Below are 57,671 nucleotides of genomic sequence, written 5' to 3'. Positions count from 1 at the left end.
ATACGCGGCGGGATTAAGGAAACATCCACTTCTTCGTATGAAATCTGCGGTCCGTCAGGCGTCCAAGCAGCTTTCGTTGTTTTCAGGAACTCTTCATCGTTACGTTCAGGGAAATCAGGCTTGTAGTGAGCGCCGCGGCTTTCGTTCCGAAGAAGTGCGCCCAGCGTCATCGCCTCGGACAGCTCCAGCATGTTCCACAGCTGACGGGTGAATGCCACGCCCTGGTTGTTCCAGCGGGACGTATCCGTCATATTGATATTGCGGTAGCGCTGCTTCAATTCCTTGATTTTGCCGATGGTTGCCTCAAGCTTGTCATTATAACGAACCACCGTCATATTGTTGGTCATCCATTCGCCCAGCTCTTTATGGATCACGTAAGCATTCTCGGTACCTTCCATCTTGAGCAGGCCTTCGTATTTGTTGGTTTGCTCTTTCGCTACGCGATCAAATACGGTCGAGGAAATGTCCTCTGTCGACTTCTTCATGCCTTTGATATATTCAATGGCCTTCGGTCCGGCCACCATGCCGCCATAAATCGCGGAGACAAGGGAGTTCGCACCCAGACGGTTTGCACCGTGATATTGATACTCGCATTCCCCGGCTGCAAACAGCCCCGGAATGTTTGTCATTTGGTTGTAATCGACCCACATGCCGCCCATGGAATAATGGACTGCCGGGAAGATTTTCATCGGGATTTTACGCGGATCATCGCCCATGAACTTCTCATAAATCTCGATAATGCCTCCGAGTTTCACGTCGAGTTCTTTCGGATCCTTATGGGAGAGATCGAGGTAAACCATGTTCTCGCCATTGATGCCGAGTCCCATGTCTACGCACACAGAGAAAATCTCACGGGTTGCGATGTCACGCGGCACCAGGTTTCCGTAAGCCGGGTATTTCTCTTCGAGGAAGTACCAAGGCTTACCATCTTTATAGGTCCAGATCCGTCCGCCTTCACCGCGTGCCGATTCCGACATCAAGCGAAGCTTGTCATCACCTGGAATCGCCGTCGGGTGAATCTGGATGAATTCCCCGTTTGCATAATGAACGCCTTGCTGATAGACAGCGCTTGCTGCTGTACCGGTGTTGATGACGGAGTTCGTGGTTTTACCGAAAATAATGCCGGGACCACCGCTTGCCAGAATGACGGCTTCCGCTTTAAACGCCTTGATCTCCATCGTGCGCAGATCCTGGGCAGCAATACCGCGGCAGATGCCTTCGTCGTCGATGATTGCGTTCAGGAACTCCCAGTTCTCGTATTTCGTAACGAGACCGGCGGTTTCCCAACGGCGAACCTGCTCATCAAGCGCATACAGCAGCTGCTGACCTGTCGTGGCGCCAGCGAACGCAGTACGGTGGCGCTTCGTTCCACCGAAACGGCGGAAATCGAGCAGCCCTTCCGGGGTACGGTTAAACATAACGCCCATGCGGTCCATGAGGTGGATAATGCCAGGAGCCGCTTCACACATCGCTTTTACAGGTGGCTGATTCGCCAGGAAGTCGCCGCCGTATACCGTATCGTCAAAGTGCTCCCAAGGAGAGTCACCCTCGCCCTTGGTATTAACAGCTCCATTGATTCCGCCTTGCGCACACACGGAGTGAGAGCGTTTAACAGGTACAAGTGAGAATAGATGAACGTGAGCCCCGGCTTCTGCCGCTTTGATGGTTGCCATCAACCCGGCAAGGCCGCCGCCCACTACAATAATATTAGATGCCATTTTTCGTTCACTCCCCTTAACTTAAGACTGTCTTAACTACATCGATCGCTGCTGTTGCCGCCGCTTGGAACTCAGAACTGCGGAATGCAGTCATAGCAAGAATAAACAGCACGCTCATCAGCACGAACAAGCCCATGCAGATGTAAGTAGATACCTTCTGCGCGCGCGGACCGACGGTGATGCCCCAGCTGACGAGGAACGCCCACAGGCCGTTTGCGAAGTGGAAGGTTGCTGAGACTACACCGATAACATACAGAATAAACAGCACGGGGTTGTTCATAATGTTGTGCATCGTGGCGCCCAGATCATCATGCGTGATTTTGCCGATGATGATTTGGAAACGCGTATCGTACATATGCCAGATAACGAATACAAACGTAATAACCCCGGTGACACGCTGGATAGTAAAGCGAATATTGCGCTCATAACTGTAGTTCCCTACGTTATTTTTGGCCTGATAAGCAATGTACAGACCGTAGATGCCATGATAAAACAATGGCAGCCAGATCAGGAACAGCTCGAGGAAAAAAACGAGCGGCATGCTGTTCAGGAAATGCACGGCCCCCTCAAAGCCCTTCTTTCCGCCCTCGAAAGCCTTAAAGTTGGAGATCATATGGCTGATCAAGAATGCTCCCAGCGGTATGACACCAAGTAAGGAATGTAGCTTTCTGGAATAATACCCTTTCATTAGTTGACGTTCCCCTTTCCAATGTGCAGCGTTTTCATTTTCAATCTTTCCTATTTTCAGAACAATTACACTTTCCCTGTCCTAAAGAGGTTGTTCAAAAAGCCCGCTTGGGATCGCGAAGTGAATCAAGAAGCCACTCGGCATCGAATCTTGAATTCAGCCGCGCCTTCCGGTGCAGCGTACCCAAACTTCCAGCTGCGCACCTGACGTCCCTGGCTTCATCCAATCTAAGCGTTTTGAAGAAACGCACACCGGCAGCACAAGCCTCAGTATTGAAAACCGACCTCTTTGAACGCGGACTCGAACCGTTTCAACGACAAAAAGCTGCCTATTTCTGCAATAGTGTGAACAACTTGTGTCATGTCTCATGTTACTCCTTTTTTTCTTATAATGGAATTGCAATATAATTATTAATCGTTATAATCTATACGCATAAGCAATTATTTGCACGTATGTCTATTTTATATAGGAGGAATTTCATGTTCGAGGAACTGGACATGTTTGCCGTCGTTGTAGAGCAATCCAGCATTAACCAGGCGTCCAAGCTGCTTAATTTGTCACAGCCAGCCCTGTCCAGAAAAATAGCGAAGCTTGAGGATCAGCTCGGACTGCAGCTTTTTAACCGCCGCGGCAAACGCCTGGAGCTCACCTCCATCGGTCAGATTGTGTACACCTTTGCCCTGGAGCAGCGGCAGCAGCAGCTCAAATTCATGCAGACTTTGGCCCATTACCGGGAGGGCGACCAAATATCGATCAATCTGGGTGCCAGCCTGACCACCCTTCAGACGACGCTGCCCCCGCTGGTCAATGCATTCATGGAGCGCCATCCTGCAGCCGAAATCAAGCTGATTACCGGCAAAACCCATGAAATCGTTTCGTATGTAAGAGATAAGCGGGTGGATGTCGGCATCGTTGCCTCCTCAATCAACCAGCCCGGCCTAAACTGCATTCCGCTGTTTGATGACCACTTGGAGCTTGTCATTCCCTCATCGCACCCGCTGGCTGACATCGAAGACGTCGGAATCGAGCAGCTCCAAGGACTGCCAATGATTATCTTCTCCACCGGAACGTGGTACCGCAAGCTGACGGATGACCTGTTCCACCGCTGGGGCATTATGCCGGATATTCGAATGGAAATTGACTCCTTCGAGGCGATCGTCCGTTTGATTCCTACCTGCAAAGCGGCAGCGCTTCTGCCCAAGTCGTATCTCCGTCCGCAGTTATTATCCGATAACGGACTGGTCGACATTCATATTCCCGCACTCATCGAAACCCGTCGAACGACGTCGCTGATTTACGGCCAGGCCTCGGAGCTCAGCAAAGCGGCCAGCAGGTGGATTGATGAGACAGAAATTCTGTTCCGGAGACTGGAAGAGGAAAAATCAAAAAAAACCTGACAGCGTTCATAGTCGTCAGGTTTTTCTTCTATATTTATTTCTCAAGCATGTTCACGACTTCAGATTCAAAGCGGTCTACGTTATCATTGGATCCGATAACGACCATAATATCGCCCGAGTTCACCACGTCCATGGCGGTCGGAGCCACAATAATGCCGGTTTGCTTATTCAGGGCTACCACGCTTACGCCATAACGAACCCTCGTATTCAGCTCGCTCAGTGTTTTTCCGTCCATGCAGTCCGTAACCGTCATCTCCACAATCAAATAGTCCTTGGATAATTCGATATAGTCAAGCAGGTTCGGCGTAACGAGCTGGTGAGCTACCCGAATGCCCATATCCCGCTCCGGAAAGATGACCCGGTCCACGCCCAGCTTCTCCAGAGCCCGGCCATGCAGGACCGAAATGGCCTTGGCCACTACCGTGGTAACACCAAGCTCTTTCAACAAGATGGCGGATAAAATACTCATCTGGATATCATTCCCGATTGCAACAATCCCACAATCGAAGTTGCGGATCCCGAGTGATTTAAGCACCTCTTCATCTGTAGCATCCGCGACCACCGTATGTGTCAGCAGCTCGCTCATATCCTCGACAACCTCTTCGTTCCGGTCGATGCCGAGCACCTCATATCCCTGTTCCATCAGTTCAAGCGCCAGGCTGGAGCCAAATCGTCCTAAACCGATAATTGCAAATTGCTTTGGTTTCATGTCTCTCCTATACTCCTTATCCAATAATCATTTTGCCTTCCGGATGACGATATAATTCTTTACCCTTTTTCGGCCCTAGTGCATAAGCAAGTGTCAGCGGACCCAATCGTCCTGCAAACATCGTAATACTAATCAATATTTTGCCGAACACGGTCAGATCAGGCGTTAAGCCCATCGAGAGCCCCACCGTACCGAACGCGGACGTTGTTTCGAACAGGATTTCCAGGAACTCCCCTTCCTCTGTCGTGGACAGAATCATGGAGACCGCAAGAACGAGCAGCAAGGCGAGAAGTGCGATGGTTAACGCCTTCAGTACCCGCTCCTGTGCAAGCCGATAACGGAACATGACGATGTCGTCGCGTCCCCGCATCATGGCGATGACCGCACCAACCATTATGGTAAACGTCGTTGTTTTGATACCGCCCCCGGTTGATCCGGGAGATGCGCCGATAAACATGAGAATCACGATGAAAAACTGTGTGGCCTGCCTTAGGCCCGTAATATCTATAGTATTCGCACCCGCTGTGCGCGGCGTTACAGATTGGAACAACGCTCCTAAGAACTTCCCGCCCCAATTGAGGGAGCCGAGCGTTCGCGGATTGGTGAATTCAAATATGAGAATAACGATAAATCCGAGCAGCAGCAGCGCTCCTGTCATAGAGAGCACCACCTTGGAATGCAATGACAGTCTCCGCTGTTTCCGAAAGTCAATCAGATCAGACAATACAATGAAGCCAATACCGCCTGAAACAATCAAAAACATCACGACTACGTTTACCACCGGATCGTATACATACCCGGTCAAGCTTCGAAAATCGCCAAACAAATCGAAACCGGCATTGTTGAACATGGTCACCGCATGAAAAACACCGTAATATATCGCTTTTCCGATCGGCATATCAAACGCCCACCGGATAGACAGCAGTACAGCGCCACAAGCCTCAATCACGAGTGAGTATAACAATACTCTGCGAATCAGCCTTACGATGCCTTCCATCGAGGATTGATTCATCGCCTCCTGCAGGACAAGACGATCCTTGAGGGAAATTCGCCGTTTGAGGACCAGGGCAAACAAAGTAGCCATCGTCATGAAGCCGAGCCCGCCAATCTGAATCAGCAGCATGATCACGATCTGACCGAAAGAACTGAATGTTGTCCCTGTATCCACCACAACCAGACCCGTCACGCACGTTGCTGATGTCGAAGTGAACAATGCATCAATAAATCCAAGCGGCTCGCCGGTTCTACTGGAAATCGGCAGCATTAACAATGCAGCCCCGATGAAGATAATGGCCGCAAAACCAAGCACGAGAATCTGCGGCGGGGACAACCTGAGCCATTTTAATTTGGAGTTCAATCCGTCACCTTCTTAAAAAAAGTCAAAGAAAAAAGACACTGGAAAACGCAGTGCCCCTTACGGTCTGGTTCCTGTGCTGCAGCCTACGAGGTTAGCTGACGGATTCGGGCATTTCCACAGGTCGCCCTATTCATTATTCTATAGAATAATGAAATTCACCCCAATTACATGGTTCCCCCATTTTCAGTACGAAATTCGGCTGGAATATTCGGTTCCTTGAAGCATGATGTGATTATAACCCAATCCGGTACGTAACCCAACGCCGTTTTTCACCCAAAAAGTCTTTAAAAGAGCTCGAATTGGGCATATTCAAGAATACAAGCGTATGGTTCTCTAACATTTTCGAAACCTTTCATTCATTTTCATCGTTTTATTTCATTATTACCAAATTGGGATAAGCTGCTTATCCCTTTCATATCTATGTTATATTGGCTCTATGCGTTCTTCATCAGGCAGCTCTAATACCCAGTGGAGTATCAACTTTCCAGAGGAGGAAATTCATGAATCGTGCAAGAGAGCCTTTGAGGCTGAAGCCCAACTTGAAGCAGCTCATCGCGCCTGCCGCAGTTGGCCTGATTTTGTTCCTGTTATTTCAGGTATTTCCATCAGCCAATACGGATTCTACCGAGATGTCCACTCCGGATATTATATCCAAAGCACAAGCCCAGCAAGCCGCTTCCAGGTTCGCGCAGGAGCACTTGCAGTTCGCCGCTGCGGAAGCTGAGGAGACATTGATTACATATCAATCCAAATCGGAGCTTTACGGATATTTAGCGAGGGAAAAGAAACTCTCGGAGTACAACAAAACCTTTGAGGCCAAATATCCCTATGACGTATACCGCGTTCGCTTCAGCGAGCCGGGAGGCGATGCCCTCAATGTGGACGTGCATATGCAGAATTCCGGCATCGTCGGGTTCTCGTATGATTTTGCCCGCTCCAGTTATGACCGGATTGAACTGAACAAGGGTAAAGTGCAGAAACAAATGCTCCTTGTCGTAGAGGACGGCATGACTTTGACCGATAAGCAGCAGCTTGCCGAGCCTTGGCTCAAGCGTGCAGGCTACGATATTTCGCATCTGAAGCTGGTTACGCGGGAAGGAGAACCCCGGCTGAAGTACGTGGATCCGGAAACCAAGATCGGCGATTCCGTGCTGGAGCTGCGCTTCACCTTCGAGCACGGGAAATTACGCTCCTATGAGCCATCCTTCTCGATTCCGGCTGCGCATTCCGCTTATGTTAACAAGCAGACTCAAGATGCAACACTGCTGACGCTGGCGGGTTACGGTTTGTTTACCCTGATTCTTGGCATACTTGCCATTGTGTACAGTGTGAAGACCAGAGCTTACACCTCGTTTAAACGCGGCTTGTTCCTATCGGCGCTGCTATTCGTTATTCAAATGCTGAATACGTACAATCTGGTACCCGTGTTCAAATCCGAGGGCATGTCTTCTACCGGCATTCTCGGCATGATGATATTCTATGCGGTCTATTCACTCATCTTCTCCGCGCTGCTCTACTTTTCCCTGGTCGGGGGCAACGGGCTGTGGCAAAAAGAAGACGGCCTTAACCCATGGCCGCGGGCCAAGGAAGCCGGGTATGGACGTTATGTGCTGGATAGCATGAAGCTGGGGTATATGTGGGCGTTCATTCTGCTCGGAGTTCAATCTCTGATCTTTATTGTTCTTGGTCTTACCTTGAATACATGGTCCACAACCGATGCCACGCAATCGCCTTACAATATGCTGTATCCATGGCTGTTCCCTTTGATGGCCTGGTTTGCAGGCATATCGGAGGAAGCCGTATACCGGCTGTTTGGTATTAAAATGGTGAAGAAAATCGTTCGCAATACCTTTGTGGCAAGTTTGATCACCTCGCTCATCTGGGCGCTGGGGCATACGCTTTATCCGATATACCCTGTGATCTCGAGGCCTATCGAGCTGGTCATCATCGGCTTGCTGTTCAGTTACATCTTCTTGAAATACGGGTATCTCGCGGCCATGTTCTCCCACGTCATCTTCAACAGCATTCTGATGGGCCTCAGCCTCGTTATGCTCAAGGATACCGCCAACTTACTGATCGGGGTGTTCTACATGGTGCTGCCGGGAATTGTTGCATATTTGATATACCGTTTCAATCCGACAAAAAAAGAGAAGCCGTATGTTACGACTCCTCCTCACGAAGTGCATTAAGAATTTGCGTTGCTAATTTTTCACCTATGGAAAGGGGCTTGAAGTCTTCGACTGAAGCCTCTTTTATTTTTTTGACCGAGCCAAAATGCTTCAGCAGCAGCTTGCGGCGCTTCTCCCCTATGCCGGGAATGGAATCGAGCTTCGAAGTCACCATCGATTTGCCGCGCTGATCGCGGTGGAAGGAAATCGCAAAGCGGTGAACCTCATCCTGGATGCGCTGCAGTAAATAGAACTCCTGGCTGTCCCGTGGCAGTGTTACCGGCTCCGGTGGATCTCCGATCATTAACTGCGCCGTTTTGTGCTTGGCGTCCTTCACAAGCCCGCATACCGGGACAAACAGTCCCAGCTCATTCTCCAATACATCGATGGCCGCAGAGATTTGTCCCTTGCCTCCATCAACCACGATAAGGTCGGGAAGCGGCAAGTTCTCCTTCAAGACGCGCTCGTACCGCCGCCGAATCACTTCACGCATCGTATCATAATCATCCGGTCCCAGGACGGTGCGGATTTTGTATTTGCGGTATTCCTTTTTATCCGGCTTCCCATTGGTGAATACCACCATGGCCGATACCGGATTGCTCCCCTGTATGTTCGAGTTGTCAAATGCTTCAATCCGGTTGAGCGACTGGAGTCCAATCACTTCACCCAGATTAGCCGCCGCAACCGAGGTGCGTTCTTCATCGCGCTCGATCAACCGGAACTTCTCGTCCAGGGAAACCCTCGCATTATCCGATGCCATGCCCACCATCTGTTTCTTCAAGCCCCGCTGCGGCACGTGTACCTTCACTCCAAGCCATTCCTGCAAGGCGGCAGCCCCGCCGGCGGCATCCACGATACCCTCTGCCTCCGCCTTCTCCTCTTGAGCCTGGACTAAGGCTTCCTGCAGCTCTTCCGCAGAACCTGCAGTTGGCTGGCTCGCCGAATCCGCGGCATTCTCCTTGCCCTGTACGCTTTCAGCTTCGATAACGGTTCCCGTTGCGGTTACTGAACCAGCAGCTTCCTCTATCAACAGAGGGCCAGGGAGCAGAATTTCTTGCGGCAGTGCAGGATTGTCGCTGTAATATTGGGCAATAAAAGACATAAAGTCACTGTGCGCATCCCCGTAGAACGGAAAGACGGATTTGTTGCGCTGCACCATTTTCCCCTGCCGCATGTACAGAATCTGCACACACATCCAGCCTTTATCCACAGCATAACCGAATACGTCGCGGTCCCGTGTATCCGTGGTCGTAATCTTCTGCTTCTCCATTAAGGTATCGATATGGATGATCTGATCCCGCAGCTCTTTGGCACGCTCAAAATATAAATCCTCCGCGGCCTCCTGCATTTTGCGCTGCAATTCCTTCTTGATCTCTTCATGTCCGCCGTTCAGAAAAGAGTTAATCTCGCCGGTAATCTGCTCATAAGCGGAATTCGGCACTTCCTTCACGCATGGAGCCAAGCATTGCCCCATATGATAATACAAGCACACTTCTTTAGGCATGACACCGCATTTGCGCAAAGGGTACATCCGGTCCAGCAGCTTTTTGGTCTGCTGTGCCGCATACGCATTCGGGTAGGGGCCAAAATATTTCGCTTTATCTTTAAGCACCCTTCGGGTCACTTCCAGACGAGGATGCTCTTCATTCGTAATTTTAAGGTATGGATAGGTTTTATCATCCTTCAGCAGCACGTTGAATCTGGGCTGATGTGTTTTGATCAGGTTGCACTCCAGAATGAGCGCTTCCATGTTGCTGCCTGTCACAATGTATTCGAAATCGCGAATTTCCGAAACGAGCATTTGGGTTTTTCCGTTATGGCTACCTGTAAAATAAGAGCGCACCCGATTCTTCAGCACCTTGGCCTTGCCCACGTAGATAATCGTTCCATCCTGATTTTTCATCAGGTAACAGCCGGGCAGATCCGGCAGTAATGCCAGCTTATGGCGAATACTCTCAAGCGCCTTCTCCTGCTCCTGCAGCTGTTTGGCAAAATCGTCCATGCTTTTCCTCCTCTCCAAGGAGATTATATATTATTAACCATAAATATAAACCATTATGAATAACCACACAAAGCGCCTTCGGGTTTATACCGAAGGCGCTGTATGAAAGCGGATTTCAGCTGATGCCAAACCACGCTTATTGATGTTTTGCAATAATGCCTTTCAAGGCTTCCTTGGAATTCAAACCAACCACTTTATCGACAGGCTGGCCGTCTTTAAAGAAGATCATGGTCGGAATGCTCATCACGCCAAAGCGTGCTGCGGATTCCGGATTCTCATCCACGTTCACCTTTGCGATTTTCACATCATCACCGAGTTCTGAAGACAATTCGTCCAGAATCGGAGCAAGCATTTTACAAGGGCCGCACCACGGCGCCCAAAAATCAACTACAACCGTTCCTTCGCCTTCAACTTCATTCACGAAGGTTTGGTCGGTAACATTGACGATAGCCATTGTATTCTCCTCCTCACAGGATAAGATCGGGTATAGTGCAAATCATAATTGTCGAATGGGTCGACGAATTTAGTATACCACAATCGGCCCGAAAAAGTGAAATATACTCACCTAAAGAAAGAGGATTTCACGGGATTTTTATGCAATCTTTACAAATGATTTGCGCATTGGGTATACTACTAGTAACAAGTCGGGTGACTGTCAAGTTTTCGTGTTCACACGACATGTTCACCTTTTGAGGAGGCAAGCACCATGGATGTAAACGTACGCGTTAACGATCCACGGGAGCACATCAATGAAGAACCACGCAATGACTTTGGCGATTTGATGATGGGCTTCGTGGGGATGTTCGGTTTCATGACCATCATCTTTTTCGGATTCGTTATTATCAAGTTCCTGGTCGGCTAATTGATGATTCCTTGTGCAGCATTAAAAAGTCTGATCCCGCCGCGTTCTGTACGCTAACGGGATCAGACTTTTTACGATTTCCGGGAAGTTTGTCCATGATAAAGATGTGACCGCCGCAATCGATCTAAAATTTACCTCGCTGGTTCTCGCCGAATAAGTGGACCACATCCACAAAAGGCGCAATCCGGTTCATCAACCGCTGCCCCTTATGGGCTTCTTCGCCGTCCTTGCTTGTGAAGCTGAGATGCTGCTCAAGTCCGTCGAGCGGATAGTTTGACGTATAGAAGGTCGGCAGCCGGTTCATCCGGAAATTCAGGATGGAACCAAGGACATGATCCCGAACCCACGGATTCAAGTTCTCCGCACCAATGTCGTCAAAGATTAGCAGATCGCAATGCTTCATGGTCTCCACCATTTCCTTCAGCTTCTGTCCATCCTGCATCATGGTTTTCAGATCCTCCACGAAATCAGGCATGTACACAATGACGCCCGAGTGGCCCACCTTCGCGAGCTCATGCATCAAATACCCCATCAGATAGGTCTTCCCGGTGCCAAACGAACCGGTAAGATACAGTCCTCGCGGAGACAAGCCGTTCTCCTTGGTATCCCGGATATATTTAAAGACCTGATGAACCGCAGGTGCCCGCAAACGGTCCTTTGCCATAATCTCCATATTGTTATAACCTTCGTTCAAGGCATGCTCATCCACATAAAAGCTGCGAATCCGTTTCTTGATCTGGTCCTCGCTGGTCTTTGCAATCTGCAAGGAACAAGGAGCCTTCCGCTCATAAATTTCTACCGTTCCATTCACCCGCTGAATATCCAGCTTGCTGATATGCCCCTGGAAATCATTTGGACAGCGGTCCAGCCCCGGACACGACTGGCAATGGGCCTGGTCCCCCGCATATTGATACAGTTTACTTAAATTTAAGCGTATGACCCGATCATCGATTTCCGGGAATTCGCTCCGCAATGCTTGTATCAGAGGATTCTTGAGTAAATCCTCCGTAATCTGCTCGGTTCTGCGCCGAAGCGCAGGACTTTTCATACTCTCTAGCAGTTCACCAAGGGACTCCATCTCTTTTTCCTCCTCTCATGAGCGGTATCTCATTACCCGCCCTTCTTATTGCCAGCTTGCATTTCTGCTGCAAATCGCATCATTTCTTCGAACTCCTCATCCGATACGGCCTCGCCCTGATCGGACTCCAGCGCCACCGGGATTTCCGGCTTCACCTTCCCGCCCTTAGCGTATGTACGCGTACGTTGCGTGGTTGCCTTCTGTTTGCCTTTCATCTTGGCTTGATCACGTATATATTGAACAGCTTTCTCGTAGCTGTTAACCTGCTTCAGCAGCATGTTGGAAGCGATCGCTTCCACAAAATTGCGGTTGATCCGCTGCTCGCCGCCTGCGGCAATAAGCGACATTAAATAATGAATGAGCACGTTGATGACTTCACCCGGCAGTTTGTAGCTCAGATCAATCTTTTCAAAGATATCCAGGAACTGTGCAGGAACGGAGCCTGGAAAGAACGTCTGCAGCAGCCGGGTATAGGGTTCGTTGCGAAGCATCATATTATATTGGTGTATATCACATTTCGATTGGAACTGGGCTGGAACCTCCACATAAAATTCCGTCTGTACCGCATGCTCCTGTACGGGCTCGTCCGGATCGGCTGTCATCTCCTGATGGAGAGCGATCACTTTGCCTGCCGTAATCTGCCGCTTCTCCTGCATCTTCATTCCTTGACGGAAGTGAAGGCTGGCCTTGTGCTGCAGATCATCCAGCACGACCTCGCCATGCTCGGTAAATATGCCGTCCTCATCCAGCAGCCGGCACAAGTCCTGCGTGCTCAGATCGTATTTGCGCACAACGTAATTCACAATGCCCATTTGCTCGTGATCATAGCGGAGCCGCTCCACAAAGACCCGATTGCGGGATTCACGCGGGAAGCGAAGAATGATGTCGGCATAATTCAGGCCATCCCCTTGCGGATTCGGCGGCAGGATGGACTTACGCGACACCGCGACCTCCTCCAGCGCTTGCTCCAGCTCATAATCAATAACGTGCGTGTTCAACTCAAAAATATCATAAAAGGGAACCGAAATGTTCTCCTTGTTTAAGGAAATACCGGACCATTCAAGAGGCTCCTTGCTCCACAGCTCTTCCCTTAGCGACAGGACGGCAAATTTCCCCACCTTGTCCCGAAGCAGCAGTGTCAGATGCTGTGTGTTGAAGAACTCCGCCGGACTGAGCGGCGCCTGCAGCTCATATTCATATACATGGTCATCCGTTTCCGGGACGAACATCCGGCTTGTCTGCAGTAACCCTACCGCTTCAAGCTTGGAGGTTTGTTCAATGAGATAACGGCGTCCTTTTTCACTAGGATCAAGTCCCAGAGTCAGGAATAATCGTCGCTGCTGTTCAATGGCCGAATAACCCACCTTCTCCACCGGTACATGGGAAACGAGAAGACGGTACAGACTGACCGCAAACGCACCAACCATCGGTTGATAAATCGAACCAAGCATTTTGTCATCCAGGCCGCTTAAACAGAAGTCACGGTATACGCAGTAACGGTGGTTCTCGGTAAAATGTAAAAAATTAGTCATGCGCATCGTTTATGCTCCCCCTGTCGCCCAAAAATAGACTTCCTCTATTCTATCATAAATCCGAAGATCAGAAGTCGGTTCTTTCGCATCAAAAATTATGGAATTCGCGTATCCAAGCTTTGCATGGTTCCACAAATAATAAATGACGGCCCCCGGGTATTGAAGAGCCGCCATTAACACTACATTCAATTTGCGCCAAGCGCACTAAAACATTCTAAAGCCTTTAATACGCAATGTCTTAATGGTCCATCCGCTCAAATAAGCACCGATCAGACCTGCAACCCCCGTTAAGTAATCAACCAGTTGGAATGATCCGACGTGAGTCCAGAACGACATTTGGCCCCGATCCCACAAGCTGTATACAACGACTGGCAAGATAACAATCACAAACAAAAAGCATGGAAACCAAGTCGTTTTCATCAACATATTCAGGATAAAACCGATACCGAACATCATGACAAAAAACAAAATCATCAGCACGAGCACAGGAATAAATTGAAGCATGATCGCTGTTTTCACCTCTTCTTTATCACCTACGCATAGCAGCTATTCTACAATATTGCAGCAAGAAACAGCACACCAAGCTTTAGCTAATAGCTAGTTTACTAAAAATCATGTCACAGATCAACGAACAATCGTGAATACATTGTGTCATCGTTTGCCCTTCCGACCACGCTTACAGTACAATGAAGGGAGTTAATGCAAGCGGTTATCCGCTTCAATGATAACGAACATAACGTTTAGGAGTGATTACATGAACGAAGCTGCAATGACGCTGGAGGGCTGGTATGCGCTGCATGATTTCCGTACCATCAATTGGCCGGCCTGGAAAGCTGCAGATGAAGAAGTACGCGCTTTTGCGCTGGACGAGCTGAATGCGTTCCTTCAGGAATGGGATGCCATCGAAGCCGCTAAGCAAGGCAGCACCGCTGTATATACGATCGTCGGCCAGAAAGCCGATTTTGTATTCATGCATTTGCGCGAGACGCTAGAAGATCTAAACGCGATAGAGAATGCCTTTAACAAAACGACGTTTGCGCAGTTCACCACCAAGGCTTATTCCTATGTAAGCATTGTTGAGCTGAGCAACTATCTGGCCGGCTCTTCCGATGAGGATCCGATGCAGAATCCGCATGTTATCGCTCGTCTGAAGCCAGCCCTGCCTAAATCGAAGCATATTTGCTTCTATCCGATGAACAAAAAACGAGACTTGTCGGACAACTGGTACATGCTGAGCATGGATGACCGTAAATCCATGATGAAGAGCCATGGGATGATTGGCCGCGGCTACGCAGGCAAAGTAAAACAAATCATTACCGGTTCTGTTGGACTCGACGATTGGGAATGGGGCGTAACGCTGTTCAGCGATGAAGCCCTTCAGTTCAAAAAACTCGTGTATGAAATGAGATTTGACGAAGTGAGTGCACGTTTTGGCGAGTTCGGTCCTTTCTATGTCGGCAACCTGCTTGACCAGGCTTCATTTACCGATTTGATGAAGGTATAACTCCTTCTAACACATAGATAACATGTACAAAAAAAGGGATGCTCTCTAATTCAGGAGAGCATCCCTTCTTCATTCATTATCGTTTTCCTCATCTTGTTCTTGCTTGCGCAAGGTTTCAAGATATTCCGCTGTCGCCCGGTCGCGGGCACGTCCTTTATCCTTTAGCCGCTCGATGGCAGGAAGAATAAGAATGTCGACTTCCTGCTGAATCGTATACGCAAGATCGTATTGATCTTGCGACTCCAGATAGGAGCCAACCTCCATTAAGGCGTTGTAACGATCCAGCTCATCTCTTGTGAGCAGCCCCCGTACTTGAACGCTGCAGTGTCTCATTTACAGAAACCTACCTTTTTTCAGGACGAGCGGAATCCCCCCGATAATAAAGAGGTAGCGGAGATCAACCAATTTTTTCAGCTGAGCCGCTTTCCAGCCCTGATATTTCTTATCCCCGACAACAGCAATGCCTTCACCTCGGCCGAGGGAGGCTACCGTGCCTTTATTACTGAACTCGAACTTGCGCATCGACTTGTCCCGAATTGCCGCAACGATATTCTGGGCGCAGCATACACCCTGCTGCATCGCCATCTGGGCGGTCGGCGGATAAGGACGGCCTTCCTCATTAAAAATCAGGGAGTTATCGCCGATAATATAAATATTCTCATACCCGGGAGCACGCAGATATTCATCGACCTTCACGCGGCCTCTCATCGTTTCGAAGCCTGCTGCTTCAACCAAGCGATTGCCGCGGATACCGCCGGTCCATACCACCGTTGCCGCTCTGATCTCTTCGCCGTTGTTCAGCACGACGCCGCCCGGCAGGCATTCCTTGATGGCAATGCCCATTTTGAAGGTTACGCCCTTCTTCTCAAGAACGTTCATGGCGTACTCCACCAGCTCCGGTGCAAATCCCGGAAGGGCAGCTGGCGCGGCTTCTACGTTATAGATATTCACCAGTGTCGGATCGACATCATATTCCTTGCACAATCTCGGAATGCGGTCCGCCAGCTCGGCTACAAACTCGATGCCGCTGAAACCTGCCCCGCCCACAACAAAGTTAATGCGCTCTTGCGGTCTGCGCTCATTCTTATATAAAGCAAATTGATACTCAATATGCTCACGAATCAATCGGACCGAGTTGATGCTTCGGATGGTCATCGCATGCTCGGCGAGCCCTGGAATACCAAAGGTTTCCGGTTCCCCTCCAAGCCCGATGACTAGGTAGTCGTAAGATAAAGTGCCATCTTCAAGAATCACCTTCTTGTCGTGAAGACGGATCTCCTGCACCGAGGATTTGACCAGATCGATTTTAAACTCGTCAATCAGCTTCGAAATGGATACCCGGGTGTTCTCAATGCTGTCTGTTCCTGCTGCCGGCATATGCAAATGCGTTGTAATATAATGATAATCATGGCGATTCACCAATGTAACATCGGCCTCATTATAATTCAGCTCTTTTTGCAGCCGCTGCGCTGTCAATATGCCCCCGTAACCCGCGCCAAGGATTACGATCTTCGGTATGCTGCTCATTCTACTGCTCCTTCCAGCTTACTCTTTATATATACAGTATGGTACACATGTTAACATTCTGTGAATTACACCCAAAAAAAGAGAAGAGCCCTTATCAGAGCCCGTTTCATCATTTGACCTGATTATCCATTTTTGTTCAAAAACAGCTGTCATTCTGCGGTTTCCGTACAGTTGCTACTATTATCAAAATATATTGCAACCCTGTAATGAACACAAGTTATCACGTTAATCATATGCATAAACCATGCAAATATCAAGATTTTTTTTGCCATTTAATATGCAAATTTATCCACCTTTTATACCCTGACATACTAAGTAAGCGCAAACATTCCAATGTTAGGTATTTTAGCTCAATTCTCGTCTTTTCATGCTGGTTCGGGGCGATTATAATAGGTAAGGAATTCATGAATCAGCTTAATCCAGGCAAGAACGTCTGTCTGATTCGAATATAATCTCATTTTATGGAGGTGCTTACCGCATGACAACGATGCCACAAGACAACAACATGACGGATCTTTTGATTATCGGTGGCGGACCTGCCGGCATGTTTGCCGCTTTTTACGGCGGAATGCGCCAAGCTTCGGTAAAACTTATCGAGAGCATGCCTCAACTCGGAGGTCAACTGGCTGCGCTGTATCCGGAAAAATATATTTATGACGTAGCAGGCTTTCCGAAAGTGACCGCTCAGGAGCTTGTGAACAATCTGTCCACACAAATGGAGCTCTTTCAAACGGATATTCGTCTTGAAGAAAAGGTCCAGGCTGTGGAAAAGCTCGAGGAACGTCATTTTGTCGTGAAAACCGATCTGGGGGAACACCATGCCAAAGCCGTGATTATCACAGCAGGTGTAGGTGCGTTCCAACCCCGTCGTCTGGAAGTTGAAGGTGCCGAGAAATACGAGAAGAGCAACCTTCATTATTTCGTAAACGATCTCAGCCGCTTCAAGGGCAAGAAGGTTCTCATTAGCGGCGGTGGCGATTCCGCTGTGGACTGGGCACTCATGATCGAACCCATTGCAGAGCAAGTCACCCTGGTTCACCGACGCGACAAGTTCCGTGCTCACGAGCATAGTGTCGAGCAGCTGCTGGCATCCAAGGTGAACATCATTACACCAACAGAAATCACCGAATTGTTTGGTGAGGAAGCCATCTCCAAGGTTACCCTTTCCCATATCAAGACCAAGGAAACGCAGGAGATTGAAGTGGACGATGTGATTGTCAACTTCGGATTTGTCTCTTCCCTCGGTCCAATCTCCGAATGGGGCATTGCGATTGAAAGCAACTCCATCGTTGTGGATTCCCGCATGGAAACCAGTATTCCCGGAATTTTTGCGGCCGGTGATATCACCACCTATCCGGGCAAGGTTAAACTGATCGCCGTCGGATTTGGTGAAGCGCCAACCGCTGTGAATAACGCCAAGGTATACTTTGATCCTGAGGCCAGACTCGCTCCGGGCCACAGCAGTAACATGAAATTATAAGGTACATGACTTCGACTTCATATAGAACGTTATTATAGAAAAAAAGGTATCTTCGTTCTGAAGGGCTTAAGCCCGGCCCAGAATCGAAGATACCTTTTCTATTTCGTCAAAGCCTATGTAGAACTTGGTTGAAAGCTCCCACATTATATACGTATCATGTCGTAAGTTATCTGCTCTATATACGAAAAATCTGATTAATGCAGGATGCTGCCGGAATCGGTGTCCAAGTTCCGTTTATGAATTTCAGCTAATAGTAGAGTGATGAACTCTCGCTCCAACTTCAATTCAACAGCCATATGATAGGAATCGAGAAGCATCTCATCCGTCAACATAGCCATCCCTCTCACACCCCTTCCTCAAATTTCCTGAATCTATCATATCAGACATACTAAAGCGGAACAACTGTTCGCTTATCCACAGCCTTCTGTGGAAATCCTGTGTATAATTTGTTGGTAAGTGTAAAAAACAGGGTCATATCAAAGTGGATTATGGGGATAAATGTTATACACAGGATTTGGAACAACTCTACTATAAAAAAAAATAATCAATTATTATATCGGAAACTTGTGGTTATTTTTTAATTACCCTATTAAAAAATCATATAAACGAATATCAGGGGGAATAACGAACAAAAAATCAGCTTGGTCTTGTATTAACTTCCAAAATCCAAATCTTCCCTTCGTTGTCCAGACCGTAATCAAACCCCAGTTCCCCGATTCCCGGAAAGCGTGATTCCATTATTGAAATACACTGCCTGGTTACACGACGCATTTCATTTCGCTTTTCCCTTGCATTGATATGGGGCAGCGACAACCGAAGCGCGTGGCGACACCGAAGCAGCGTTCCCCCTTTGCAAATATTCGTAACAAACAGCCCCGGGCTGGCGAGCCGCCCAAGCATTGCTCTGAACTCCCATCTCCCTCTCTCCTTAACCACCTTCACCCGGTAATCCAGTGGACGCCCATGGATTTTAGCCAAATGAATGCCCTGCTGAATCATGTAACGCCGTTTCAGTTTCATTCTGCCCAGTACCTGCAACAGGGAATTCAATGTATCTGCATGAACCGTACGTCTCTTATGGGTTACCAGGTACCCCGTCCCGTCTTTCTGTATTCGGATGACTCCGTTACCACCGGTACCTACAATCGGCTTGATCACGACCATTTCGTGTTCCGCCAGCATTGAGACCAGGGTATCCCCTCCATACGACTCGGTAGCCGGAATGTAGGGAGCAACCTGCGGATCGGTCAGCAGTGCCTCCGTCTTTAGCCACTTGCTGGCCAGCTGTCTTCCCGCCATGCTGCTTTCGCCTCCTTTTATTCATGACATACGTTATTCTATTCCCGTATCCGCGCTTTTTCTTGGATGATTGTCCGTGAGAGTATGCCTAATAATTTGTCTATCCGGTGTTGTCGCGATGGCTTCCCTTTCCAAATGAGGTGATCTATCGTATAGTAAGAAAAGAGCTTTGTCCGTAATAAATCCATCACGCTTGGATAACGATAAAGGAGGCTTTGTCACCTTGGCAGAGTTGTTTGAAGTATTGTACTGGATTGCCATTGTCGGCATGTCCGTTGCCCTTGCAGCCATCACCGTTCTTATCTTTGTCATGGGCTTCAAGTTCATCAAAGACAAGCGCCGGGTACTCGGAGCGGGCTGTATCGTCTTTTCGCTTGTGGCAGCCGGTATGATTGTGCTGATGCTGAACGACACCTTCTTCTTCCCGGTATGATCGGTTAAGGAGAACATAAAAAAATGCAGCTTACCACCTCTATGTCGGGCGGGCTGCATTTTTTTGTTATGTGCCTCTGAATTATGGCCTGAGTTTCTTCTTCATCTATATATTATGTAGGAAGCGGCAGGTGTTACACAAAAAAAGACCGCTGCGACGAGAAACGTTGCAGCGGTCCTATTCTCATAGGATGTTACCGTAATGGTTTCATCACCCTTCTCAATTACAATTGCCTCAAAAAGAGTCCACTGAAAACACAGGAGGTATAAAATGTTAAAAAAGAAAACGTCATTAATCTTAACAGCTATTATTTCGTTAGTATTATTGTTCTCCTCAAGTGTATACGCTTACGTATCTTTAAAAACTGGGTATTTGTCACCAAGTATAAGGTTTGCCCCCCAGGGTTTTTACCTTCACAGTATGAATCGGCCCTCATCAGCGCTGCGGCTTCTTGGAATGCGGCTTCTACTAAAGTGTATATTAGCCGAGATGCTAACGCTGATAATACTGTTATAATGGGTAATTTATCCGATACTCAAATTTTTGGAAGCTACACGCCACAGTTTTTAGATAGACATGGTCAAGCTTCTCAATTTCAGATTTGGATCAACCAAACTGCAGTAGTTAATCAAACAACTCTAGGGAAGGATTTTTGGAATGTTGCTCAGAGTATATTCGCTCATGAATTGGGCCATGCATTGCATATAGGTGACCTCAGATCAGGCGATGTACTAATGAATCAGCTTAGAGATCGAAATAAAATAGTTAAACCTCAACCAGATGATATTAATGGTGTAAACGCTTATGTTTACCCTAAACAATAAGAATGGGGGAGAATCCATGAAAAAACAAACTATGAGATTTCGGAGGGGTCACGCGTCAGAGGCATGCGGCAGGAAAATCGCGCAAACTCACAATAAATCACAACGTATAAATCGCCCTTCCGTAGATCCGCTCATTTTCGACCGTAATCTGCTAATGTCGTCCGTGTCGTTAGGACCGCAATATTCCGACTATTTGTAACGCTGCGTAAACGTGCTCAATCCAAGAACCGGAAGAGAAACGATCAGAACAAGCAAGATACTTCGTTAGGCAGTATAATTTGCTTGATCCCGGCGGCTTACGGAACGATGTTTCGATCTAGGAGAAAAATGTGCATTGGAGTGTTGATTCAGTCATACAACGAGGGGAAACCTAATAATCATAAGTCGTTAAAACTACACGAACTAAGGATCGGATGAGAGATACAGGACACGTAATTCTTTGCCGAAGCAAAGGTATAGTGAACAATAGTGAAAATTAAAAATTATAAATTTATACTGATCTGTGAAATAATATCAATTAGAATGGAAGAAGGTCCTTATACCTCAAGAGGGGAGGAAGATAATGTTTATTGATAAGTTGCTAGGAGTTTGCGGAGGATTGTGTAGCGTTGTGATTTATATTATCGTTTGTTTTTTCAACCCTACCGAAATGTTGAATTGGGGTACTATTACGATCTTACTCTTTATGTTATTTATCCCTGGTTGTTTGGCAGTTTTTTCAGCCATAGCACGTAGAAGAGGACTCATGCTAATTTCTATAGTTTGGTTGATACCTGTGGCTCTTTATTTCTCTGGGGGAAATGGAGTATATAGATATACGTGGATTATAATCGTGTTGTTATCTGTTAGCTTTATCTTAATGAACTTTAAGAAACCGACTACCCATAGTAGGTAGTCGGTCATTTTCACTTAATATATTTCGATTGTACTCCATAACAATAGTTCGCCTTCACCAGTTATGTCCTGAATCGCATCATAGTCAAACCCAGCATTGTTTTCTCCCCAAACATAGACATTGTGAGTAACCCATGTTCCTTTATTATGGTCACCAAAATCATAATTATGAAAACTCCCATATGCTGCTTGTCCTACTGCAGTGCCATCTTGCCTATCATTTCTCCATGATTGTTCAAGATCAACGTACCAATTAGTTTTGAGTGGAGAATTTTTAACAGCCCAAGTTGCAGATCCGCCAGTACTATAAGCAGGATACCCATTCTGTGAATACCAGTATAGCAGAGCTTTTGTATAGACAATATCCCAATTCGCGGGATCTTTTGTTAACAACTTAATTTGCTTGTTCCACAAGGGAGCGAAAAGCTCAATCGTTTTTTGGTATTTGGGGTCATTAGACAGGTCAGTTCTGATAACGTTATACGTATTATTCTCGGAGTTCACTTTAATGTCTAATCGAACTGGGTTATCAGCAGCATTACCTGAGCCACTAAAAATCCTTCTCTGTGTTCCATCAGAAAGTTGTTGAATGGTCACCTTCAAACTCTCATTCTTTTCTACCGATGACAGAATAGTCTCCTTAACAACAGCCTTTGGACTTTCTTTTTCTTCTTCTGCAGACGCTACTCCAGAAAATAAACCAGCTACTAGTGTCAGAGAAAACAAAATACTTAATACCCTTCTTTTCTTCATTGTTACCCCTTCCCATTTCAAGATTTAATTACCTTTATATAGTAATATATGTATATAAAATGTGTCTATAAATACTAATAAATTATTTTTCTTTATTGATAGAATATTCATATAATCGTGTAGCCATTTAACGAAGTATCCGTAATGCTTCTCATAATCCTTTATCGTACGATCACGCAAAACCCTCCGCCTTCTTCTCGCTGATTGCCATGTCGAGCGCTTGCTTAAACGTTAATTGCGAATAACTCTTATCAATATTGATTCGTTTCGTGCGCTTTTTTAAAGACATAAAAAACGACCTCCATAACGGTTATTTACCGTCATAAAGGCCGTGATCCACAATCATGGCGCCTATGCTTCCGCAAGGCACATCCGGAACCGTCAACGCTGAAAACCCGCTTCTTAACAAGGCTCCTCGCTCGGTTTGCCTGCGTCTTCTCGCGTGCGGAACGACGAACCGCAGCCGCAAGTAACCGTAGCATTCGGGTTGTGAATGGTGAAGCCGCCGGTCATGCCGGATTCTTCAAAATCAATCTCAAGACCGTTCAGGTATTTCAGGTCGTCCTTCTCAACGACCACCTTCATATCCTGCAAGTCCATATATACGTCTGCTTCCGTTTCACTGTCATCAAAGCCCATTGCATATGAAAAACCACTGCAACCGCCGGCAGTGACACCCAATCGAAGGAACATATTGGGCGTTTCCTGTTCAGCAAGCATTTCTTTCAACCGTTCTGCAGCCGTTTCGCTGATTGTTATCATAGGTCACCCTCCTTTTCGTTCACCCTTTAAGTATACTCCTCTTCGCGAATTCGCTCAAGGTTCTTATGATGGTCATTTTGCCATATGAACAATTACCTGTTTTCAATTCCTCTATTTGTATTGCTACCCCGAGGGGTCAGGTTTATAATAGGGAAGGAACATGGGCGGCAACTGTTGGATAATTGTCACATCCCCCGGCTTAAATGCGGCAAAGGTTATGGCTGGTCCACAGTTGTATATTTTTTCACAAACTCCATTAATTATTCAGCCCATTATGGATGCAGCAGTTATACCATTATAGACGGACCGTTCCCTACGGGGAGTGATCCACTTTATGATCACTTGGCTGCTGAATGTTCAGACAGATCAAGTGTGAACAGGAGGATTGAACATGTCCACGATTGTAACACCCTTTACCGATCAGAGAATGGCCGAAATCGTTGCCAAAGTCCGAAGCGGCGAACGCCTGAATCTCGAAGACGGTGTGTATTTGTACCAAACCGATGACCTGCTGACCCTCGGGCAGCTGGCTAATGAGGCAAACCTGCGCAAGAACGGGAAAAAAGTATACTTCATCGAGAACATGAGTCTCTATTTCACGAATGTATGCGAATCCCACTGTGCGTTTTGTAATTTCCGGAAGGATCAAGGCGAGGAAGGCTCCTATACCCTATCCGGTGCTGAGATGATTGAATATGTGGAACAGCATATTCATCCAGGAGTTCGAGAATTCCACATCGTTGGCGGACATAATAATCATGTGCCTTTCCAGTACTACGTAGATTCCCTGAAGGCATTGAGCGAACGTTTCCCGGAAGTGACCCTGAAAGCCTACACCGCGGCAGAGATCGAGTTCTTCACCCGAATCAGCGGGCTTAGCACGAAGGAAGTGCTGCAGGAACTGCAGAAGGCCGGTCTGCAATCCTTGACAGGCGGCGGTGCCGAGATTTTATCGGACCAATACCGTCAGAAGATGAAGGTGGATAAAGCCAATGTGGATCAGTATCTCGATGTTCACCGTACTGCACACAAGCTTGGCATGAAGACCCATACAACCATGTTGTACGGATCTATCGAGAGCCATGAGGACCGTATCCGCCATATGCTGCAAATCCGGGATCTGCAGGATGAAACCAATGGATTCATGGTATTTATTCCACTGTCCATGCAGCCTAAGAATAAAAATGCGGGCATTATGCGCCGGAACTCGGCTTACGAGGATCTCAAGACCATTGCCATCAGCCGCTTGATGCTCGATAATATCGACCACATCAAGGCCTATTTCATTAATATCGGAGCACAGTTGACTCAAGTGGCGCTCAGCTTTGGCGCTTCCGATGTGCATGGTACCATCCTGAAGGAACGCATCAGCCATGCTGCAGGAGCTTTAACACCGGAGGGATTGACACGCAAAGAGCTTGTGTGGCTTATCAAAGGCGCTGGCCGCATTCCGGTTGAAAGAGATACATTCTACAACGAGATCAAGGTTTACGAATAACCCTTATCAGCAGCGATGAATACAAGCAGACGTTCCAAAAAACGGAAAACAGGTTAAAGAGATAATATAGCGTGGGTACCCTAAGCCGCTTTTAGCGGCGTTTTTCTTGCGAACATCCACTCACCTTCTTATCTCTTGAGAAAGGAAGAAATTTATGAAAAAGCTCGTCATTCTCGGTGGAGGCTATGGTGGTCTTGCCTTAATTCAGGAATTATTCAGCGGCTATCTTCCTCCAGACGTGGAGGTCGTGCTCATCGACCGCATGCCATATCAAGGACTCAAAACCGAATATTACGCGCTGGCAGCAGGCACCGTGGCCGATACCGCCGTTCGTGTGAAATTTCCAGTGTATAATCGGCTCCATATTCTATACGGTGAAGTTACATCCGTTGACCTTGAGAAGAAGCTTGTTAACCTGACAAACAACGATCCTGTGGAGTACGATCAGCTCGCCATTGCCCTGGGATGTACGGACCGTTATCATGGAGTACCGGGCGCTGAGGAATTTACGTTCAGCCTGCAATCTTTCTCTGCATCCCGGGAAACCTATTTGAACCTGAACAACCTGCGACCTTACGGTCAAGTTCATATCATTGGCGGAGGCTTAAGCGGCATCGAACTCGCTGCCGATCTTCGTGAAAGCCGACCTGACCTTAATATCGCCATACTGGACCGGGGACAACGCGTTCTTTCTTCTTTTCCTAACCGTTTGTCTGCTTATATTCAACGCTGGTTTGAGGAGCATCACGTGGATATCCACAGCGGCGTTTCCGTATCCCGGGTTGAGAAGGACGCCGTGTACAATCTCGATGTGCCCATCGCAACCGATCTGGCTGTTTGGACGGCTGGCATCCAGCCTGTAAAAGTCGTGCAGGATCTCGATCTGCCAAAAGACCGCAGCGGGCGCATTCTGCTAAACGAGTGGTACCAGGTTCCTTCCCATCCGGAAGTGTATGTCATCGGCGACTGCGCCAGCCTTCCGTTCGTCCCGAGTGCCCAAGCGGCCGGAGCTCAAGCCGAGCAAGTGGGACATGTCTTGAAAGCGGTTTGGCGTGAGGATACGCCTAAGGTATCTCCGCTGAAGCTGAAGGGAACGCTGGGTTCCCTTGGCAAGCATGCAGGCTTTGGCCTGATGGGCAGCACTTCGGTTATGGGCCGAGTGCCAAGAATATTGAAGAGCGGTGTACTCTGGAAATCCAAGCGCCACTACTAGTCTGAAATATGACGAGTCGCTCATGGAAAACTGCAGCTCAGCCTTGCTCCTGATTGGGCTCTAGGCTCTCCAACTTGCGCACTACGGTCTCAAGCAGCGCTTCAGCCGTGGGGGCTTCCATCCAGTCGCCATCGACATAGGCGAAGGGCGTCAAATAGCACTGGCCGCAGCTTGTCAGGCAGCCATATTCAATGACTTGACAATCAAACCTGGCTTCAAGCGGTTGTAAAACTTTATCCGTTCCGAAATAGGAATTACTTGTACAAAACTCAATCATGATGGACATTGTTATTCAACCCGCCTTAAGATTGGCATTTTAATTTGCCGGTTTATGTACTATAATATAGGGAGGAAAGGAGTTGAACAAGATGAGTGAAAACACGCAAACCACTGTATATGATGAAGTGGCTGAAGTGCTTGATAAACTTCGTCCGTTCCTGCAGCGCGACGGCGGTGACGTGGAATTGGTCGACGTTGAAGACGGCATCGTTAAGCTGAAATTGATGGGTGCATGCGGCAGCTGCCCAAGCTCCACCATTACTCTGAAGGCAGGGATTGAACGCGCCCTGGTTGAAGAAGTAGAAGGCATTCAAGAAGTAGTTCAAGTATTCTAAATCTTCTTTAACTATAAAGAGTCTTGGTTTCCTTACGGAACCAAGACTCTTTTTTTTGAGAGAATATAATGAGATCCTATTCCGGTTTGATTAACGGCCGGATCGGGTCCAGTCCGCCGGAAATGTCCATAATATTGCCGGTAATGAAATCCGATTGATCCAGACATAAATATTCGATTACCCTGGCGATGTCCTCCCCGCTTCCCGATCGTCCGCGCGGTGTCAGACCGTCTTGAATACCTGACACCTCATCAATGGACTTCTCCTTGTTTGCACCGCGTATATCTCCAGGGCAGATCATATTGACCGTGATTCCATATGGCGCTTCCTCCACCGCAAGCGTCTTGGTAAACGAAACAAGGCCCACTTTGGCAGCCGCATAGGCTGCGCGTTGAGGCCACGCTCGTGCTTCGCCGGCATGCCCGAAGCCGAAATGGATGATCCGGCCCCATTTTTTCGCACGCATGGCAGGTAGAACGCGATGGTCCAGCAGCATGACACCGGTTAGGTTGCCATTGACCATATGTACAATTTCGTCGCGGGTATACTCCGAGAACAGGCGGCGCTCCCGAATGAAAGGGCCTGCGTTATTCACCAGGATATCGACGCTGCCAAGACGGTCTTCCGTTTGGTCCACCAGAGAATACAATTCCAACTCGCTGGCGATATCAGCTTTAATCGCTATCGACTTGACGCCAAGTCCTTCAATTTCACGAGAAAGGGATTCTGCCTCATCCTTGCTGTTTACATAATTTATAGCCATATTACATCCCTGCCGCGCTAACGACAGAGCAGTCATTTTTCCTAAACCTGTCGCACTGCCTGTAACCAGCGCCACTTTTCCCTTCAAGGCTTTCCCTCCTCAGATGGATATCCTTCCTTCAGTATAAAAGATTTGATCCAACCTCACAACTTGTGGGGGGCAGCGACTAAGGTAAACAAAAAAAGGGGCCTACCCGATAGACCCGCAGGTCTTTTCGAATAATGCCCCTCTATTCATGGATACAGCAGATACCTGCTATGATCCATTAGAATGCCGGAATGACGGCACCTTTGTACTCTTCTTCAATAAAAGTCTTCACGTCCTCGGAAGTCAGTGCCTTCGCCAATTTTTGAATGGCATCGGAATCCTTATTATCCGGACGGGCTACCAGCAAGTTTGCATAAGGGTTCTCTTTGTCCTCGATAAAGAGAGCATCCTTCGTTGGGTCGAGTCCCGCTTCAAGCGCATAGTTCGTGTTGATGACAGCCAGATCCAGCTCATCCAGCATACGCGGCAGCATGGCGGCTTCAACTTCCTTGAATTGCAGGTTCTTCGGATTTTCCACGATATCCTTGGCGGTAGCTTCAAGCTTCGTCTCATCCTGCAGCTTAATTACGCCGTTCTTGGACAACAGGGACAATGCACGACCAGCGTTCGATGGGTCGCTAGGGATTGCTACAACGGCTCCATCCTTCAACTCATCCGCAGACTTAATCGTTCTGGAGTAAGCACCCAGCGGTTCAACGTGTACCGCAATCACCGATTCCAAGCTCAAGCCGCGTTCCTTGATTTCATTATCCAGGTAAGGCTTGTGTTGGAAGAAATTCGCATCGATTTCTTTGGAATCTACTTGCGTATTCGGCAGAACATAATCGGTGAACTCCACGATTTCCAGGTTCACGCCCTCTTTTTCAAGCGCAGGTTTGATATGCTCCAGAATTTTCGCATGTGGTGCAGGCGAAGCCCCTACTTTCAAGGTTACGGTCTCTTGACCGCTGCCTCCCGTTGTTCCCCCTGGCTCCGAAGCGTTATCCGCAGGCTTGCTGCCGCATGCAGCCAGCACCGCAACCAAAGTCAAACTGATGAGTGCCAATGTCCATTTTTTCATTCTTAAACTCTCCCTCCGAAAATGTATTATCTATATAATGTCTGCCTTGATGCTTTACCAATCCCGTTATTTTCTTGTAAAATGCCGTACCAGGCGGTCCCCTGCCATTTGCAGCAGCTGCACCAGCACAATCATTAACACAACGGCCAGAATCATGATCTCCGTCTCATAACGGTAATAGCCGTACTTGATGGCCAAATCCCCTAAACCGCCGCCGCCGACCTGACCCGACATCGCCGTATAGGATACCAGGGTCACAATCGTGATGGTCATGCCCGCCAGCAAACCCGGACGAGCCTCTGGAAGAAGCACCCTCCACACGATTTGGCTTGTCGAGGAGCCCATGGCATGAGCGGCTTCAATGACGCCTTTGTCCACTTCATTCAGGGCCGTCTCCACCAGTCTGGCGAAGAACGGTGCTGCCCCCACAACGAGCGGCGGAATGGTTCCCAGGACGCCGTACGATACACCCACAAGCGACTTCGTAATCGGGATCATCGCAACGATCAGGATGATGAACGGAACCGAACGCAGGATGTTCACAATGAACGACAGGATCGAATATCCGAAGCGCACCAAGCCCGATGTGGATCTTGCAGCCATATACAGCAGCACGCCAACCGGCAGCCCGATAATGAAGCTGAACAAAGCCGAAGCCCCCAGCATTCGCAGGGTATCCAATGTTGCCGTACCGATTTCTTTCCAGTCGATCTGGGTAAAATCGAGCTCCAACATTAATGAATCACCTCCACGTCTAATCCTTGTTGAAGCAGCTTCCGAATCGTCTCTTCGATGGCTCTCTCTTCCCCTTCGAAGCGTACGATGAGCTGACCATACGGTGTTTCCTTGATCGTGGAGATCGTGCCCTGCAGAATCGCAAAATTCACGCCCGTCTCATGAACGGTATGGGATAGAATGGAATCGTACGTTTTCGATCCCAGGAACGTAATTTGCACCGCTTGGGAAGAGCTGTTCGCCTGACCCTGCATGGCCAGCCGGAGCGCTTCTCCGCTGTCCAATTCTTGACGGATGAATTCCTGCGTCACCTCATGTTTAGGTTTCAGGAACACTTCCGTCACCGGCCCCTGCTCCACAATGCCGCCCTGATGAATAACGGCCACCCGATCACATATGCTCTGGATGACATGCATCTCATGGGTGATCAACACAATCGTGAGATGAAATTTCTTGTTAATATCCAGCAGCAGGCGCAGGATCGAATCCGTGGTCTGCGGATCCAGCGCTGAAGTGGCCTCATCACACAGCAGAACCTCCGGATCGCTTGCCAACGCTCTGGCTATGCCGACCCTCTGCTTTTGCCCTCCTGACAGCTGGGACGGATACTTGTCCCGGTGAGCCTCCAAGCCAACCAAGGCCAACAGCTCGGATACTTTGCGTTCCATCTCAGCCTTCGGCGTCTTGATCAGCCGCAGCGGAAAGGCAATATTATCGTAAACCGTTGCGGATGACAGCAGGTTAAAGTGCTGAAAGATCATCCCGATTTTGCGACGCTCTGCTTGAAGCTGCTTCTTGCCGAGCAGTGTCAAATTCTTACCGTTAACCCACACCTCGCCGGAGGTGGGACGTTCCAACAAATTGATACAACGGATCAATGTACTTTTACCTGCGCCGGAGTGTCCGATCACACCGAAGATTTCTCCTTTTTCAATCGACAAATCCAATTCGGACAAGGCTGTGGTTAGCGTTCGGGCTTTTCCGTACTGCTTCGTCAATTGCTTGAGCTCAATCAATCCGATAATCCTCCTTTTTCCATAGCCTCATATCTATTTACCCAAAATAAAAGAGCCTCTTTTTGTAGAATCAAAAAGGGCTCTCTTTACGTAAAAGTCAACGCCTTTTCTCATCTGTCAAAGCCATAGGATGATCCTGCAGCTTTGAAGGAATTAGCACCATGTCACTCCATCCGTCATCGCGTTACGCGATATACGCTGGAGCCGGTTGCCGGGCTTCATCGGGCCTGTCCCTCCGCCTCTCTCGATAAGAAAACATCGATATGAAATTTTTCCAATTAATTTGATCTGATTTAATAACATTTAATGAATGCAATAGTTAGTATAGATTCTTTTCAGGTTTTTGTCAAAAGGAATTTCATGGCGATTTTGTGCCTAAACCCGCACTCCTTTTTCCGCCCAGATCCGATTAGTATATCGATACGAGGCAGCCAAGCTTCGGCATACCATATCCACACCCTGCTTAAGATCCTCGAGGTGCTGGTCGATATCCTCCAGCTCGATTTTATCCGACAGTCCCTGATGGCGCTGCCACAGATCATCCTGCATCTCTGAATTCATATAGTGGATCTCAGCGTTGCGGCGTTTCCGAAGTGTGTTCAGCGGTATTTTATAGCGTTCCTTGATGGCCTCCAGCTCGGACGCCAGCTCACCGTGTGCCTTTAGAAACTTGAACTGCCGCAGTGCCGTAAAGTAGGAGAAATGAGCCTTAACCTTCGAGGTGTGGAGATCATACAGCTCATTAAGCACCGTACCCAGCTTGTCAAGGATGGAGAATACGCGTATAAATCCGTTTTTGTAAAAATACACATACCTTTGATACTCGCCCTGCTCCTGAATTGACATATCATCGATATAACCCGATTTAACCGATTGACTGAAATGCTTGGCCGCATTCCAGCTCTGCTCCAGCTCATCAAGGGATACAATCAATCCGCGGGTCCAAATCTCAAGCTTGCGAAAATCATGCGTTGGATCCTGATGTTTCTCCATTTCCTTTTGCAGCAGCCGGGTTGTCTTGACCATCGATTCGATGGCCTCCTCAAGCAAGCCATTGTTGTGTCGGGGCTGTTCCCCGAGTAACATTCGCAGCATGGCGGTACCCCCTCGCGTCGTCAGATTAACCTTCTTTCATGAATTGCTATTTGCCAAAATAATCGCTCCAGCGAGCATCCACCGTCTGCACGATATCTTCTCGCGGGGACAGCTCCTCCGGATATCCCGGTTTCATTCGTGCATCAATAACCAGCGGAAGTTTATAGGATAGATGATGATGCTGGATATCAGCTGCCGCATGAATATCCGTTGCCGGATTGAAGCGGGTGAAAACCGTCCACAGGAATGAGGTTTGTGTGGCCGCTGCCGCTTCGGCATCATCAACCACAATCACCAACGGCCATGCGGTATCCCGTGCTTTTAAATACCCCATCACTTGCTGGGTCAGTCCGGGATCGTCCTCATAGGATGCCCCCGAAACGACCAGACAACCCCCACAGTATGGAGCCATTTGAGATATGCCCGGAATTTCACCTTCGGTATAACTGCGCGGCAGCTCACGAATTGGCCGACCGATACCCATGAGCACGGCCTTACTGCCATGATTGAGCTTATTCCCCGTATAATCCAGGGTATCATGGGACGTTTTATTAAATATAAACAAATCTGATGCCGGATTAAACCGTTCCAATACCGCTTCCAATGTTTCACGAAAATCGGACAGATCGAGCGGACGGTTGGTCAGGAGCAGCATTTTGGTTAGTGACAACTGCCCTTCGCCCAAAATTCGGAATGCGGACACAAGCGCCTCACGGGAATAGCTCTCCCGTACGACAGCTGCGGTTAAGGCATGGAAGCCGGTTTCCGCATAAGTCCACAAGGAGCGTACCGATGGCATAACCATCGGGAATGCCGGGGAGAGTAGCCGTTGGAGGAATTCACCCAGGTAATAGTCCTCCTGCCGCGGTTTACCGACGATAGTAGCCGGATATATCGCCTCCTTGCGATGCCACATATGCTTCACATGCAGGACCGGGAAATCATGGGCAAGGGAATAATAACCGTAGTGGTCCCCAAAAGGGCCTTCCAGACGGCGTTCATGCGGTGGCACCACACCGCTAATCGCAAATTCCGCCTCTGCCGGAATGCGATGTCCTCCCAGCGGGTTGTCGGTCATTGGCAGTTTCCCGCCAAGAATGAGGGAGGCCAGGAGCAATTCCGGCAAATGCTCCGGAACCGGTGCAATCGCAGAGGCAATCAGAGCTGGGGGTCCCCCTACAAATACTGAGACCGGAAGCGCCTGATTCTGCTGCTCTGCTTCAGCATAATGGAAACCGCCACCTTTATGGATCTGCCAGTGTATACCCGCCTTGTTGTCATCGTAAATCTGAAGCCGGTACATGCCCAGATTATGATCCTTCGGTTTGGATGGGCTCTCCGTGTATACAAGCGGCAGTGTAACAAAAGGTCCGCCGTCATCCTGCCAGCTGGTCAGCCGCGGCAGATCCTTCAGCGGATTCTCCGTCACTTTTATTGCCATCACAGGCGCTTCATGCTGCGGAACTGATTTCATGCCTACCTTTAAAATGTCCTTAAGCAGCCCCCGTTCATTCCACAGCGCTGAAAAGGTTGGTGGAAGCAATGTCTCCGCAGCACCGATCAGCGATTTCATCATTTGCTCGGGCCGGGGCCCAAAGGCCATATCGACTCTGCGCGGCGTGCCGAACAAATTCGTAGCCACAGGGAAGGGCGTGCCTTTCACATTAGTGAAGAGCAAGGCCGGCCCTCCCTCATCAATCACGCGCCGATGAATCTCGGCCAGCTCCAAATACGGATCTACCGGGGTATCAATGACAGCAAGATCATTCTCCTTGCGTAGCGTTTCGAGCCACTGGCGAAGATTATGAACGATCAACGACTCCCCTCCTTCCTATAAGCAAAGCCTATACAACAAAGCCCTCGAACTGCATTGCTGGCCCGGGGACTTTGCGTACATCTATGTTATTAAAAATTTCGATCTGATCAGGCTCAGGCATGAGCCTTTACTACTTACACAATCTTCGAATACCTTGGTCCCGCTGCAATTTCGCTTCAAGCGGCTTGCTTAGCTGCCATGCTCTCACGCTTAAATAACAAAGTACGCCGAACAGCGCCGAGATCAGCAGTGTATGCCCCAATGCGGAGAATACATAAACCTCCTCATTATGGATCGTTGCCATGATGAGGGCACCGCTGAACACCTGCAGCAGACAGAGCACGGCTGCCGAAATCCCCAGCATCTGTATCTCCCTATTGTTCCGGTTACGCCAATAAGCAAAGTGCCCCATAACAGCCACCACAATCAGCAGCAGAAGGGCTGCGACGCGGTGCATAAAGGCAATCCCCACGCCACCGGTCAGCTCGGGTATTACTTCTCCGTTACACAGCGGCCATCCCGAACAGCCTTCCCGCGAATCGGTATGGCTGACGAATGCACCGATATAAACAACGACGTAGCTGTACAACGTGGTTCCCCACACCAAATTACGGAACCCTTTGGTTACCCGCGGCAGCCGCTCCCGATCAACGGATTCCTTGGCCTGTTCTACCCGCCGCATGCCCAGAGCCAGCATAACCGAGCTGGCAAACGCAATCAGCGAGAATCCAAAATGCAGCGCCATGATGGCTGCCGACTGGGGCTTGACCACGGCAAAGGCTCCCATAATAGCCTGTACCACAACAAACACCGAGGTGCCAATGACGTAAGCCATCAGATCCCGCCGGTCCCGCTTATATCTCCAGAACGCGATAAGCGAGGTCAGAGCTGCCAAACCCGCCATTCCGCTAACTGCCCGGTGCGAGTATTCGATCATGGAGGAAACCGTGTAAGCGGGAACAAATTTCCCGTTGCATAGCGGCCACTCCTGGCCACAACCGAGTCCCGAGCCCGTCTTCGTTACAACCATGCCTCCAAAAGTCGCACAGAACATAACGATGCATGTTATGTAACTCAACCATTTTAATTGTTTATCATTCACTCATCTCACCTGCTGCTCGTAATCATTAACTATCTGGAACCTTTACAGGATCGCATCGAACACAGTCCACATTCCATTATACCTGATTCTGGAGCTACGGTCACTTGAGCGATTGTGACAAAATGTTCAAAAATGAGAAAATCATTCTTGGACACGCTTGGCTCTTCAACCCAAACCCTTTGATATGTAAAATAGCACCGCCGCCCGATATAGCTATGAGGCGGCGGTGCTATTATCCATGCTTTACTTGTGAATCGTATCGTATACATCCACAGCGCGCTGCAGGAAGTCTTCAATCTCTTCTCGCGATTTGCGAAGTTTGTTAACATAGCGAACCAGCTCGCGTCCGTCTGTATAAGCAACAAAACTTGGGATTCCCAAAATATTTTGCTGCTGACTCACGTCACCGACAGCATCGACGTCAACTTCTACCAGAGTCAGTTGATTCGAGAATTTAGTCTCTACCTCCGGCATGAACGGATCGATAAACTTGCAATCGCCGCACCAGTCTGCTTTAAATACGGCAACGGTCAGTCGCGGAGACTGGATTGCAACCTGAAATTCTGCTTCTGAAGTGATTTTTTCCATTGATTATCTCCCCTTTACGTCGAATTCCTTCACCCTTAGTGAATCAAAATGTTGAGTGGAAGTCAAATTTTAGAGGCATACTGACATTACCATGTTGAAACCCTGGAATTTCATCAGAAAGTGCAGGTGACAACTGCAATGCACTCGCACGGAACCAGAGATAATAAAAAGGGGGGAAAGGATGTGTGGGCCTGGACAGCCGCCATTCCGCATGCCCTTGCAGAATCTTGGTCCGGTACGCTCGCCTCATGGCAAATTTCCTTAAAACTCACAACCAACAAGCATGAATTACGATGGGATTACGCAGCAGTAAGAACCATCCGTAGGAAACTTAAGGATATCCTCTCCTCCCATCCCTATCTTCAACCGCCCGGTTCACTGATGTCCTCTACAGAAGGATACAGCAGCATTCGAAGTCATAATCAACTTCATAACCTAACCCAGGAAGAGCAAGAGCTGATTCTTCTCATTCAGGAGGCTGCAGCGAATGCGAATCGGAGCAATGTGACCCGTACACAAGCGTATTATGACTGCTATAAGTCATATCCTGAGCTGCACTGGGCTTTGCTGGCCCATATGGTATCACGAAATGCCGGGTGGAATATGAGTGATCTGAAGGGTGGATTAATGTCCGATCTCACGGATTCACAGTTCAAGAACCATCTGTACCGGTTCCTCGAGCGCTGCAATGCTCTGATCTTTCAGGATGCCTATCCACAGCTGCTTCTCTATATCCACAGTCGGAAAAAAGGAGCTCCTTTATTCCATTTGCTCCCTCACTTCCATATTTCGGCCTTCATGACTCCGTTTTGGGAGCAGTTCTGGCTGGACCGTGGGAGTTCGCTGCTCACGGTTGCCCTGATCATTAACGAGCAAAACTATATTGAAGGACGTGTGGCAAGGCACCCTTTTTACCTGGAGCATGTTCTGGAGCAACCCTTCTTTCGGATCCATGAGCTGGCGAGACTGAATCAGATTGTATTTCCACTTGGACAAGTCAGCGGGCCCGAGGCGGACACGATGGCTTCCCAAGAGCCGCCTGACTCAACTAGGCCTTTAGCCGGAATGACGCTCCTCAAGTTTGCTGATCTGAGCATTCGGATCAAGGCGGGCAGAACGTTATACGCTTTGTTGTTTGGTTATGAGGAAATATTCCACTCCGTGCTGGCATTCGCGCAGTCGACCAAGCATCGGGGATCGCGGGCCGAATATTGGCCTGCATTGTTTACCCCGACCCTTGAGTCCGCTATGAATAATACTCACGAGAGTCGCAACCTGATCCAGTCTGAGTGGCTGCCGGAGGGAGGGCGTCTATACAGCCCCCATATTGAGGAGATCTGGCAGGATGAATCCCCGGAACCCATTCCCCGGTACGATTGGTATCAAGGCCGCGTGATGCTCCGTCACATTCGCAAGCCAATACGCCCACTGCTGCCGGATATGACCCACGCCCATCGCGCGGCGCTTGAGAAGACCTCCATCGTGCATGACGTATCGGAGCGAATCCATTCCCATGAAAACAGGAAGAGACCATCCCGATGAGGTTGGGATGGTCTCCATTCTATTGTGTGCTGCTGCTCTCTTAAACTCTGGGTTATCCCCGATCCCGCATCCGCGAAGGCTGCAGTCTCATCAGCGGACGGAACACCTTCTGCAACGGGCGCGGGTAACTGCTGAGCTCGGATTGACGCAGTACGCCAAACACCACCAGCAGCACCAGATATACAATAACAACAACTACGCCCACCATAAGGCAAGTCAGCAGGAATGCCAGTCGTGCCGGCATGACGTCAACCAATTGAATACCGGCCTGATTCAGGCCATAGCCGATTCCGCCGGCTGCAATGACGGTCAATCCAAAGCCTGTCCAGCGTTTGCCCAGGATGGAGAAAGAAACAATCGCTTTAATGGATCGCAGATTGAGCATCGTGATCACCAGGAAACATAGAGCCGTGCTTGCAATGATGCCATAAATGCCAAACAACGGTGCAAGCAGGAAGCTCGCGGCCAGTTTGACCACAATGCCGATCATAACGTGAACCATTGATAGCTTGGCCTTGCCGATACCGAGCAGAATCGAGTTCGTGGTCATCATCGTAATCTGAAAAATGGTGCCAAACGTCAGAAAGCCAATAATCCCGCTTCCCCCGAGGGAACTGAACAGCAAGCCGTTAATGGAATACGCGGCAACGCAAAGTGCGATAACAACCGGCATTCCCGTCAATATAGCAACACGCATAGCAAGCGTCACTTGTCGTTCCAAATGCTCCTGATCCTTTCGGGCAAAGGCTGCAGAGATGATCGGAATGAGCGAGGTGCTCAGCGCAATCGCTAAGATCGGCGGAATTCCTGCCACGCTCTGTGCCCGGTTTCCTAACACCGCAAGTACTGCTGTTGCTTGCTCGGGACCAATCTGTCCCATAAGCAGCGGCTTAACAATGGAACCATCAATGAAATTGACGGCTGGAACTGCCAGCGACGATAAGACAATCGGAATGGACAGGGTAAAGATATCCCTGTATATTCCCCCGAGCGGAATGGAACGGTCGGCTGCCGGTAGCTTGAGTTCCCGGTCACTTCGGCGAAGTTTTACCGTGAAGTACAGCATCACCGCAAATGCCCCGATGCTGCCGAGTACGCCACCAAAGGAAGCGCCTGCCGCAATCCAGGTATCGTCATAACCCAGACGCAGAAGCACATATGCCAGACCAATAGCAGTTAAAACCCTTGCAATCTGTTCGATGATCTGAGAGATGCCGCCTGCCGTCATATTGTTGCGCCCCTGGAAATACCCCCGCATCATCGCGATGGCCGGGAACAGCAGCAGGGCAGGAGCCAATGCTTGTATCGCAGCTGCGGATTCCGGCACCTTAGCTATATTGGTTGCATAGAAGGGTGCTCCAAAATACAGCAGGAGCGTCATGATGACGCCGGCCGCTCCGGCAAAGATAAGCGCTGCATGATAGACGCGCTGTGCCTCGGCAGGCTTATTCAGTGCATGCCGCTCCGAGACCATTTTGCTTAGCGTGCTGGGAATTCCTGCCGTAGCTACGGTTAACAGCATTAAATATACGTTATTAGCAATCGTAAACGAGGCATCCCCTATATCATTTAACATATGCTCAAGCGGCACCCGCTGCGCAAGCCCAAGTACACGGGCCACCAGCGCAGCAACGGCCAGGATGATTGTGCCTTTAATAAATGATTCTTTCTTTGACAAAACCGTACCCTTCTTTCTCCTCCAAAACGCCTCTCACAGCGATCCAAACGTCTATTAGAAAATCCAGATGAAGAAAATAATAATCATCGCCAGCTGTAAAACGATCTTGACCACAATGCTGCTGAACAATCCGATGACCGAGCCGAACCCCACCTTCGCGGATTTGCTTGGTCCTGACCCCGCGAACATTTCACCCAGAAATGCGCCGAGGAACGGACCGATGATCAATCCGAAAGCAGGGATTACAAAGGGACCGACGATGAGTCCAATCGTACTGCCCCATATAGAGGCTTTGGATCCGCCCAGCTTCTTGACTCCCCATGCGTTAACCGCATAATCGGCGACAAACAGCACAACCAGAATGATCGTCTGGATGATCCAGAACCATGAATTGTAATGCTCGAATGTAAAAAACCAGCCGTAAACGAACAGCGCCAGGTAAATGGCGACAACCCCCGGCAAAATAGGGTAAATTGCTCCGGCCATACCAATGATAAACAGAGCGATTACGATTATCCAGCCCAATACGTCCATCTACATCTCACCCTTCGATCAAAATATGATCCCTGATGACCTCCACGATGCCGTCCTCATTATTGCTTGAAACCACAAGGTCTGCCTCATCCTTAACGGTCTGCTGGGCATTGCCCATAGCCACGCCAAGGCCCGCCTCCTGAATCACGGCCAGATCGTTCAGGCTGTCCCCTACCGCTACAACCTGGGACATGCTGATGCCGAGCAATTCGCATACCTGCCCGATTCCCGTCGCTTTATTGACGCCCTGCGGATTGATCTCCAGGTTTATGGGAGAGGAGTTCGTGATCTCCAATCCGCCCATGTCCTGCAGCCGCATCAGAATCTGGTGGCGCACCTCATGATCCTTCGTAGTATAACCGAATTTCAGCCATTCCTGATTCGCAATATCATCTGTCCAGTTCTCAGAGTTATATAATCTATCTACTGAATACGCCCAGAACCAGGATCCGGTTTCAATAGCCAGCGCATGCATTTGTTCCACCAGCTTGCTGTCCAGCAGCGCGCGGCGATACAGTTCATATGGCGCACGCCACACTTCACCGCCATTCACTGTCACCATCGGTGTCGTCAATTCAAGCTGTTTGGCATAAGGATAAGCCTCCGCAAACGGCCGACCTGTTGAGAGACAGACATGGATGCCTTGACGGACGGCTTCCTTGATCCACTTCACCGTTTCCTCCGACACCTCATGATCATCCTGAAGCAGTGTTCCATCCATATCCAATGCTAACAAACGATATTTATAATTCATGGTATTAATTAACCCCCTTATCCATCACAAGCAAACATAACGACATTTTACCACAAAAGAGGGTGCGCCAAAACATTCCCCCGTATCGACGGCATAAAAGAAACGGCAGCCAACCCATTCGGGCTGTTGGCTGCCGTTTTGCCGTTACCTTTTACTCCGTTTCGCCGTCCTGGTTCTCATCATTATTGGTTTTAGGATGAGGCGTACCGTCCAGACCGTATATTTCATCATATGCATCAAATATTTTACGGGCCACCGGCGCCGCACTTTGGGAACCAAAGCCGGCCTCCGGGATTACGACGGCAACGGCCAGTTTAGGGTTCTGCCGCGGTGCAAATGCGATGAATACCCCGTTCTCTACCCTAATCCGGCTTCCGTTTTTATATATATCCTGCTCCGATGTTCCTGTTTTCCGGGCAAAATCATATTTGAAGTCTTCAAAAGCCCGAAGCCCTTGGGTGTTCATCCCTGCAATAACTTCATTCCAATACTGCTGCGGAAATTCCACTTTATCCAGTACCTCGCGTTTGAATTCCTTGACCACATTGCCATCTTGATCCTCGATCTTGCTCGCAAGCTGTGGCCGAATGCGCTCGCCCTGATTGGCAAGCGTGCTGGTATATTGCGCCAGTTGAAGGGTCGTATATTTACCCGACTGGCCAAATGAAGCGTAAGCCATGGCAGCCAAATAACTTCCCGCCTGCTCAATGTTGGTATACTCGATAATTCCTTTATGCTCCTTCGGCAGACCGGATTCAGTGGATACACCCAGACCGAACTTCTTCATGTATTTATCCCATATTCCAACGGATTCGGAGCCATATTTGTTATATAGCTTTTCCCCAATCCAATCAACCATAAAGGCGTTGGAGGAATGCTCAATCGCTTTTCTTGCGTTGAGGGACCCGTAGGATTTACCACCGGAATTTTGAACCCTTGAGTTATCTTTACCAAAGAATGCAGCACCAGAATCATAGTAGTAGTCGTTGGGCCCGAATAATTTCTCGTTCAAACCAATCAACACACTCAGTGGTTTTATCGTAGAGCCGAGCAGCACAGTCGATTCCAGATTGTTGCCGGAGCGCCCAGAGCTGTACGGAGAGATGGTTCCGTTCCCGTAATACTTCATGACCGTCTCCCAATCTTCGGTCCCGAACTCCCACACATTCGGATCATAATCAGGCATGCTGGCCATGGCCACGATGTTGCCGGTATCCACTTCCATGGCCACTGCATAACCCGTTTGTGCATTCGGGTGCGTTTTGCCGGAAACCGGGTTGGCATGAAGCCATTTCAGCTGATCCATGATCGCCTGCTGGGTAACCTTCTGGATATCCTTATGAATGGTGGTATGAATGTTGTACCCCTTCTCCGGAGCGATCATTGTTGGGACCCCGTCCGCCATGTTCTGCGGATTAATCGGAATGCCGATATATCCGTTCTTGCCGCGCAGCTCATCCTGGAACATCATTTCCAGGCCATCAACACCAACCTTTTCCTGCTCGGTGTAGATGAGTCCCGGATCTTTTTGCTTCTTGTTCTGCTCATCAATCTCTTTATATTTCTCCAGTGTCTTAATTCCGCGGAACTCTTTCAAATAACCGATGGTCTGAACGGCGATTCTATCCTGATTGTATTGTCGCTGACTTTCTTCAACGACCTCCAACCCAGGATACTCGTTCTTGTGCTCCATGAAATAAGCCACTTCTTTGGTTGAAAGCTCGGACTTGATGCGTCTCGGCTCATAACCCGGCTGCTTATTGAACTCCAGGTCCATCGCTTTGATCACGTCGTCCACCGTCAGCTTCTCTGCCTTCGGGTCCCCATGCTGATCGAATATCTTAACCATTTCCTCAGCCAACTTCTCAATTTCCGGACGGTTCTTCTTCCCTCTCTCAGAGGAACTGTAATCCTTTAACAGCGTTAAATACAGTGCTTGGGAGGGTGTCGAGTAAGCGAGCGGCGTTCCGGAAGCGTCGATGATGCTCCCCCGGATGGGTTGCAGCGGGAAATTCTTAACCTGCCCGCCGGTTTCGAGCTCTTTCAGCTCAGGCCCTTCGACAAACTGCAGTATCGCAAGACGTATAATAATGACACAGAATATGATAAATGTGCTGAAAAAGAACAGATTGACCCGCAAATTAAACTGACTGCCGGCATCCCCTTCTTCTTGTTTGCGTTTATCCGGCCTAAACCCTTTCACGTATGCTTCTCCCCTTTACCCACAATCACATAAACCCATCTTAACATAAACGCCCCCCCACTTCACGCGGAGGGCCGACCTCAAGAGAAGGGCAGACTTCCCTTGTGAAAGTCCGCCCCTGTCCATCATCAAAACACTTGCTCTTTAATATGAGTCTCATTGAAGCGCGGCGGGTTAAACCAGTTGCCGCTCTGTGCCCAGGTTGGGTCCAGCGGAATCCACCGCTTTTCTTCACTCAAATAAACCTCATTCCAGGCATGGGGGCCATAACCGCCTTGTCCATTGTAGCCCCTGCCGGTCACCACCCTGACTTCGAGGTCCTGTGACCGTGCCATCATGGCATATAGCCGGGCATAGTCGATACATACGCCTAACCTTGTATCATACGTATCCTGGGGCGTCTGCTCTTTCCATATCCGCTGCTCTTCGTACAATGTTACCTTGTCATGATCATACGAGATGCGGCTGCCAACCCAATCATAAAGCTTTCGAGCCTTCTCTTCGTCGGTGGCTGCCCCCTTCACGACATGGGCGGCTGTCTGTTCGATTCCCTCGGGAATCTTATGGTCGATCACCTCATACTTGCGCTGTATGATTCCATTCAGTTCATCCTGAACGGATTGGGTGAATACGGGCAGCTTTTCCTTGACAAGCGAACCAGATAGCGGCTCAATGACAGCTTGTGCACCCTGCTGATATACGGGTGAAGCTTCAACATACCGGCTAAAGCCGTGGTCCGGATTCAGGCTGACATAGATGAACAAAATCGCGATCACGATAATGCTCCGCGCAGCACCCATGATGGCTCCGATACCCGCACCTGCAAGCCGGCTGGGCAGCGATGCCCGGGTTTCTTTTCTCGATCCGAAGACTCCCATCCTGCTTCCCATGATCAGGGAAACAAGCAGCCGAAGCATAAATACAATCAGCGCATAACTGAGCATAAACAGCACGGCGAACCTCAGCAGCGGAAAATCCGCCAGCGATTTTAGAGCCGTATAATAAATCTGCTCCCAGAATTGCAGTTCACGATTCGGCAGCGTTGAGGCAGCACCCAACCAGTCCCCTGCCTTGGGTGATAACCACAATGTAAACGGAACGGAAATTGCAAGACCAACCAAACGCAGCACCGCATCCCCCAGAAAAAAAACAAGCTTCCCGGCTGAGCGGGAGGCTCCACGATTCCACCCCTGCCATAATGAAAAAGCCACAATCAGCAGCAGCAAGATAGTAATTCCGTTTCCATCGAGCACGCTATCCTTCCATGCCGACATCATACGGTATCCCCTCCTCTCCCTAAGATGTCTTGTCTACCGATGTAAGAGGGCAGGCTTGCTGGCAATAAGATAAACTTGCCCACGCTGCCTTACATCCGCATCCGATTATGGTAGTATTCTTTATTTAGTGGCTGTATTGGACTTGGCATCGTTGATAAAACTCCGGATCGTATCATTGATATCCCACTTTCCTACCGAAACCCCGCGGAAAGTGACCTCAACCTTTTCTGAACCAGCACTGCCCTTTAGCTCCAGGTTGGGAGCTTTAATCGAGTAGGTGCCGTCCCCATTCGATGTATATTTGGCTTCCTTCGCTTCCTTCATCATCATATTCATCGCTTCCGCTTTTATCGTATCCACCGTCTCTTCCTTCACCGTGGACACCACTTCCCCAATCTTATCCAAGGAAATTCCGCTGTACACCAGCAATCCCCCAATGATAAGGACCGCAAGTACCCACTTGATTACGGTTCTTAACACATTCAGTACAATAAACAAGATAATTAAGGCAATCGCAATGACCAGCCAGTTTTGTTTAAGAAATTCAATCCAGACCTGTGTATCCAATTTATTTCACTCCCGTCCATACTTTCAGGCGGCGTATTTTTTGCCGTCTTATTAATTATACATGATACCCCGCAAAGCTGTCAGCCAACCGGGTCTTTTCACAAAAAGGTATAAGCTTGCCCCTTCGAACGTACAAGTAGTAATATCGAACTCTTGCCGGATAGGAGGGTGCCATATTGAAAACCGCTTTATGGCTCTATATGTTTTTGTTTCTGGCGTTTTTTGATTTGCATGCTCAGTATCCCGTGCTGACACCTTTTGCGATTTCCCTTGGTGCAGCTCCCACGTTTATCGGGTGGATGATGGGAATTTATGCTTTGACGCATCTGCCTGGAAATTTGATTGCAGGTAATCTAATCGACCGACACGGCAGCAGACGCTACATTATTTTCAGTTTAACCGCGGCTGGAGTTATCCTGCTACTCCAAGCTCATGTCCAATTGCCTTGGCAGCTGCTCGCGCTTCGCTCGATCAGCGGCTTTGTACTGGCTTTTTTATCACCAGCCTGCCTGGCGCTGTTAGCTTCTCTCTCCCGTGATCCGGTTACGCAAGGCAAATACATGTCCGGTCATGGCGTCGTACACACCCTTGCCTCTGTTTTGTCACCGGCAGCAGGAGCTTTTATTGTCGCTAACGCCGGTTTTTCCGGTACATTTCAGAGTTTGGGCTGGCTCTTGATCTTTACCGGGTTTATGGCATTCTTCAGTCTACCCAAGCGGTTATCAGCCACGGCCGCCAATAAAGAAAATGCTTTGACTTCCAAGGAAGAGAAGCCGGCACGGCTTCCGTTTAGCTTGCGCCTTTATTTAATTCCGTTTGCTATCGCCTGCTCTCAAGGCATACTGTTCTTCGAAATTCCGCTTCGCGAAAGCGGGAAGGCAAGCATAATGTCTACGGGGATTTTATTCTCCGTCATTAGCCTTGGGGCTCTGGTCACGTTAAGCATGCTGTTCCTGAACCGTTATGCGCCTCATGTCAGGGTCGCTTTGGGCGTGCTGGGACTGGCGATCTGCTTTTACGCTCTGGCTGCAGCAGACCATGTGCCGATTATGGTTATCCTGTTTTCCCTGGGTCTTGCCAAAGGCCTGCTGTTCCCGGCGTTATCCTCCCTGTTTATTGAACTAAGCGGAGGAGGCAGACTCGGCAAAGTATTCTCTTTGCAATCCATTGCGATGTCGCTGGGGTCCTTTGTCGGACCGATTGCAGCTGGACAGTTCCGGACGATAGTGTCTCCTTATTTTATCGCATTCCTCATGCTGATGACAGTCCTGCTCATGCTTCCGAAACGCAATCGTGAAGCACCATCAACGGTCATCTCACCGTTATAGTCTGAAATGACTAATGAACCTGTACCCTGTTATGATGAAGCGCCCAAAAAGTGGCGGATAGGCCAACACACAATCCGTATGGGTAAAACCACATAAGATACAGTGTGGCAAATGACCACGGACATCTAACCAAGGGGTGAAGTAACATGAGTCATGTTCATCATCATAAGCACTGTCATGGAGGCCATGGAAATTCTGTAGGCATGGTACTTGTATTGTATATTCTGCTTGTCATCATTTTGAGCTGCTTCTACTAGAATACATGGATTAGCTTAAACGGCCTTCCACTCGGATGGCCGTTTATTTCGTTTGCTTTGCATGATCAACAAAAAACAAGTTACACTATACATACATCATTCGACGTCGAATCAACATTTCCCGGGGAATGCTGCCAAGGATCTCCGTATCATGACAGAGGTGAAAAAAGATGCCGATATTCCTCATTGTAGAGGGCAAGAACGATCGCAGCCGAATCCGCAGATTGCTGACATCAGATATAACCATCCTGTGTACATTCGGAACATTAAACACCGCCAAGCTTGAGAGCCTGCATAAACAGGTGAAAGACCAGGAGGTTTATCTGTTTATGGATAATGACAGCTCCGGCAAGAAAATTCGCGGGGCCCTGCGAGATGTCTTCCCAGATGCCGGGCAAATCTATACACGCCGGGGGTATGCCGGTGTTGAAGGAACCCCGGATGAATACTTGATTGCCCAGTTGGAGAAAGCCGGGCTGGAAGAATTCATTATTTATCCGCCACCTGATGAATTCTGATTTACCCTGGGTAAGAACGCCTGATTTGGTCCAAAGCCTTTTATGAGCCAGTTGAAGAATATAAAAAAGACGCCCTCCATCTTTAACGATGAAGCGCGTCTTTTGGTTTTACCACTATGTTATTCCTTAACTAAGGTCTTAATGTCCTTCACAATATCCTCGGTCTTCACTTGCGCCGGATCCGCTGCGTTATAGGTCTTCCGAATATTGTTATTCCGGTCAACCAGCGCGATGGAGTTGCCATGAGTGAAATTGGTCGAGTTATTGCCAAGCAGCGGAATCTTGAAGGATTCCTGCATCAGCTTCCGCGTTTCCTCCTGATCACCTCGAAGGAAGTACCAGCCGCTATAATCGGCATAGAATCGGTCCCCGAATGCCTTAATCTTCTCTTTCGTATCGGTTTCCGGATCAAAGGAGATGGACACAAAGTTAACTTCTTTTCCAAACAAACCTTCTTTTTTCAAGTCTTCTTGTATCTGTGAAAGGACCAGTGTTGTAATCGGACATACATCCGGACAGCTGGTGAAATAGAAGTACATCAGTTTCACCTTGCCTTTGGTATCTTCTGAAGTGATGGTCTTCCCATCCACATTTTCCATGGAATAGGCGGCAACCTCACGAACAATCGGAAATTTTTCTTTTCCGAAGCCGAGCGAATTGTAAACCAGATAAACAGCTGCAACTACACAGACAGCAAGCAATACCCAAGTCCATTTATACCGTTTGAATGCACTCATGACCTTCCTCGTTCTCCCTTCGTCTCAAACAAACCAGTTCCTAATCAGGTGATATACTGCCTATAGCAACTCCACCTTATTAAAAAGTGGTGTTAAGTATGAGAACGATCAGGCTCAAGGTCAAATAGTTAATGGAGATAATAAATACTTTTTTGGACCAGGCTTCGTCGTCCTTGGCACGGAAACCCTGCAGTGCGGCGTAAAGCCACCAAATAGCCAGAAAGAGTCCGATAACCAGAAAAAATATACCTGCATACCCATACGCGTACATCAGAATCGGTATTGGAATGAGAAGCACCAAATAAGGAATCATCTGTATCTTCGTGCGCGGGATTCCTTTTACAACTGGCAGTAGAGGGAAGCCCGCTGCCCGATATTCCTCGACCCGACGAATGCCCAGCGCCCAGAAATGGGGCGGTTGCCATAGGAATAACAGCGCGAACAGCAGAACTGCTGCCATATCTACGCTTCCTGTCACTGCCACATAACCGATCACCGGAGGCATTGCTCCAGAAATCGCGCCTACCGAGGTGCTCCATGTCGAAGAGCGCTTTAGCCACAGTGTATAGACAACCACATAAACAAACATGCCGATAGCTCCGAATATACCTGCCAGTACACCGGAGAACGAGAATAGTATAGCTAGTCCGACCACCCCAAGAATGACGGCATACCAAAGAACAACCTTTGGCGTCAGCCGTCCGGTTGGAAGAGAGCGGTTCCGGGTCCGTTCCATCTTCATGTCGAGTTCACGGTCAAAATAGTTATTGAATACACAGGACGAAGCCATGACAAGCACGGTTCCGAGAAGTGTCATAATCATCAATCCAAATTGGATATCCCAACGCGATGCTAGCCAAAATCCGGCAAAAGCCGCTATCAAATTTGACCGGATGATTCCGGGTTTCGTCACCGTGATAAAATCTTTCCAAGTCCCCGCCTTATCGGGAGGTGCAGGCGCTGCCGAGGCCAGTGCCGCGGATTCTGAAGGAGCCTGGTATCTCAAGTGATTATCCACGTGTAAACGTTCCTCCTTGTATCTGTCGTTATGGAGGAAGTACTGCCTCCGCTATAAAGTTTATCATATCATTAGTAAAAAGTGTTTAGCAATCCTTCGGAATTCGTTCCATCTATATGACAATTCAGTGACATTTGGAAGCGATATAATCTTGACGTTATACCGTTGTTTAAGGCACAATTTGTCTATGTATTAGAATGCGTGTCGAGCCTCTGAAATGAATACAAAGCCCGGAGCGCAAATATTGCGCTCCGGGCTTCCCACTCACGTTATGAGAAAGATATTACAGCGTGCGGCCAGATCCAGAAAGAGCCTGTTCAGCTTGCTGTACCAAACGTTTTGTAATGTATCCGCCCAGGGATCCTGTTTCACGGGAAGTATAGTTACCATAGTAACCGTCCTGAGGAATCGTTACGCCTAGTTCTTGAGCAGCCTCGAGTTTCAAACGTTGTAATGCTGCTGTTGCTTGAGGTACCACCAAATTGTTGCTGCTGCGTGCCATATTAAATATCTCCCTTCACTGAATGTCTGTAATTCCAGTGCAAGCTTGCAAACTTATTATGGCTCCTTCTTGCAGCGTTATACGTATTTTTTAAATTTTTTATCTTTGGAGGTTTTTTCATATGAGTAAAGGCTTATCTCTTTGGTTTGCGGTATCTTCCATCGTTCTACTGGCGGCTGCAGCCATCTCCATCAGCTATAACGGATTTCTTGCTGTCGGTCTAGGGATCCTATCCATTTTCAACATCGGCTGGGGCTTCATTATCAAAGCGAAACGCAGACCTTCTTAAACAGATTGGACAGCGTTATCTCGGAGCCAGGAAGCCCATTTTGTCTTTCACGCCATCCAGCACCTGAGTCGCAGTTCTTTGTGCCTGCTCCGCTCCCTTGGCTAGAATGTCATGAATTTCACCGGTTTGGCGAATTTCGTAGTATCTGTTTTGTAGTGGCTCCAGAGCAGACACCACCACTTCGCCAAGCTCCTTCTTAAACGCCCCGTACATCTTTCCTTCAAAGCGTGCTTGCACTTCCTGCAAAGACACTCCGGCACATTCGGAGTAAATGCTCATGAGATTGCTGACTTCCGGTTTGGCTGATGGATCATACACCACTTCTGTTCCGGAATCGGTTGTGGCACGGCTTATTTTTTTGCGAATTTGGTCCGGCGTATCCAGCATCGCGATATAACTTCCCTCTACCGGATTGCTCTTGCTCATTTTCTTAGATGCATCATCAAGCGACATAATCCGAGCGCCTACTTCAGGGATGAAAGGCTCCGGTACATTGAAATACTCACCGAACCGGTGATTAAACCGCGCAGCCAAATCACGCGTAATCTCAAGATGCTGTTTCTGGTCATCCCCCACCGGTACCAGATTGGCATTGTAGAGCAAAATATCTGCAGCCATAAGCGCTGGATAGACGAATAGCCCGGCTCCTACGGAATCCTTGCCTTCTGATTTGTCCTTGAACTGCGTCATCCGTTCCAATTCACCCATGTTGACGAGGGTTGTCATGATCCATCCCAGCTCAGCGTGCTGCGGCACATGGGATTGCAAAAAGATATTCGCACGATTTGGATCAATTCCGGCAGCAACGTATAGTGCGGCAACCGATTCAGAACGTTCTCTAAGCGAGCTCGGCTCCTGAGGAACGGTAATGGCATGCAGATCGACCACCATAAAATAACAATCATGTGCTTCCTGCAGTTTAACAAAATTTTTGATGGCGCCAATATAGTTCCCCAGTGTCAGGTTACCGCTTGGCTGAATGCCCGATAATACAGTTTTCATGATTAGCCCTCCAATTTATCTCGAAAAATTCTTTCAATCCCGAATCTGCCCCGATATACGAAGCATGCCTACGTGCCTATATGAACGCAAAAAAGGCCACACATCCGCAAGGGACGTGTGACCGTGGTGCCACCCTTATTCGCTGCAACAGCATATCAAAAAATCGATGCAGCCTTAGATTCTTGTAACGGAGAATACCCGGCCGGCATATTAAGGAATAACAGCATTCTCCCGTTCAGCTCGGCACTCGAAGGTCCATTCAGCAAAGCGGATCCACCGGTTCACATCAACCACCGGCTTTCTGAAGGATAGACCGCACTGCTTACTTGTCCTTGTCATCGTGTTTCCATCATTATGGTTCACTATTACATGCAATGATAAAACTCTTGCTCTGCCTTGTCAATTCCAATTTGGAATCAGGTTGTCTTGGGTTTTGAAGCTTTTCTTTTACCCTTTCCACAAAAATCTGTTATGATGTGTTTAATCGTCCAGACCATGATTTCTGTTAGTAAAGGAGCATCGATATGAATCAAGTGACCAAAGGCCAGTGGAATGGTTACGACACCTATATTTTAAACAGCGGCCGTCTTGAAGTGACTCTCCTTCCTCGTCTAGGTAACAACGTCATTGGGATCAAAGACATCGAGAACACACGCGAAATTCTCCGAAGACCAGATGAAAGCGAGCTTGCATTCTATCTGCAGAAGCCTTACCACTTCGGCATCCCGATGCTCATTCCGCCAGGTCGAATTTCCAAGGGCCATTTCGAATATGGCGGAACAACGTATCAATTTGATCAAAATACCGCGAACGACAATCATATCCACGGACTCCACCGTTCACAGGCTTGGTGTGTCAGCGACATTGAGGAAGAAGATGACGGTTGTGCCGTTTCGACAGAGTTCATCTCATCGGATGATCCAAAGTGGATTGCTCAATTTCCTGTACCGCTGAAGCTGGAGATGACCTTCCGCCTTCAAGGTACCCGCCTGTCGCAGAGTCTTCGTGTAACCAATCTCGGTTCTAGCCCTGTACCATTCGGCATGGGCTATCATACGTGGTTCCTGTTGGATGGCGAACCGCATCGCTGGACGCTTGATCTGCCTGTAGAAGGTATTTATACCTTGGACAACGAACTGATCCCAACCGGTGATCTCTCGCCGCTTGGCGATCTGGAACTACTGAATACAGGACTCAATATGAAGGATGCCGATCTGGATACGATCCTGAGAATTCCTGAAGGCAAGCCGGCAGAGGCATTGCTTAAACGGGATGACGGCTATCAAATCCATTATTCGGCTGATCGTGATTTTTTCAAGCACTGGGTGCTCTATACCAAGGGCGTCGCAGAGGAATTCCTCTGTATCGAACCCTATACCTGGCTTCCTAACGCTCCCAATCTGAATCTCCCGGACGACGAAACCGGACTGATTCATTTGGAACCGGGACAGACCGTCAATCTGAATACCAAGATCAGCATCCAGAGAACTTCACCGGAAACGCATCAAGATTAGTTCACTCTATCCCTGCTGGATGACCAGCATCTATACTTAACTTATCCAAACCAGAGTTGACCTTTGAAACCAGGGTGCTGCTCTGGTTTGTTCTATATAAACGACGATTTTTATGAATCGGCTAATTTTACCAGTGATCAATCTTCCTCCAGAACGAATGAGACCCCTAGCATTCAGGTCATAATATCCTCATACAACATCAAAGGAGGTGACATGACATGGCTCAAGGTCGTTCTTCTAACAATCTTGTCGTACCTCAAGCAACTGCAGCTCTTCAACAATTGAAGATGGAAGCTGCACAAGAACTGGGTGTAACGATTCCACAAGACGGTTACTATGGAAACTATACTTCCCGTGAAACCGGTTCATTGGGAGGTTACATTACTAAACGTCTGGTTCAATTGGCTGAGCAGCAATTATCGGGTCGTTCGAACCTGTAATTCGCATCTCTTCCCTCCAGCCACAAATAGAAAGAGGCGATCTTCTCCCCAAAGATCGCCTCTTTCGTTATATGTTTTATATGATAAATGATTTCAGGATTCCGAAGCAGCTTCGGCATATGTATTACGAGGGTACCGAATCATTAGATTGGCCATGTTATAGTTCGATTCAAGAATAGCATCTACCACGACAATTCCTTGCCGTACCATAAATTCATAACTAATTTCGCCATGTGTCCAATGGCGTTTATGCTTCAAACTCTCAAGCGCCATCGTACGAAAAGAGAATTGTTGAGCTTCACTAAGCCCCTCTTCACAAGGAGCAATGACCCCGTTTCGCCCAGCCAATGGATTATGCCGTATGCCAAATTTACCAATTACATTGTTTCGTATTTGTACAAATACTGTCCCTGAACTTAGACCTCCCAACTCTTCTTCCAGCTCTTTAAAAACAATGTCCAATTGTCTAGCCAGTGATAATTGATCTAGTTTTACCATCTCTTCTCCCCTCCTTTATTAGTAAATCTTCCCTATTATTAGGGCTTGTGACTCATTATAGGATAAAGAAATCAATGTATCAACAATATTCAACACAATTGGGTATTTATTACTAAAATTGCACAAATATTTTAGATTTCCACTCCTTTTTTGCGTCAACTTTCTTTCTTTTACGACAAAAAAAGAAGCTCGCTGGGAGCTTCTCTATTTTGACGGGATAAACATGAATATGGATAGAGATATCCATTTCAGGAACGGCCTTTTTATCTGTTTTTCCGATGATAATCAACAAATTATACCAAAGTTTCAGTCATTTGCAAGAATTGTCTGATATCGGATATGCAAGAATCCGCCGCACTTTGCCAGAAATCACGCTGAGTCAAATCCACATCCAGATGCTTTTTAGCCAAATCCTCAACGGACATGACACCTGTATCCTGAAGAAGCGCGTCATATTTATCAGCAAAGGTCGGACCTTCTTCCAATGCCCGTACATATAAGCCTGTGCTGAACATATAACCGAAGGTGTATGGGAAATTATAGAATGGTGTACCCGTGATATAGAAATGAAGCTTGGATGCCCAGAAATGAGGATGGTAGGATGTCAGAGCATCGCAGTAGGCTTCCTTCTGTGCCTCAACCATCAATTCTGAAATCTCCTCGCTGCTGAGCAGTCCGCTCTTCCGTTTGTCATAGAAGCGGGTTTCAAACAGGAACCGTGCATGAATATTCATAAAGAAAGCTACGCTGTTCTGAATTTTCTCTTCCAGCAGAGCCAGCTTCTCTTCTTCGCTGCCGGCACCCTTCACCATTGCATCAAAAACAATCATCTCGGCAAATGTAGAGGCCGTCTCAGCAACGTTCATTGCATACTTCTGGTTGAGAACCGGAATTCCGCCCATCAGATGCTGGTGGTAAGCATGACCGAGTTCATGAGCCAGCGTCGAAACATTCGAGGCGGTTCCGCCAAATGTCATGAATATGCGCGTCTGGCTGCTTGCCGGAAAGGATGTACAGAAACCGCCGGGTCTTTTCCCTGGACGATCCTCGACCTCAATCCAGCTCTTGTCGAAGGCCATTTGCGAGAAGTCTGCCAGCCTTGGACTAAATTTGCGGAACTGCTCGACAATGTTGACGGCAGCATCATCGTAGGAGATTTTGGCAGCCGAAGTACGAAGCGGTGCATCCACATCCGTCCACGACAAGCCTTCCAAGCCCAACAGCTTCGCTTTACGGTTTAAATACTCCACCAGTACCGACTTGGTGTCCTGAATGACGGCCCACATGGCATCCAGAGTCTCACGGCTCATTCGGCCAATGGCGAGCGGCTCTTTCAGTACATCGTCCCAGCCGCGGTTCTCATACAGCTTCAGGCGGTAGCCCGATAGATGGTTAAGGGTATCCGCGCAGTAATCGGCAGAATCTCCCCAAGCCTGCTCCCATTTTTCAAACATGGATTGGCGTACTTCTCTGCGAGGATCATGCATTCTATTGAATGCCTGTCCTGCAGACAGCATGACGGTCTTGCCATCTTCCTCATATGGAATCTGGATTTTCTTCACGATGGTATCATAGAATTCTCCCCAACCGTGATAACCGTCAACGCCGAGGGACAGAGCCAGGCTTTCAAGCTCAGGGCTCATTTTATCCTTGGCAAGGTTGCGGGCTTCGTTCAATACAAAGTCCAGCTGAGACACTTTATCTGTACCTGTCCAAGCGGTCCAAAGCTCATCGTTCATGCCGCGGAGCACATTATCGAATTGGTTCTTAACCGATTGCAGGGTTGCGGACAAGGAAGTTACCCGGCCGGTCAATTGAACCGCCTTTTTGTCATTCACATTCTGTGCGGTCAAACAGCTCACAAATGCGGAGACTTCACGGATACGGGCATAGGCGCTTTGAAACTGCTCTAGGAAACGCTCAAGGCTCGCCGCACGCTCGACGGTTTCCGGAACGGACAGTGCCTGTACATCCTGTTGGAGCTGATGTACATCCTGCTCAAGGGTCTCAAGAAAGCTCACGAGCTGTGGAGAGGAAGACCCTCCAGGAAATATCGAATCTAAATCCCATGTTTGTTGAAGTGCCATCGAACATTCATCACCTTTCGAATCATAATATGAATCCATGCAGTAATACCATTTGTGCGAGCATAGGGAAAAGTGTATAACTATATATAAATCAAATTACTGCTATAACTAAAAGGAGCTGGAAGCCATGAGACCTTTACAAATATCACCGGAGACGGCGGTTACACTGTCCAAGCAGCTGGGCGTTCCGCTGGAACAGCTGATGCATATGCCACAGCATATATTGATGCAGAAAATTGCCGAGCTTGCCAAAAATGATGAAGGGCCATCCTCGAAAAAGGACGATGAGCCTCACTCATCGGAGAACTCATGATCCCTTTTTCTAATACGTGGCCTTACGATGTCGTTGGAAACGACGTTTATGTACACAGCTGCCCTTTCTGTGGAACTGACAATGTATTACTGCCAATGAAGCCCAAAGAATTAGTGAGTGTTAGAGAGGGGAAAAAGAAGCTGCTGATTTTCCCCTGCTGCCATAATAAAGTAACCGTACTGGACAGCGACATCGACTACTTGCTCACGGATCAGCGACTTCGCTGACTTCGCTTAGTACGAGTAAGAATGAGCATTCTTATCAGCCTGCTGGCATTTCATTCGGCGGGCTGTTTGCATTTTGCATTCATTAAGATTCCGCCTTTGCAGCGTTCTTCTGTTCCCGTATCTGCTCCGAGATCAGCTTCCACTGCTCTCTGGAAGCCCGGATCATGGCAGCATCCATAATCTTCTCGTCCTGGACCACTCGGGAGAACCATTGAACCGCCTCCTGGAATTGTCCCAGCCTGCGGTGGATCTCTCCAATCAGGAATAGAAGACGGGCATCGTTTGCTCCTACTCCTTCGTGTTCAAACACCCGGATATAGGATTCAAGACTGTATTTCAAGAAGCGGTTCTCCTGGTCCTGATTGCCTTGATACCGATACAGCCAAGCAATATGATGCAGCAGGCTGGCCACAATCCGATCCCGCTCCCCGATCACTTGCGCACAGAGGAGAGCCAGCTTATACGCTTCCAGGGCATCCTCCAGACTGCGTGGACCGCCCATATCCCTCTTGTCCCATCGGCATCCAACCTGCTCGTAGAACAGCGTCTTCTGCCGCTCATTCAATTTCACAGTCGAATTCTCCGTTGAGGCAAATCCGCATTCAGGACAGACACGCACCACGTAGAAATCAGGATTCTCCGATTTATAATAAGCGCAGAAGTCCGTATCTGTTCGGAATGCCTTTTTGAAGCTTGGTCTTACTCTAGATGTTAAATATTCTTGCTCACAGTGCGCACAAACTACCTTGATGGAATACAAGGGTTCTAACTTCACGCCATTCGCCATCCCTTCATTCGCGTCTAATTCCAGTCCACTTCTAGTTCCAAGGCACTAAGGTGTATTGACGAAATGGTGAGCGGGACCGGAAAGACGCTGTAGCACAAAATCACGCAGATCATCCTCCACGCCGATTTCGATCAAGGCTCCTGTCATACAGCCAAGCCATTCTTCAGCGTGGCGGTCCGTAATCGGAAATTTCATATGTCTGGCCCGCATCATGGGATGACCGAAGGCTTCGGAGAATAGGGCAGGCCCTCCAAAGAACTGACTCAGGAACATATATTGTTTGTCCATCACCGGCATGATGTCCTCCGGAAACAAGGGCGAGAGCAATTCATTTTGCTGAACTCTCGGATAAAAAGCTTCGACGAGCGAACGTACACCCTCGGCACCCCCGAGGTTATCATAGATGCTTAAGTTCGGATTCATATCCGCTAATTCTCCCATCTGTTTATGATTCGCTTTCGATTGGATATACCTTTTTATTATAGCAAAAACAACAAAAAAAGGCGCTAAGCAATGGTTAGCACCTTTTAGAAACTTATTAATAACTGCGCCAGTCTTCTTCACTCTGGACGAGAGAAGCACGTATTACATAAACGAAGGCGCATACTAGGATACCTGCGACTATGCTCATGATCATCACTCCATCCAAACATAATACGAAAGATGTGCTTTGATGTTTTTTATTATAGCACAATATCCTCGAAAATAAAGCACATTTGTAACCGCTTTCTCATGTTTTTTTATACTGTTTGTCCTATATCCTGCATAGATTTTAAATTAATGGACCTATATTTCAGTAGTTCACATCGATGCCAGGGGGCGTATTCATTATATGACCATGAAAAAAATGGGCTGGTTCATGCTTGTAACGGCACTCCTCAGCGTAATTATCCTGATGGCTGTATTTCCCGATGCCGCTCTTCAATCCGCTCTTCGGGGCCTGGCGATATGGTGGGACGTTCTCTTTCCGTCCCTGTTCCCGTTCTTTGTCATTTCAGAGGTGCTGCTTGGGTTTGGTGTGGTGCACCTGATTGGCACCCTTCTGGACCCTATGATGAGGCCCCTGTTTCGTATTCCGGGAGCAGGGGGATTCGTTGCCGCAATGGGATATGTATCAGGTTACCCGATCGGTGCCAAATTAACCGCCAAACTGTGGGAACAAAAAATGGTAAGTCGAGAGGAAGGCGAACGGCTCGTGGCCTTTACCACTTCCTCTGATCCTATATTTTTAATCGGAGCAGTCTCCATCGGCTTTTTTCACGATCCTAAAATCGGTATCATTCTTGCAATAGCCCATTATGGCGGTGGATTCCTTGTCGGACTGCTAATGAGGTTTCATGGCAAACATGACGCTAAAAGCTCATCTGAATCGCCGCTTCACCTGTCTCAGGTTAAGACAAGCCGGGTTAAAGCCGCGATTCGTGCGATGCATGCTGCGAGGAAGCAGGATGGCCGGGACTTGGGGACCTTGCTGAGACAAGCGATACAATCATCGCTCCAGCTTAATATCGTGGTTGGCGGGCTCGTGGTATTCTTCTCCGTCTTTCTCGAGCTTTGGACCCGTGCCGGCGTTATCCCGGCGCTTACCGAGGCTATCGGTTTGATGCTGTCCCTGGTTGGCATGCCCGAGTCCCTCTCCACTGCCATCGTAGGAGGGATTTTTGAAGTAACACTCGGAGCGCGTTACGCCGGGGAAGCGGGTGCCGCCATTCCGTTGGCGTATAAAGCGGCTGCAGCGGCCTTCATCTTGTCTTGGGGCGGCTTGTCCGTTCATGCACAGATTATCAGCATCCTGAACTCTACGAACCTCAGGTATTTCCCGTTTGTCATCGCAAGACTCGTTCATGGCCTGATTGCCGCGACAGCAGTCATGCTGTTGTGGAAGAGCGTGATGGGATCTTCCATTCCGACCATGGCCCTGCCGGCTGTTTCGAATTCCGTTCTAAACGGGTATACCCATATTATGGCGGCTTTTTGCATGCTGCTTGGTTTCCTCATAACATTTACGTTGTTGATCCAGTTCATAAAAGGACTGCAGCAGAAATTCCGCAAATTCCCAAGGTGAACATTGTGTTCTTCTTCAAGATTGATTATCATCTTTATATAACCTTTACAAAGGAGCTTATCAACTTGAGATATTATGTTCTGGACCGCGGTGACCCATTGTCTGTAGAGCTGACCCAGCAGTTTCACAAGCTGGCGGAACAGCGGGGGTTTGTGCTGGATGCAGAATCTCCGGAGATTGTGGTCTCCATCGGTGGAGACGGTACGATGCTGCACGCCTTTCATACTTTTATTGACCGGATTCCTGACCTCGCTTTTGTTGGTGTCCACACGGGACACTTGGGATTCTATGCAGACTGGAAGGCGGATGAACTGACGGAGCTAATTGATCATATGAGCGGAGAAGGCGAACACAGCGGCATGAAGCCGCGTCTCGTCAAGTATCCCCTGGTTCAGCTGGAAATCCATAAGAAATCAGGGACGTCCTCTTACATTGCCTTAAACGAATTTACGCTTAAGGGCGTTGACGGCACTGTCGTCGCTCAGATTGACATCAACGACGTAACCTTTGAGATGTTCAGGGGAGATGGCATTTGCGTGTCCACGCCGTCCGGCAGCACGGCCTATAACAAGAGTGTCGGCGGCGCCATGGTACACCCCTCCATCGATGCCCTTCAGATCGCGGAGATCGCCTCGATTAACAATCGGATATTCCGTACGCTGGGCTCACCGCTCCTCCTGCCCAAGCATCATCATTGTGATATATTCTCGCGTAAAGAGCAGCGTCTGCTGCTGACCATCGATCATGTCAACATCTCGATTGATGATCTCGTTTCCGTGCGCTGTCAAGTGGCGGAGCAGCAGGTCAGCTTTGCCCGTTATCGGCCGTTCCCGTTCTGGAATCGTGTGAGGGATGCATTTCTTGGCTGATTGAACTAAAAAAAGATCGGTCATCTGTTTAACAGAGGGACTGACCCCATAGCGTGAGACAAATTAAAACACCTTCAAGAGAATGCAACCATGTCGTAAGATATGGAGACAACCTTGGAGGTGTTTTTGC

58 protein-coding genes, 2 riboswitches and 1 other annotated feature (1 of these 61 running past the window's edge) are annotated in these 57,671 nt (G+C 48.5%); of the genes, 20 read left to right on the top strand and 38 right to left on the bottom strand.

From position 1 onward, the window contains the following. Positions 1-1,718, bottom strand: partial view of a succinate dehydrogenase flavoprotein subunit gene (sdhA, locus tag M2277_RS20025; protein WP_006212586.1) — the 5' portion only. Its footprint begins 25 nt before the window's first position; the window shows 1,718 of its 1,743 coding nt (coding positions 1-1,718); its start codon is at positions 1,716-1,718; the stop codon falls past the left edge of the window. A gap of 16 nt (positions 1,719-1,734) precedes the next feature. Next, positions 1,735-2,406 carry a succinate dehydrogenase cytochrome b558 subunit gene (locus M2277_RS20020; protein WP_006212587.1) on the bottom strand — a complete coding sequence of 224 codons (672 nt, stop codon included), beginning with the start codon at positions 2,404-2,406 and terminating at the stop codon, positions 1,735-1,737. 479 nt (positions 2,407-2,885) lie between these two features. Here M2277_RS20020 and M2277_RS20015 point away from each other — a divergent pair, with 479 nt between their 5' ends. Continuing rightward, positions 2,886-3,803 carry a LysR family transcriptional regulator gene (locus M2277_RS20015; RefSeq protein ID WP_006212589.1) on the top strand — a complete coding sequence of 306 codons (918 nt, stop codon included), beginning with the start codon at positions 2,886-2,888 and terminating at the stop codon, positions 3,801-3,803. A 34-nt stretch (positions 3,804-3,837) separates the two neighbouring features. Here M2277_RS20015 and M2277_RS20010 read toward each other — a convergent pair whose 3' ends face one another. Beyond that, positions 3,838-4,512, bottom strand: coding sequence for a potassium channel family protein (locus M2277_RS20010; protein ID WP_006212590.1), 675 nt, complete (start codon positions 4,510-4,512; stop codon positions 3,838-3,840). Between the two features lie 16 nt (positions 4,513-4,528). Then, entirely contained in the window at positions 4,529-5,869 is a 1,341-nt protein-coding gene (locus tag M2277_RS20005) for a TrkH family potassium uptake protein (RefSeq protein ID WP_148246494.1), read from the bottom strand. Between the two features lie 65 nt (positions 5,870-5,934). After that, a riboswitch (cyclic di-AMP (ydaO/yuaA leader) is annotated at positions 5,935-6,080 on the bottom strand. Between the two features lie 289 nt (positions 6,081-6,369). Here M2277_RS20005 and M2277_RS20000 point away from each other — a divergent pair. Then, entirely contained in the window at positions 6,370-8,058 is a 1,689-nt protein-coding gene (locus M2277_RS20000) for a CPBP family intramembrane glutamic endopeptidase (protein ID WP_280755422.1), read from the top strand. On the opposite strand, the gene uvrC is transcribed toward M2277_RS20000, so the two are convergent. Continuing rightward, positions 8,030-10,039, bottom strand: a complete 2,010-nt coding sequence (uvrC, locus tag M2277_RS19995; protein ID WP_006212592.1) for an excinuclease ABC subunit UvrC — start codon at positions 10,037-10,039, stop codon at positions 8,030-8,032. The genes M2277_RS20000 and uvrC overlap by 29 nt on opposite strands. A 136-nt stretch (positions 10,040-10,175) precedes the next feature. Further along, positions 10,176-10,493 (bottom strand): thioredoxin, encoded by a 318-nt coding sequence (trxA, locus tag M2277_RS19990; RefSeq protein ID WP_006212593.1) that lies wholly within the window; start codon positions 10,491-10,493, stop codon positions 10,176-10,178. Between the two features lie 252 nt (positions 10,494-10,745). Between trxA and M2277_RS19985 the strand changes: the two genes are divergently transcribed. Beyond that, on the top strand, positions 10,746-10,901 hold the full coding sequence (locus M2277_RS19985) for a hypothetical protein (RefSeq protein WP_006212594.1): 156 nt from the start codon (positions 10,746-10,748) through the stop codon (positions 10,899-10,901). A gap of 124 nt (positions 10,902-11,025) precedes the next feature. Here M2277_RS19985 and dnaI read toward each other — a convergent pair whose 3' ends face one another. The 3 genes from dnaI to M2277_RS19970 all read right to left on the bottom strand — a co-directional run bounded on the left by dnaI (position 11,026) and on the right by M2277_RS19970 (position 14,015). Beyond that, on the bottom strand, positions 11,026-11,979 hold the full coding sequence (gene dnaI, locus M2277_RS19980; RefSeq protein ID WP_006212595.1) for a primosomal protein DnaI: 954 nt from the start codon (positions 11,977-11,979) through the stop codon (positions 11,026-11,028). 32 nt (positions 11,980-12,011) lie between these two features. Then, complete coding sequence (locus M2277_RS19975; RefSeq protein ID WP_036644694.1) at positions 12,012-13,517, bottom strand: replication initiation and membrane attachment family protein; 1,506 nt, start codon at positions 13,515-13,517, stop codon at positions 12,012-12,014. 198 nt (positions 13,518-13,715) lie between these two features. Beyond that, positions 13,716-14,015, bottom strand: coding sequence for a YuiB family protein (locus M2277_RS19970; protein ID WP_036644784.1), 300 nt, complete (start codon positions 14,013-14,015; stop codon positions 13,716-13,718). A 250-nt stretch (positions 14,016-14,265) separates the two neighbouring features. Here M2277_RS19970 and hemQ point away from each other — a divergent pair, with 250 nt between their 5' ends. Next, positions 14,266-15,015: a hydrogen peroxide-dependent heme synthase gene (gene hemQ, locus M2277_RS19965; RefSeq protein WP_006212597.1), complete on the top strand. Its 750-nt coding sequence runs from the start codon at positions 14,266-14,268 to the stop codon at positions 15,013-15,015. 69 nt (positions 15,016-15,084) lie between these two features. Here hemQ and M2277_RS19960 read toward each other — a convergent pair whose 3' ends face one another. Continuing rightward, complete coding sequence (locus tag M2277_RS19960) at positions 15,085-15,348, bottom strand: hypothetical protein (protein ID WP_063477738.1); 264 nt, start codon at positions 15,346-15,348, stop codon at positions 15,085-15,087. After that, the gene (locus tag M2277_RS19955; protein ID WP_006212599.1) at positions 15,349-16,542 is read right to left on the bottom strand and encodes an NAD(P)/FAD-dependent oxidoreductase; all 1,194 of its coding nucleotides are present in this window, start codon (positions 16,540-16,542) and stop codon (positions 15,349-15,351) included. A 478-nt stretch (positions 16,543-17,020) separates the two neighbouring features. Between M2277_RS19955 and M2277_RS19950 the strand changes: the two genes are divergently transcribed. Further along, complete coding sequence (locus tag M2277_RS19950) at positions 17,021-18,022, top strand: NAD(P)/FAD-dependent oxidoreductase (protein ID WP_036644695.1); 1,002 nt, start codon at positions 17,021-17,023, stop codon at positions 18,020-18,022. Positions 18,023-18,216: 194 nt separating this feature from the next. Here M2277_RS19950 and sda read toward each other — a convergent pair whose 3' ends face one another. Next, positions 18,217-18,360, bottom strand: a complete 144-nt coding sequence (gene sda / locus M2277_RS19945) for a sporulation histidine kinase inhibitor Sda (RefSeq protein WP_006212600.1) — start codon at positions 18,358-18,360, stop codon at positions 18,217-18,219. Positions 18,361-18,658: 298 nt separating this feature from the next. Further along, positions 18,659-19,321, bottom strand: a complete 663-nt coding sequence (locus M2277_RS19940; protein ID WP_036644697.1) for a YheC/YheD family protein — start codon at positions 19,319-19,321, stop codon at positions 18,659-18,661. A 223-nt stretch (positions 19,322-19,544) separates the two neighbouring features. Here M2277_RS19940 and M2277_RS19935 point away from each other — a divergent pair, with 223 nt between their 5' ends. Both M2277_RS19935 and M2277_RS19930 read left to right on the top strand, forming a co-directional pair. Next, on the top strand, positions 19,545-19,754 hold the full coding sequence (locus tag M2277_RS19935) for a hypothetical protein (protein WP_006212602.1): 210 nt from the start codon (positions 19,545-19,547) through the stop codon (positions 19,752-19,754). A gap of 473 nt (positions 19,755-20,227) precedes the next feature. Then, positions 20,228-20,578 carry a zinc metalloprotease gene (locus M2277_RS19930; RefSeq protein WP_006212603.1) on the top strand — a complete coding sequence of 117 codons (351 nt, stop codon included), beginning with the start codon at positions 20,228-20,230 and terminating at the stop codon, positions 20,576-20,578. 909 nt (positions 20,579-21,487) lie between these two features. Here the strand turns inward: M2277_RS19930 and M2277_RS19925 are convergent. Further along, positions 21,488-22,225: a hypothetical protein gene (locus M2277_RS19925; RefSeq protein ID WP_280755421.1), complete on the bottom strand. Its 738-nt coding sequence runs from the start codon at positions 22,223-22,225 to the stop codon at positions 21,488-21,490. 402 nt (positions 22,226-22,627) lie between these two features. Continuing rightward, positions 22,628-22,987, bottom strand: coding sequence for a HesB/IscA family protein (locus M2277_RS19920; RefSeq protein ID WP_006212606.1), 360 nt, complete (start codon positions 22,985-22,987; stop codon positions 22,628-22,630). Positions 22,988-23,378: 391 nt separating this feature from the next. Here M2277_RS19920 and mqnE point away from each other — a divergent pair, with 391 nt between their 5' ends. Continuing rightward, positions 23,379-24,485 carry an aminofutalosine synthase MqnE gene (mqnE, locus tag M2277_RS19915; protein ID WP_006212607.1) on the top strand — a complete coding sequence of 369 codons (1,107 nt, stop codon included), beginning with the start codon at positions 23,379-23,381 and terminating at the stop codon, positions 24,483-24,485. A 154-nt stretch (positions 24,486-24,639) separates the two neighbouring features. After that, the gene (locus M2277_RS19910; protein WP_006212608.1) at positions 24,640-25,698 is read left to right on the top strand and encodes an NAD(P)/FAD-dependent oxidoreductase; all 1,059 of its coding nucleotides are present in this window, start codon (positions 24,640-24,642) and stop codon (positions 25,696-25,698) included. 37 nt (positions 25,699-25,735) lie between these two features. Here M2277_RS19910 and M2277_RS19905 read toward each other — a convergent pair whose 3' ends face one another. Further along, positions 25,736-25,984: a YuzB family protein gene (locus tag M2277_RS19905; RefSeq protein WP_280755420.1), complete on the bottom strand. Its 249-nt coding sequence runs from the start codon at positions 25,982-25,984 to the stop codon at positions 25,736-25,738. Between the two features lie 82 nt (positions 25,985-26,066). Between M2277_RS19905 and M2277_RS19900 the strand changes: the two genes are divergently transcribed. Next, complete coding sequence (locus M2277_RS19900; RefSeq protein WP_006212609.1) at positions 26,067-26,312, top strand: NifU family protein; 246 nt, start codon at positions 26,067-26,069, stop codon at positions 26,310-26,312. Between the two features lie 76 nt (positions 26,313-26,388). Here M2277_RS19900 and M2277_RS19895 read toward each other — a convergent pair whose 3' ends face one another. The 8 genes from M2277_RS19895 to M2277_RS19860 form a co-directional block, all read right to left on the bottom strand. Further along, a complete protein-coding gene (locus M2277_RS19895; RefSeq protein WP_006212610.1) occupies positions 26,389-27,162 on the bottom strand; it encodes an SDR family oxidoreductase in 774 nt (257 codons plus the stop codon). 178 nt (positions 27,163-27,340) lie between these two features. After that, entirely contained in the window at positions 27,341-28,183 is an 843-nt protein-coding gene (locus tag M2277_RS19890; RefSeq protein ID WP_006212611.1) for a MetQ/NlpA family ABC transporter substrate-binding protein, read from the bottom strand. Between the two features lie 66 nt (positions 28,184-28,249). Continuing rightward, complete coding sequence (locus tag M2277_RS19885) at positions 28,250-28,918, bottom strand: methionine ABC transporter permease (protein ID WP_006212612.1); 669 nt, start codon at positions 28,916-28,918, stop codon at positions 28,250-28,252. Then, on the bottom strand, positions 28,918-29,934 hold the full coding sequence (locus tag M2277_RS19880; RefSeq protein WP_006212613.1) for a methionine ABC transporter ATP-binding protein: 1,017 nt from the start codon (positions 29,932-29,934) through the stop codon (positions 28,918-28,920). Before M2277_RS19880 ends, M2277_RS19885 begins: the two co-directional genes overlap by 1 nt. Before the next feature lie 107 nt (positions 29,935-30,041). After that, positions 30,042-30,188: riboswitch (SAM riboswitch) on the bottom strand. 121 nt (positions 30,189-30,309) lie between these two features. Continuing rightward, entirely contained in the window at positions 30,310-31,029 is a 720-nt protein-coding gene (locus tag M2277_RS19875; protein WP_006212614.1) for a Cthe_2314 family HEPN domain-containing protein, read from the bottom strand. A 46-nt stretch (positions 31,030-31,075) separates the two neighbouring features. Beyond that, entirely contained in the window at positions 31,076-32,845 is a 1,770-nt protein-coding gene (locus M2277_RS19870) for a UbiD family decarboxylase (protein ID WP_280755419.1), read from the bottom strand. A 130-nt stretch (positions 32,846-32,975) separates the two neighbouring features. Continuing rightward, positions 32,976-33,947 carry a COX15/CtaA family protein gene (locus M2277_RS19865; RefSeq protein WP_280755418.1) on the bottom strand — a complete coding sequence of 324 codons (972 nt, stop codon included), beginning with the start codon at positions 33,945-33,947 and terminating at the stop codon, positions 32,976-32,978. A gap of 243 nt (positions 33,948-34,190) precedes the next feature. Beyond that, positions 34,191-34,535, bottom strand: a complete 345-nt coding sequence (locus M2277_RS19860; protein WP_063477746.1) for a thioredoxin family protein — start codon at positions 34,533-34,535, stop codon at positions 34,191-34,193. A 183-nt stretch (positions 34,536-34,718) separates the two neighbouring features. On the opposite strand from M2277_RS19860, the gene M2277_RS19855 reads away from it, so the two are divergent. Next, positions 34,719-36,077, top strand: coding sequence for a DUF2515 family protein (locus M2277_RS19855; RefSeq protein ID WP_280755417.1), 1,359 nt, complete (start codon positions 34,719-34,721; stop codon positions 36,075-36,077). A 52-nt stretch (positions 36,078-36,129) separates the two neighbouring features. Here M2277_RS19855 and M2277_RS19850 read toward each other — a convergent pair whose 3' ends face one another. The 6 genes from M2277_RS19850 to M2277_RS19825 all read right to left on the bottom strand — a co-directional run bounded on the left by M2277_RS19850 (position 36,130) and on the right by M2277_RS19825 (position 43,090). Then, positions 36,130-37,755: a putative polysaccharide biosynthesis protein gene (locus tag M2277_RS19850; RefSeq protein WP_280755416.1), complete on the bottom strand. Its 1,626-nt coding sequence runs from the start codon at positions 37,753-37,755 to the stop codon at positions 36,130-36,132. Positions 37,756-37,809: 54 nt separating this feature from the next. Continuing rightward, positions 37,810-38,289 (bottom strand): DUF456 domain-containing protein, encoded by a 480-nt coding sequence (locus M2277_RS19845; RefSeq protein ID WP_280755415.1) that lies wholly within the window; start codon positions 38,287-38,289, stop codon positions 37,810-37,812. A 7-nt stretch (positions 38,290-38,296) separates the two neighbouring features. Next, positions 38,297-39,043 carry a Cof-type HAD-IIB family hydrolase gene (locus M2277_RS19840; protein WP_280755414.1) on the bottom strand — a complete coding sequence of 249 codons (747 nt, stop codon included), beginning with the start codon at positions 39,041-39,043 and terminating at the stop codon, positions 38,297-38,299. 151 nt (positions 39,044-39,194) lie between these two features. Continuing rightward, on the bottom strand, positions 39,195-41,246 hold the full coding sequence (locus tag M2277_RS19835) for a peptidoglycan D,D-transpeptidase FtsI family protein (RefSeq protein WP_280755413.1): 2,052 nt from the start codon (positions 41,244-41,246) through the stop codon (positions 39,195-39,197). A 128-nt stretch (positions 41,247-41,374) separates the two neighbouring features. Continuing rightward, complete coding sequence (locus M2277_RS19830) at positions 41,375-42,523, bottom strand: transglutaminase domain-containing protein (protein ID WP_280755412.1); 1,149 nt, start codon at positions 42,521-42,523, stop codon at positions 41,375-41,377. Positions 42,524-42,643: 120 nt separating this feature from the next. Continuing rightward, positions 42,644-43,090 (bottom strand): hypothetical protein, encoded by a 447-nt coding sequence (locus M2277_RS19825; protein WP_006212624.1) that lies wholly within the window; start codon positions 43,088-43,090, stop codon positions 42,644-42,646. A gap of 176 nt (positions 43,091-43,266) precedes the next feature. Here M2277_RS19825 and M2277_RS19820 point away from each other — a divergent pair, with 176 nt between their 5' ends. Both M2277_RS19820 and M2277_RS19815 read left to right on the top strand, forming a co-directional pair. Then, positions 43,267-44,418: an MFS transporter gene (locus M2277_RS19820; protein WP_280755411.1), complete on the top strand. Its 1,152-nt coding sequence runs from the start codon at positions 43,267-43,269 to the stop codon at positions 44,416-44,418. 427 nt (positions 44,419-44,845) lie between these two features. Further along, on the top strand, positions 44,846-45,193 hold the full coding sequence (locus M2277_RS19815; RefSeq protein ID WP_036644739.1) for a toprim domain-containing protein: 348 nt from the start codon (positions 44,846-44,848) through the stop codon (positions 45,191-45,193). 119 nt (positions 45,194-45,312) lie between these two features. On the opposite strand, the gene M2277_RS19810 is transcribed toward M2277_RS19815, so the two are convergent. From M2277_RS19810 to M2277_RS19800, 3 genes are all read right to left on the bottom strand, one after another. Beyond that, complete coding sequence (locus tag M2277_RS19810; protein WP_006212627.1) at positions 45,313-45,930, bottom strand: SCO family protein; 618 nt, start codon at positions 45,928-45,930, stop codon at positions 45,313-45,315. Between the two features lie 79 nt (positions 45,931-46,009). Then, on the bottom strand, positions 46,010-46,948 hold the full coding sequence (gene cyoE / locus M2277_RS19805; protein WP_006212628.1) for a heme o synthase: 939 nt from the start codon (positions 46,946-46,948) through the stop codon (positions 46,010-46,012). Between the two features lie 283 nt (positions 46,949-47,231). Continuing rightward, positions 47,232-47,450 carry an alpha/beta-type small acid-soluble spore protein gene (locus M2277_RS19800; RefSeq protein ID WP_006212629.1) on the bottom strand — a complete coding sequence of 73 codons (219 nt, stop codon included), beginning with the start codon at positions 47,448-47,450 and terminating at the stop codon, positions 47,232-47,234. A gap of 121 nt (positions 47,451-47,571) precedes the next feature. Here M2277_RS19800 and M2277_RS19795 point away from each other — a divergent pair, with 121 nt between their 5' ends. Then, entirely contained in the window at positions 47,572-47,739 is a 168-nt protein-coding gene (locus M2277_RS19795) for a hypothetical protein (RefSeq protein ID WP_006212630.1), read from the top strand. 15 nt (positions 47,740-47,754) lie between these two features. Here the strand turns inward: M2277_RS19795 and trpS are convergent, their stop codons facing one another. Further along, positions 47,755-48,741 carry a tryptophan--tRNA ligase gene (trpS, locus tag M2277_RS19790; protein ID WP_006212631.1) on the bottom strand — a complete coding sequence of 329 codons (987 nt, stop codon included), beginning with the start codon at positions 48,739-48,741 and terminating at the stop codon, positions 47,755-47,757. 106 nt (positions 48,742-48,847) lie between these two features. Further along, positions 48,848-49,089, bottom strand: a binding site (T-box leader). Between the two features lie 176 nt (positions 49,090-49,265). On the opposite strand from trpS, the gene M2277_RS19785 reads away from it, so the two are divergent. Together M2277_RS19785 and M2277_RS19780 are read left to right on the top strand one after the other, a co-directional pair. Further along, entirely contained in the window at positions 49,266-50,255 is a 990-nt protein-coding gene (locus M2277_RS19785) for an aldose 1-epimerase (protein ID WP_006212632.1), read from the top strand. A gap of 218 nt (positions 50,256-50,473) precedes the next feature. Beyond that, a complete protein-coding gene (locus M2277_RS19780; protein ID WP_006212633.1) occupies positions 50,474-50,695 on the top strand; it encodes an alpha/beta-type small acid-soluble spore protein in 222 nt (73 codons plus the stop codon). Positions 50,696-50,788: 93 nt separating this feature from the next. Here M2277_RS19780 and M2277_RS19775 read toward each other — a convergent pair whose 3' ends face one another. Both M2277_RS19775 and M2277_RS19770 read right to left on the bottom strand, forming a co-directional pair. Further along, positions 50,789-51,193 carry a hypothetical protein gene (locus M2277_RS19775; protein WP_006212634.1) on the bottom strand — a complete coding sequence of 135 codons (405 nt, stop codon included), beginning with the start codon at positions 51,191-51,193 and terminating at the stop codon, positions 50,789-50,791. Between the two features lie 293 nt (positions 51,194-51,486). Beyond that, positions 51,487-53,280, bottom strand: a complete 1,794-nt coding sequence (locus tag M2277_RS19770; protein WP_280755410.1) for a M3 family oligoendopeptidase — start codon at positions 53,278-53,280, stop codon at positions 51,487-51,489. A gap of 127 nt (positions 53,281-53,407) precedes the next feature. Between M2277_RS19770 and M2277_RS19765 the strand changes: the two genes are divergently transcribed. Together M2277_RS19765 and M2277_RS19760 are read left to right on the top strand one after the other, a co-directional pair. After that, positions 53,408-53,593, top strand: coding sequence for a YycC family protein (locus tag M2277_RS19765; RefSeq protein ID WP_006212637.1), 186 nt, complete (start codon positions 53,408-53,410; stop codon positions 53,591-53,593). After that, positions 53,590-53,820, top strand: a complete 231-nt coding sequence (locus tag M2277_RS19760; protein WP_009591425.1) for a hypothetical protein — start codon at positions 53,590-53,592, stop codon at positions 53,818-53,820. The genes M2277_RS19765 and M2277_RS19760 overlap by 4 nt, the downstream gene beginning before the upstream one ends. An 82-nt stretch (positions 53,821-53,902) precedes the next feature. Here the strand turns inward: M2277_RS19760 and M2277_RS19755 are convergent, their stop codons facing one another. After that, complete coding sequence (locus M2277_RS19755) at positions 53,903-54,607, bottom strand: DUF2225 domain-containing protein (RefSeq protein WP_152826675.1); 705 nt, start codon at positions 54,605-54,607, stop codon at positions 53,903-53,905. Positions 54,608-54,652: 45 nt separating this feature from the next. Next, positions 54,653-55,030: a globin domain-containing protein gene (locus M2277_RS19750; protein WP_280755409.1), complete on the bottom strand. Its 378-nt coding sequence runs from the start codon at positions 55,028-55,030 to the stop codon at positions 54,653-54,655. Between the two features lie 409 nt (positions 55,031-55,439). On the opposite strand from M2277_RS19750, the gene ylbJ reads away from it, so the two are divergent. Continuing rightward, complete coding sequence (gene ylbJ / locus M2277_RS19745; protein WP_148246480.1) at positions 55,440-56,672, top strand: sporulation integral membrane protein YlbJ; 1,233 nt, start codon at positions 55,440-55,442, stop codon at positions 56,670-56,672. Between the two features lie 65 nt (positions 56,673-56,737). After that, entirely contained in the window at positions 56,738-57,541 is an 804-nt protein-coding gene (locus tag M2277_RS19740) for an NAD kinase (protein ID WP_036644790.1), read from the top strand. Positions 57,542-57,671 lie beyond the last annotated feature (130 nt).

This window comes from Paenibacillus sp. LBL (assembly GCF_029893715.1).
Classification (GTDB): domain Bacteria; phylum Bacillota; class Bacilli; order Paenibacillales; family Paenibacillaceae; genus Paenibacillus_AQ; species Paenibacillus_AQ glucanolyticus.
Note: the sequence above shows the minus strand (reverse complement) of the source record. Positions and strands in the feature narration are given on the sequence as shown.

Coding starts and splice junctions, on each gene's coding strand:
- M2277_RS19840 (WP_280755414.1), bottom strand. CDS start 39,043: ATGAATTATAAATATCGTTTGTTAGCATTGGATATGGATGGAACACTG.
- M2277_RS19810 (WP_006212627.1), bottom strand. CDS start 45,930: ATGAGTGCATTCAAACGGTATAAATGGACTTGGGTATTGCTTGCTGTC.
- M2277_RS19815 (WP_036644739.1), top strand. CDS start 44,846: ATGCCGATATTCCTCATTGTAGAGGGCAAGAACGATCGCAGCCGAATC.
- M2277_RS19830 (WP_280755412.1), bottom strand. CDS start 42,523: ATGATGTCGGCATGGAAGGATAGCGTGCTCGATGGAAACGGAATTACT.
- M2277_RS19900 (WP_006212609.1), top strand. CDS start 26,067: ATGAGTGAAAACACGCAAACCACTGTATATGATGAAGTGGCTGAAGTG.
- ylbJ (WP_148246480.1), top strand. CDS start 55,440: ATGACCATGAAAAAAATGGGCTGGTTCATGCTTGTAACGGCACTCCTC.
- trpS (WP_006212631.1), bottom strand. CDS start 48,741: ATGAAAACTGTATTATCGGGCATTCAGCCAAGCGGTAACCTGACACTG.
- M2277_RS19970 (WP_036644784.1), bottom strand. CDS start 14,015: ATGCTTCAATTTATTCCTGTGCTCGTGCTGATGATTTTGTTTTTTGTC.
- M2277_RS19750 (WP_280755409.1), bottom strand. CDS start 55,030: ATGAATCCGAACTTAAGCATCTATGATAACCTCGGGGGTGCCGAGGGT.
- M2277_RS19885 (WP_006212612.1), bottom strand. CDS start 28,918: ATGTTGGAGCTCGATTTTACCCAGATCGACTGGAAAGAAATCGGTACG.
- M2277_RS19905 (WP_280755420.1), bottom strand. CDS start 25,984: ATGTCCATCATGATTGAGTTTTGTACAAGTAATTCCTATTTCGGAACG.
- M2277_RS19940 (WP_036644697.1), bottom strand. CDS start 19,321: ATGGCGGGAAGACAGCTGGCCAGCAAGTGGCTAAAGACGGAGGCACTG.
- dnaI (WP_006212595.1), bottom strand. CDS start 11,979: ATGGAGTCCCTTGGTGAACTGCTAGAGAGTATGAAAAGTCCTGCGCTT.
- M2277_RS20000 (WP_280755422.1), top strand. CDS start 6,370: ATGAATCGTGCAAGAGAGCCTTTGAGGCTGAAGCCCAACTTGAAGCAG.
- mqnE (WP_006212607.1), top strand. CDS start 23,379: ATGTCCACGATTGTAACACCCTTTACCGATCAGAGAATGGCCGAAATC.
- M2277_RS19755 (WP_152826675.1), bottom strand. CDS start 54,607: ATGGCGAATGGCGTGAAGTTAGAACCCTTGTATTCCATCAAGGTAGTT.
- M2277_RS19770 (WP_280755410.1), bottom strand. CDS start 53,280: ATGGCACTTCAACAAACATGGGATTTAGATTCGATATTTCCTGGAGGG.
- M2277_RS19760 (WP_009591425.1), top strand. CDS start 53,590: ATGATCCCTTTTTCTAATACGTGGCCTTACGATGTCGTTGGAAACGAC.
- M2277_RS19775 (WP_006212634.1), bottom strand. CDS start 51,193: ATGGTAAAACTAGATCAATTATCACTGGCTAGACAATTGGACATTGTT.
- M2277_RS19960 (WP_063477738.1), bottom strand. CDS start 15,348: ATGAGACACTGCAGCGTTCAAGTACGGGGGCTGCTCACAAGAGATGAG.
- trxA (WP_006212593.1), bottom strand. CDS start 10,493: ATGGCTATCGTCAATGTTACCGACCAAACCTTCGTGAATGAAGTTGAA.
- M2277_RS19910 (WP_006212608.1), top strand. CDS start 24,640: ATGAAAAAGCTCGTCATTCTCGGTGGAGGCTATGGTGGTCTTGCCTTA.
- hemQ (WP_006212597.1), top strand. CDS start 14,266: ATGAACGAAGCTGCAATGACGCTGGAGGGCTGGTATGCGCTGCATGAT.
- M2277_RS19860 (WP_063477746.1), bottom strand. CDS start 34,535: ATGGAAAAAATCACTTCAGAAGCAGAATTTCAGGTTGCAATCCAGTCT.
- M2277_RS19765 (WP_006212637.1), top strand. CDS start 53,408: ATGAGACCTTTACAAATATCACCGGAGACGGCGGTTACACTGTCCAAG.
- M2277_RS19875 (WP_006212614.1), bottom strand. CDS start 31,029: ATGCTGCGAATGTTACTCGGGGAACAGCCCCGACACAACAATGGCTTG.
- M2277_RS19920 (WP_006212606.1), bottom strand. CDS start 22,987: ATGATAACAATCAGCGAAACGGCTGCAGAACGGTTGAAAGAAATGCTT.
- M2277_RS20010 (WP_006212590.1), bottom strand. CDS start 4,512: ATGAAACCAAAGCAATTTGCAATTATCGGTTTAGGACGATTTGGCTCC.
- sda (WP_006212600.1), bottom strand. CDS start 18,360: ATGGCTATGTTGACGGATGAGATGCTTCTCGATTCCTATCATATGGCT.
- M2277_RS19845 (WP_280755415.1), bottom strand. CDS start 38,289: ATGGACGTATTGGGCTGGATAATCGTAATCGCTCTGTTTATCATTGGT.
- M2277_RS19780 (WP_006212633.1), top strand. CDS start 50,474: ATGGCTCAAGGTCGTTCTTCTAACAATCTTGTCGTACCTCAAGCAACT.
- M2277_RS19890 (WP_006212611.1), bottom strand. CDS start 28,183: ATGAAAAAATGGACATTGGCACTCATCAGTTTGACTTTGGTTGCGGTG.
- M2277_RS19955 (WP_006212599.1), bottom strand. CDS start 16,542: ATGAGCAGCATACCGAAGATCGTAATCCTTGGCGCGGGTTACGGGGGC.
- M2277_RS20015 (WP_006212589.1), top strand. CDS start 2,886: ATGTTCGAGGAACTGGACATGTTTGCCGTCGTTGTAGAGCAATCCAGC.
- M2277_RS20020 (WP_006212587.1), bottom strand. CDS start 2,406: ATGAAAGGGTATTATTCCAGAAAGCTACATTCCTTACTTGGTGTCATA.
- M2277_RS19985 (WP_006212594.1), top strand. CDS start 10,746: ATGGATGTAAACGTACGCGTTAACGATCCACGGGAGCACATCAATGAA.
- M2277_RS19795 (WP_006212630.1), top strand. CDS start 47,572: ATGAGTAAAGGCTTATCTCTTTGGTTTGCGGTATCTTCCATCGTTCTA.
- M2277_RS19950 (WP_036644695.1), top strand. CDS start 17,021: ATGACAACGATGCCACAAGACAACAACATGACGGATCTTTTGATTATC.
- M2277_RS19925 (WP_280755421.1), bottom strand. CDS start 22,225: ATGAAGAAAAGAAGGGTATTAAGTATTTTGTTTTCTCTGACACTAGTA.
- M2277_RS19975 (WP_036644694.1), bottom strand. CDS start 13,517: ATGCGCATGACTAATTTTTTACATTTTACCGAGAACCACCGTTACTGC.
- M2277_RS19785 (WP_006212632.1), top strand. CDS start 49,266: ATGAATCAAGTGACCAAAGGCCAGTGGAATGGTTACGACACCTATATT.
- M2277_RS19800 (WP_006212629.1), bottom strand. CDS start 47,450: ATGGCACGCAGCAGCAACAATTTGGTGGTACCTCAAGCAACAGCAGCA.
- uvrC (WP_006212592.1), bottom strand. CDS start 10,039: ATGGACGATTTTGCCAAACAGCTGCAGGAGCAGGAGAAGGCGCTTGAG.